This is a genomic window from Microvirga puerhi (assembly GCF_020089865.1).
Taxonomy (GTDB): domain Bacteria; phylum Pseudomonadota; class Alphaproteobacteria; order Rhizobiales; family Beijerinckiaceae; genus Microvirga; species Microvirga puerhi.
Window position 1 is genome coordinate 1 of record NZ_JAIRBM010000012.1, and the last position, 57,671, is coordinate 57,671.

At 61.1% G+C, this 57,671-nt stretch carries 47 protein-coding genes (1 of these 47 running past the window's edge); 29 read left to right on the forward strand and 18 right to left on the reverse strand.

The window, feature by feature from the left end; genetic code table 11:
- Together K9B37_RS15760 and K9B37_RS15765 are read right to left on the reverse strand one after the other, a co-directional pair.
- Window positions 1–1,252, reverse strand: a 1,252-nt coding sequence (locus K9B37_RS15760) for a DNA translocase FtsK (protein ID WP_255616636.1), incomplete at its 3' end; no start/stop codon positions are given.
- 955 nt (window positions 1,253–2,207) lie between these two features.
- Window positions 2,208–2,975 carry a sulfite exporter TauE/SafE family protein gene (locus K9B37_RS15765; RefSeq protein ID WP_224314410.1) on the reverse strand — a complete coding sequence of 256 codons (768 nt, stop codon included), beginning with the start codon at window positions 2,973–2,975 and terminating at the stop codon, window positions 2,208–2,210.
- Window positions 2,976–3,331: 356 nt separating this feature from the next.
- Here K9B37_RS15765 and K9B37_RS15770 point away from each other — a divergent pair, with 356 nt between their 5' ends.
- The 7 genes from K9B37_RS15770 to K9B37_RS15800 all read left to right on the forward strand — a co-directional run bounded on the left by K9B37_RS15770 (window position 3,332) and on the right by K9B37_RS15800 (window position 10,870).
- Window positions 3,332–4,411, forward strand: a complete 1,080-nt coding sequence (locus tag K9B37_RS15770; protein WP_224314412.1) for a LacI family DNA-binding transcriptional regulator — start codon at window positions 3,332–3,334, stop codon at window positions 4,409–4,411.
- The gene (locus K9B37_RS15775) at window positions 4,408–5,430 is read left to right on the forward strand and encodes an ABC transporter substrate-binding protein (protein WP_224314414.1); all 1,023 of its coding nucleotides are present in this window, start codon (window positions 4,408–4,410) and stop codon (window positions 5,428–5,430) included. The genes K9B37_RS15770 and K9B37_RS15775 overlap by 4 nt, the downstream gene beginning before the upstream one ends.
- A 99-nt stretch (window positions 5,431–5,529) precedes the next feature.
- Window positions 5,530–6,357, forward strand: coding sequence for an ABC transporter permease (locus K9B37_RS15780; RefSeq protein WP_224314416.1), 828 nt, complete (start codon window positions 5,530–5,532; stop codon window positions 6,355–6,357).
- Complete coding sequence (locus K9B37_RS15785) at window positions 6,354–7,133, forward strand: ABC transporter permease (RefSeq protein WP_224314418.1); 780 nt, start codon at window positions 6,354–6,356, stop codon at window positions 7,131–7,133. Before K9B37_RS15780 ends, K9B37_RS15785 begins: the two co-directional genes overlap by 4 nt.
- Entirely contained in the window at window positions 7,126–8,154 is a 1,029-nt protein-coding gene (locus K9B37_RS15790) for an ABC transporter ATP-binding protein (RefSeq protein ID WP_224314420.1), read from the forward strand. The genes K9B37_RS15785 and K9B37_RS15790 overlap by 8 nt, the downstream gene beginning before the upstream one ends.
- Window positions 8,155–8,159: 5 nt before the next feature.
- On the forward strand, window positions 8,160–9,086 hold the full coding sequence (locus K9B37_RS15795; protein WP_224314422.1) for a nucleoside hydrolase: 927 nt from the start codon (window positions 8,160–8,162) through the stop codon (window positions 9,084–9,086).
- Window positions 9,083–10,870 carry an adenine deaminase gene (locus K9B37_RS15800; RefSeq protein ID WP_224314424.1) on the forward strand — a complete coding sequence of 596 codons (1,788 nt, stop codon included), beginning with the start codon at window positions 9,083–9,085 and terminating at the stop codon, window positions 10,868–10,870. The genes K9B37_RS15795 and K9B37_RS15800 overlap by 4 nt, the downstream gene beginning before the upstream one ends.
- 4 nt (window positions 10,871–10,874) lie before the next feature.
- On the opposite strand, the gene K9B37_RS15805 is transcribed toward K9B37_RS15800, so the two are convergent.
- Window positions 10,875–12,044: a M20 aminoacylase family protein gene (locus tag K9B37_RS15805; RefSeq protein ID WP_224314426.1), complete on the reverse strand. Its 1,170-nt coding sequence runs from the start codon at window positions 12,042–12,044 to the stop codon at window positions 10,875–10,877.
- A gap of 141 nt (window positions 12,045–12,185) precedes the next feature.
- Between K9B37_RS15805 and K9B37_RS15810 the strand changes: the two genes are divergently transcribed.
- Window positions 12,186–12,875, forward strand: a complete 690-nt coding sequence (locus tag K9B37_RS15810) for a phosphoribosyltransferase (protein WP_224314428.1) — start codon at window positions 12,186–12,188, stop codon at window positions 12,873–12,875.
- Window positions 12,876–13,135: 260 nt separating this feature from the next.
- Window positions 13,136–13,732 (forward strand): hypothetical protein, encoded by a 597-nt coding sequence (locus K9B37_RS15815; protein WP_224314430.1) that lies wholly within the window; start codon window positions 13,136–13,138, stop codon window positions 13,730–13,732.
- Window positions 13,733–13,760: 28 nt separating this feature from the next.
- Here K9B37_RS15815 and K9B37_RS15820 read toward each other — a convergent pair whose 3' ends face one another.
- Window positions 13,761–15,080 (reverse strand): amidase, encoded by a 1,320-nt coding sequence (locus K9B37_RS15820; RefSeq protein ID WP_224314610.1) that lies wholly within the window; start codon window positions 15,078–15,080, stop codon window positions 13,761–13,763.
- Window positions 15,081–15,177: 97 nt separating this feature from the next.
- Window positions 15,178–16,377, reverse strand: coding sequence for an aminotransferase class V-fold PLP-dependent enzyme (locus K9B37_RS15825; RefSeq protein WP_224314432.1), 1,200 nt, complete (start codon window positions 16,375–16,377; stop codon window positions 15,178–15,180).
- A gap of 97 nt (window positions 16,378–16,474) precedes the next feature.
- Between K9B37_RS15825 and K9B37_RS15830 the strand changes: the two genes are divergently transcribed.
- Window positions 16,475–17,287 carry an IclR family transcriptional regulator gene (locus K9B37_RS15830; RefSeq protein WP_224314434.1) on the forward strand — a complete coding sequence of 271 codons (813 nt, stop codon included), beginning with the start codon at window positions 16,475–16,477 and terminating at the stop codon, window positions 17,285–17,287.
- Between the two features lie 9 nt (window positions 17,288–17,296).
- Here K9B37_RS15830 and K9B37_RS15835 read toward each other — a convergent pair whose 3' ends face one another.
- The 8 genes from K9B37_RS15835 to K9B37_RS15870 form a co-directional block, all read right to left on the reverse strand.
- Window positions 17,297–17,785 (reverse strand): RidA family protein, encoded by a 489-nt coding sequence (locus K9B37_RS15835; RefSeq protein WP_224314436.1) that lies wholly within the window; start codon window positions 17,783–17,785, stop codon window positions 17,297–17,299.
- On the reverse strand, window positions 17,782–18,768 hold the full coding sequence (locus K9B37_RS15840; protein WP_224314437.1) for an ABC transporter ATP-binding protein: 987 nt from the start codon (window positions 18,766–18,768) through the stop codon (window positions 17,782–17,784). Before K9B37_RS15840 ends, K9B37_RS15835 begins: the two co-directional genes overlap by 4 nt.
- Window positions 18,765–19,778 (reverse strand): ABC transporter ATP-binding protein, encoded by a 1,014-nt coding sequence (locus tag K9B37_RS15845; RefSeq protein WP_224314439.1) that lies wholly within the window; start codon window positions 19,776–19,778, stop codon window positions 18,765–18,767. The genes K9B37_RS15840 and K9B37_RS15845 overlap by 4 nt, the downstream gene beginning before the upstream one ends.
- Window positions 19,775–21,001, reverse strand: coding sequence for an amidohydrolase/deacetylase family metallohydrolase (locus K9B37_RS15850; RefSeq protein WP_224314441.1), 1,227 nt, complete (start codon window positions 20,999–21,001; stop codon window positions 19,775–19,777). The genes K9B37_RS15845 and K9B37_RS15850 overlap by 4 nt, the downstream gene beginning before the upstream one ends.
- A gap of 4 nt (window positions 21,002–21,005) precedes the next feature.
- The gene (locus K9B37_RS15855; RefSeq protein WP_224314443.1) at window positions 21,006–21,866 is read right to left on the reverse strand and encodes an ABC transporter permease; all 861 of its coding nucleotides are present in this window, start codon (window positions 21,864–21,866) and stop codon (window positions 21,006–21,008) included.
- On the reverse strand, window positions 21,866–22,807 hold the full coding sequence (locus K9B37_RS15860) for an ABC transporter permease (RefSeq protein ID WP_224314445.1): 942 nt from the start codon (window positions 22,805–22,807) through the stop codon (window positions 21,866–21,868). Before K9B37_RS15860 ends, K9B37_RS15855 begins: the two co-directional genes overlap by 1 nt.
- A 71-nt stretch (window positions 22,808–22,878) precedes the next feature.
- Window positions 22,879–24,405 (reverse strand): ABC transporter substrate-binding protein, encoded by a 1,527-nt coding sequence (locus K9B37_RS15865; RefSeq protein WP_224314447.1) that lies wholly within the window; start codon window positions 24,403–24,405, stop codon window positions 22,879–22,881.
- A 152-nt stretch (window positions 24,406–24,557) separates the two neighbouring features.
- On the reverse strand, window positions 24,558–25,640 hold the full coding sequence (locus tag K9B37_RS15870) for a LacI family DNA-binding transcriptional regulator (protein ID WP_224314450.1): 1,083 nt from the start codon (window positions 25,638–25,640) through the stop codon (window positions 24,558–24,560).
- A 261-nt stretch (window positions 25,641–25,901) separates the two neighbouring features.
- Between K9B37_RS15870 and K9B37_RS15875 the strand changes: the two genes are divergently transcribed.
- The 7 genes from K9B37_RS15875 to K9B37_RS15905 all read left to right on the forward strand — a co-directional run bounded on the left by K9B37_RS15875 (window position 25,902) and on the right by K9B37_RS15905 (window position 33,071).
- Window positions 25,902–27,422 (forward strand): sugar ABC transporter ATP-binding protein, encoded by a 1,521-nt coding sequence (locus tag K9B37_RS15875; RefSeq protein WP_224314452.1) that lies wholly within the window; start codon window positions 25,902–25,904, stop codon window positions 27,420–27,422.
- On the forward strand, window positions 27,419–28,417 hold the full coding sequence (locus tag K9B37_RS15880; RefSeq protein ID WP_224314454.1) for an ABC transporter permease: 999 nt from the start codon (window positions 27,419–27,421) through the stop codon (window positions 28,415–28,417). Before K9B37_RS15875 ends, K9B37_RS15880 begins: the two co-directional genes overlap by 4 nt.
- A 58-nt stretch (window positions 28,418–28,475) precedes the next feature.
- Window positions 28,476–29,429 carry a substrate-binding domain-containing protein gene (locus K9B37_RS15885; RefSeq protein ID WP_224314458.1) on the forward strand — a complete coding sequence of 318 codons (954 nt, stop codon included), beginning with the start codon at window positions 28,476–28,478 and terminating at the stop codon, window positions 29,427–29,429.
- Window positions 29,430–29,532: 103 nt separating this feature from the next.
- Window positions 29,533–30,609, forward strand: coding sequence for a sugar phosphate isomerase/epimerase family protein (locus K9B37_RS15890; RefSeq protein WP_224314460.1), 1,077 nt, complete (start codon window positions 29,533–29,535; stop codon window positions 30,607–30,609).
- A gap of 5 nt (window positions 30,610–30,614) precedes the next feature.
- Entirely contained in the window at window positions 30,615–31,790 is a 1,176-nt protein-coding gene (locus K9B37_RS15895) for a Gfo/Idh/MocA family protein (RefSeq protein ID WP_224314462.1), read from the forward strand.
- 228 nt (window positions 31,791–32,018) lie between these two features.
- The gene (locus K9B37_RS15900) at window positions 32,019–32,441 is read left to right on the forward strand and encodes a Fur family transcriptional regulator (protein WP_224314464.1); all 423 of its coding nucleotides are present in this window, start codon (window positions 32,019–32,021) and stop codon (window positions 32,439–32,441) included.
- A 177-nt stretch (window positions 32,442–32,618) separates the two neighbouring features.
- Window positions 32,619–33,071, forward strand: coding sequence for a Fur family transcriptional regulator (locus tag K9B37_RS15905; protein ID WP_224314466.1), 453 nt, complete (start codon window positions 32,619–32,621; stop codon window positions 33,069–33,071).
- A gap of 81 nt (window positions 33,072–33,152) precedes the next feature.
- On the opposite strand, the gene K9B37_RS15910 is transcribed toward K9B37_RS15905, so the two are convergent.
- Window positions 33,153–36,245 carry an efflux RND transporter permease subunit gene (locus K9B37_RS15910; RefSeq protein ID WP_224314468.1) on the reverse strand — a complete coding sequence of 1,031 codons (3,093 nt, stop codon included), beginning with the start codon at window positions 36,243–36,245 and terminating at the stop codon, window positions 33,153–33,155.
- A gap of 11 nt (window positions 36,246–36,256) precedes the next feature.
- Entirely contained in the window at window positions 36,257–37,390 is a 1,134-nt protein-coding gene (locus tag K9B37_RS15915) for an efflux RND transporter periplasmic adaptor subunit (protein WP_224314469.1), read from the reverse strand.
- 147 nt (window positions 37,391–37,537) lie between these two features.
- Between K9B37_RS15915 and K9B37_RS15920 the strand changes: the two genes are divergently transcribed.
- Window positions 37,538–38,116, forward strand: a complete 579-nt coding sequence (locus K9B37_RS15920; protein ID WP_224314470.1) for a TetR/AcrR family transcriptional regulator — start codon at window positions 37,538–37,540, stop codon at window positions 38,114–38,116.
- Window positions 38,117–38,127: 11 nt separating this feature from the next.
- Here K9B37_RS15920 and K9B37_RS15925 read toward each other — a convergent pair whose 3' ends face one another.
- Together K9B37_RS15925 and K9B37_RS15930 are read right to left on the reverse strand one after the other, a co-directional pair.
- Entirely contained in the window at window positions 38,128–39,303 is a 1,176-nt protein-coding gene (locus K9B37_RS15925; protein ID WP_224314611.1) for a CaiB/BaiF CoA transferase family protein, read from the reverse strand.
- A gap of 512 nt (window positions 39,304–39,815) precedes the next feature.
- Entirely contained in the window at window positions 39,816–41,012 is a 1,197-nt protein-coding gene (locus tag K9B37_RS15930) for an acyl-CoA dehydrogenase (protein WP_224314472.1), read from the reverse strand.
- A 122-nt stretch (window positions 41,013–41,134) separates the two neighbouring features.
- Here K9B37_RS15930 and K9B37_RS15935 point away from each other — a divergent pair, with 122 nt between their 5' ends.
- Window positions 41,135–42,082 carry a LysR family transcriptional regulator gene (locus tag K9B37_RS15935; RefSeq protein WP_224314474.1) on the forward strand — a complete coding sequence of 316 codons (948 nt, stop codon included), beginning with the start codon at window positions 41,135–41,137 and terminating at the stop codon, window positions 42,080–42,082.
- Here the strand turns inward: K9B37_RS15935 and K9B37_RS15940 are convergent.
- A complete protein-coding gene (locus tag K9B37_RS15940; protein ID WP_224314476.1) occupies window positions 42,036–43,223 on the reverse strand; it encodes a multidrug effflux MFS transporter in 1,188 nt (395 codons plus the stop codon). The two genes, K9B37_RS15935 and K9B37_RS15940, sit on opposite strands and share 47 nt — an antisense overlap.
- A 566-nt stretch (window positions 43,224–43,789) precedes the next feature.
- Between K9B37_RS15940 and bcsN the strand changes: the two genes are divergently transcribed.
- The 10 genes from bcsN to K9B37_RS15990 all read left to right on the forward strand — a co-directional run.
- Window positions 43,790–44,611 carry a cellulose biosynthesis protein BcsN gene (gene bcsN / locus K9B37_RS15945; protein WP_224314478.1) on the forward strand — a complete coding sequence of 274 codons (822 nt, stop codon included), beginning with the start codon at window positions 43,790–43,792 and terminating at the stop codon, window positions 44,609–44,611.
- A 119-nt stretch (window positions 44,612–44,730) separates the two neighbouring features.
- Window positions 44,731–46,941 (forward strand): UDP-forming cellulose synthase catalytic subunit, encoded by a 2,211-nt coding sequence (gene bcsA / locus K9B37_RS15950; protein WP_224314480.1) that lies wholly within the window; start codon window positions 44,731–44,733, stop codon window positions 46,939–46,941.
- Window positions 46,942–47,165: 224 nt separating this feature from the next.
- Window positions 47,166–49,592 carry a cellulose biosynthesis cyclic di-GMP-binding regulatory protein BcsB gene (locus K9B37_RS15955; protein WP_224314482.1) on the forward strand — a complete coding sequence of 809 codons (2,427 nt, stop codon included), beginning with the start codon at window positions 47,166–47,168 and terminating at the stop codon, window positions 49,590–49,592.
- A gap of 31 nt (window positions 49,593–49,623) precedes the next feature.
- Entirely contained in the window at window positions 49,624–50,688 is a 1,065-nt protein-coding gene (locus tag K9B37_RS15960) for a family 8 glycosyl hydrolase (RefSeq protein WP_439651740.1), read from the forward strand.
- A complete protein-coding gene (locus K9B37_RS15965) occupies window positions 50,679–52,853 on the forward strand; it encodes a tetratricopeptide repeat protein (RefSeq protein ID WP_224314486.1) in 2,175 nt (724 codons plus the stop codon). Before K9B37_RS15960 ends, K9B37_RS15965 begins: the two co-directional genes overlap by 10 nt.
- Before the next feature lie 98 nt (window positions 52,854–52,951).
- Window positions 52,952–53,458: a chemotaxis protein CheW gene (locus tag K9B37_RS15970; RefSeq protein ID WP_224314488.1), complete on the forward strand. Its 507-nt coding sequence runs from the start codon at window positions 52,952–52,954 to the stop codon at window positions 53,456–53,458.
- On the forward strand, window positions 53,458–54,906 hold the full coding sequence (locus K9B37_RS15975) for a CheR family methyltransferase (RefSeq protein WP_224314490.1): 1,449 nt from the start codon (window positions 53,458–53,460) through the stop codon (window positions 54,904–54,906). Before K9B37_RS15970 ends, K9B37_RS15975 begins: the two co-directional genes overlap by 1 nt.
- Window position 54,907: 1 nt before the next feature.
- On the forward strand, window positions 54,908–55,504 hold the full coding sequence (locus K9B37_RS15980) for a chemotaxis protein CheW (protein ID WP_224314492.1): 597 nt from the start codon (window positions 54,908–54,910) through the stop codon (window positions 55,502–55,504).
- Between the two features lies 1 nt (window position 55,505).
- A complete protein-coding gene (locus K9B37_RS15985) occupies window positions 55,506–57,182 on the forward strand; it encodes a methyl-accepting chemotaxis protein (protein WP_224314494.1) in 1,677 nt (558 codons plus the stop codon).
- A 27-nt stretch (window positions 57,183–57,209) separates the two neighbouring features.
- A protein-coding gene (locus tag K9B37_RS15990) for a hybrid sensor histidine kinase/response regulator (RefSeq protein ID WP_224314495.1) crosses the window boundary here: on the forward strand, window positions 57,210–57,671 show its start. 1,800 nt of this gene lie beyond the right edge of the window; the window shows 462 of its 2,262 coding nt (coding positions 1–462); it begins with the start codon at window positions 57,210–57,212; its stop codon lies beyond the right edge, outside the window.

The window sequence follows — 57,671 nt, forward strand, 5'->3', positions numbered from 1 at the left end:
AGCGCAACGCGATGATGGCCTTTTTAGGATCCGTCACGACGGGCGTCAGCAGATGCGGGATGCCGTCGTAGACCGACAGTTCGAGCATCTTCGGATCGACCATGATCAGCCGGCATTCCTCCGGCTTGAACCGGTACAACAACGACAGGATCATGGTGTTGATGGCGACCGACTTGCCCGAGCCGGTGGTGCCGGCGACGAGCAGGTGCGGCATGCGCGCCAGATCCGCGATCACCGGCTCGCCGCCGATCGTCTTGCCAAGGCACAAGGGAAGCTTGTGCTGAGAGACCGCAAAGTTTTCGCTCGCGAGAAGTTCGCGCAGGAAAACCGTCTCGCGTTTGTGGTTCGGCAATTCGATGCCGATGGCGTTACGGCCGGGAATAACCGCGACGCGTGCAGAGGTTGCGCTCATGGAGCGGGCAATGTCGTCCGACAGGGCCATGACGCGCGAGGATTTGGTGCCGGGCGCCGGTTCGAGCTCGTAGAGCGTCACCACCGGGCCGGGATGAACATGAATCACCTCTCCTTTGACGCCGAAATCGCGAATGATCTTCTCAAGCCGGCCCGCCGTTTCTTCAAGAATGTCCTCGGCCATGACCGGCTCCTGGCGCTCAGGTGGCAGCGCAAGGAATTCGAGGTTGGGTAATTCATAGGCACCTCGAACCGCTACGGAGGGAGTCGGTTCAGGTGCATACGAGATAACGGAGGCGGGTGTTATGCGGCGAGCAAGATTGGTGTCTTGTTCATCTTCAGGCGCGGGCGCTTCCGCAATCTCCTTCACGACATCCTGAGCCGTATCGACACTGGAGGTCTGCGGCTCTGCCTCCTCTCCATGTGCGACTGCCTCCTCTTGCTCAATGGCACGTTGCGCAGGAGGCCAGTCGTCGTTGTAAAGCGAGAGGTAACCGACATCCATACCCGCATCAGGTAGGCTTGCAGCATGTAGACTCGCATCGGGCACAGGCACTTCTTGACTTTGCAGGGCCGGAGCCTCTTCCAGCTCTGCAACTTCGCTCTGTGCGGACTGCGCCTCCGAGGAGACTTTCTGAACACTGTAGTAGCTGAAGCTCCATGCGGAAAAAATGACCTGAGGAGCGATGGGGAACAGCACCTCTTCCGAAGAGCCCAAATCCATGCCCTGCTGGTTGTCCCCGACAGGACTCTTCTGTTCAGCCCCAGGCTGCGTTTCGTTCTTCATGCCGTCATCGGAACTGGGCTGGTCCGGGAGGGGCTCCGGATTTGGCAGCTCCATGATTGAATCCATCGTCCCGGGAGCCGCCTCTTTCGTCGTATTCGAAGGGTAAGTTGCAAGAAGAGTCGCCAACTGACGGCGGATCGCAGGTTCCGTCTCCGAAGGAACCCGCCCAACATCCGACATGCCCGCTTCATGAAGCGATGGAGCCGGCAGCTCCTTCACGGGTACGTCCGACGCAACGCGGGGCAGATTTGGCTGTACCTTTGCCGCTCCAGCCGGCTGCCCCCTGCTCCCTACGCGTCCGGTTCTCTCCGGACGAAACTTGTCCGGGGTGCGCGTGCAGGTCGTTCCGGCAACGACAAAGGCCTGCCACCAGGCCGGATGATTGATCGACGTGGGCGACGCGCCGACCGGGGAAGTTCCCGCTGCAGACGCGGCGGTCCTTGGCTGCTTTGCCACTTGCATATCGGCCGACGGTTGCCCTTGGCTGACCCCTGAACGGGCAGGAAGGACAACGCTCCGATTTTGAAGGACTTCAGCCTCCTGGTTCTGGTGGAGTTCAGACTTTGCAAAGGGGGAAGGTCGGGTGGAACGCATCTGATCTCAGAGTTGGAAGGGCCTTTGGCCCGATGGCGGACTTGATGCGCAATGTGGATCGGACTGGTAAAAAGACGGTTAGGCCGGAGCGATCGAGCTGTCCGCCGATGGCCTTGGTGCGGCAGCCCATCACTTGAAAGCAAGGTAACGCCTAGGCTTCAGGCTAATTTCTAAATTTTTTCGTCTCGAACCATGCCGCTGGGGAAGTTGCTAGGGAACGAGCGACAGAACCCTGCCGGTGGAGCAAAGAGGTCCCGCAGCGATTCGCCGCTCCATCCGCTTTCACGTCTACTTGATGGCTATGCGCTCGGTCTCCGGGATCGATCGGCTCGGCATAGCTTCTAGGTCCGATCCATCAACAGAGCCGGCTTTGGAAATCCAAAGTACGGCGGCGTGGAGATGGAGCGCACCTCTCTCATGTGAACCCAGCCAGATGAACGACCGCTGGCGCGCTCAGGGAGACGCCGGAGAGAAACAAGAGAGCAAACACGATACGCCGCATCGTGACAGCGGCGAGAGGCGGAGGCCAACGGCGCGCTGCATAGGTGGCTGCCATCACGACGGGAATTGCCAAGAGGCCGAACCACGCAGAACCGGTCGGCAAATCGCCGGATAGACCGACGAGTCCAATACGAAAGACCGCGTTCAAGGCAAACACCGTCACGAGCGTCTCTCGAATTTTCAAGAGCGGCATAGGCTGACGGTAAAAGTGATACACGAGGGGCGGTCCCGCCGTTGAGAACATTCCGCCCATGAGGCCGGCAATGCCTCCAAAAAACAGAAACGATACATTGCGTGACGGACGGGCCAATGGCTCCGGCTTCTTGGCGAGCTGAAGGCTCGAGATGATGATGACGCCACCAAGAATAGCCCGAAGCCAATCGGCCTGCGTACCCGCCAGCGTTTCTAAGAGCGCGTAGCCCACGAACAGCATCGGAATGCTTGCAATCATCACGAGGCGGAACTCTCGCCACGCGACATCCCGCCATCCTTTCAGAAGCATCTGCGTCGCATTCACAAGCGTCAGAACACTCACGATCATGGCGGCCTCTGGCAGCGATAGGAGGCCGGTGAGTCCGATCCCACCCATCGTAATCAGACCGAAGGCAAAACCTGTCAGGGTTTGCGCATAGGCGGCTGCACCGGTCAGTACTAAGAAACCAATAAGTGTGAGGAGAGACATGTTCTCGGATGACTTTGGGGCCCAGGGCGTCAGGAGGTGACATTCCTACGTGGAGAGGCGGGCCGATCCAGACATAGATCCAGCGGGCCCCTTTCGACAAGCGGGTCACTTGAGATGAATGGTCCGCCGTCAATCTGCCCGGTAAGAAGGATGTCCTTTGTCGGATAGGTGCCCACGACTTCCACGACGTGCAAAGGCAGAGGCTCGGTTTGTTGCGATAGGCGTGGGCGCCGCATCGTCCATTCATTATATCGTTTCGCGTGACGATCCGGGTCATTGTTGCCGAATTTTTGGATTCGACATCGAACACAATTCGCGTAGAAGTGATTAAACGGTTAATCAAGACAGCAGCCCCTGTGTCCACCTTTCGCCCACGCCCCAATTTGAGCGACATTGCCGCTTCGCTGGGCGTTTCCGTCGCCACGGTCTCCAATGCTCTGTCGGGAAAGGGGCGGGTGTCGGCGGAACTCATCGAGCAGATCAGAAAGAAAGCTGCCGACGTCGGTTATATTCCTAGCATGACGAGCAAGGCGCTTCGTACGGGCCGGAGCGGCGTTCTCGGCCTCGTCCTCGCCAACATCGCGCATCCCCTCTTCCCTCAATTGGCTCAGGCTATTGAATATGCGGCCGCAAAGTCCGGATATGGCGTGCTCATCGGGGATTCCCGCGGCGATGTCAGCGCCCAGACCCAGGCCATCAATCGCCTCATCGAGCGGGGAGCGGACGGTCTCATCGTCGTGCCTCGGCGCGGAACACGGATCGGCGACATCGGACGGCCCGTCGCCGTCATCGACAGCCCTTCGACGCCCGGCAATACAGTCGCGGCGGACCACTGGGACGGGGGCCAGCAGATTGCTCAGTACCTCCTGTCCCAAGGGCACCGACATTTCGTTCTGATTGGTGGCAACCCGAACTCCAACGTGCAGAACGATCGGATCGGAGGCATTCGATCCTCGCTCTCTTCTGCGGCGGTCCATGACACCATCTGGATCGAGGACATGGAACGCATGAACGGCTCAGGCTGCGATCTGGGGATCACGAAGAAGTTTCAGCAAGGCTTCACGGCGTTCTGCGCCGTTTCAGACCTTCACGCCCTACGGGTCTTGATGGAACTCCAGCGCGCGGGGATTTCAGTCCCAAAAGATGCCAGCGTCACGGGCTTCGACGATCTGATCTGGTCATCAGTTGTCACGCCGTCCCTGACGACCATGCGCATGGACATGGCGACGATCGCCGAGATCGCCGTCGCAAGCCTGTTGAATGATATCGAAATCGCAGCTCGCGATACACCTCCGAAGAAGATCGGCCTCTCGATGGCCAAAGGGCCTGCCAAATCGCTGACGCCGAGCGTCCCGATGCACCTCATCATTCGTCAGTCGAGCGGCCCAGCGCCGCTCGACGAATCTCACCCCCCGGAAGGATTAGACCTGCCATGAGAAAGATACTTCTCGCGTCAAGCACAGCGTTCCTGCTCTGCCTGTCCTCGGCCCAAGCACAAGAGCGCAAGCTCGTCATCTCGGTTTACGGATTTGCACAGGATGCGTTCAAGACCATCCTGTACGATCCCTTCGAGGCAAAGTGCGGCTGCAAGGTCGTGGTCGAAACCGGAAACAGCGTCGAGCGTCTGGCTAAGCTCGAAGCGAACAAGAACGCTCCGGTGATCGACATGGCCGTGGTTGCGACGCCGGATGCGCTCGCGGCCTCGCGCGCCAATCTGATCGAGCCGATCGATGTGTCGAAGCTGACCAACTACGACAAGCTTTACGATGTCGCCAAGGATCCGATCGGCGGCCATCTGAGCGTCGGCTACACCTTTTATGCAACGTCTATCGTCTATCGATCGGACAAGGTCACGATCAATTCCTGGAACGATCTCTTCTCCAAGGAGCTTGCGGGCCGTGTGGCGTTTCCGAACGTGACCACCAACCAGGGCCCTCCCACGCTCTACATGATCGGCAAGGCCATGGGTCAGAACACACCAGATCTGAAGGCGCCGATCGAGAAGGTCGCGGAGCACAAGGATGATTTCGTGACGTTCTACGTCCGCTCCTCGCAGCTCACACAGCTGATGCAGCAGGATGAGATCTGGGCAGCTCCGATCGGCCGGTTCGCATGGGAAGGCTTTGCGAAGATGAACCTTCCGATCAAATGGGCAACCCCGAAGGAAGGCCAGACGGGCGGTATGAATGTGATGATCCTGACCAAGGGTGCCAAGAACAAGGAGCTTGCCTACCAGTTCATGGATTTTTGGCTCTCGACGGAAATCCAGACCAAGCTCGCGGAAAAACTGATCGACAGCCCGGCCAATAAGGAAGTGAAGCTCGATCCCAAGATCGCCGACAACCTCACCTATGGCGAGGAGACAGCGAAGTCGCTCGACCTCCAGCCGGCGGACGCGATTCTCGACAATCGCGAGAGCTGGATTTCACAGTGGAACGCCAAGGTCGGCCAGTAAGCTATCGAGCGTTTCAATCCTGCGATCCCAGCATCCTTCGCCGGGATCGCACTCTCTCCTTCACGATCGCGCCGCCTCTCATCGACGGACCAACACATTATGTTTCAAAGTCGAGCCGAATCCCTGGCTCTCGTATTGCCGGCGATGCTTTTTGCGGCGGTGATCTTCATCGCGCCTGTCCTGATCCTTCTGTCGGAGGGTCTCCGACCGGCCGGCAGCTGGTCGCTTACGTATTATATTTCTTTCTTTACGACACCGCTCAACCTGACCGTCTTTCTCCGCACGCTGAAACTCGGAGCGCTGGTCACCGTCTCCGCCGCCGTGATCGGCTATGCGGCAGCCCTTTGCATCGTGAACCTGTCGCCCAAAGGACGAGGTCAGATGGTCGGGCTGATCGTCCTTCCACTGATGATTTCTCCGGTCGCCCGGACCTATGCATGGATCGTCATCCTCGGCCGCACGGGAATCGTGAACCAGGCCCTCGGCGCGCTCGGCCTGACGGATGCTCCGTTGCGCATTCTGTTCTCGGAAACGGCGATCTTCATCGGGCTTCTTCAGCTCTTCCTGCCGTTGATGATCATCTCGCTCGTCAGCGCCCTGGAAAACATGCCCCGCGATGCCATTTCGGCCGCGCGCGTTCTCGGTGCGAACTGGCTTCAGGTGTTCTGGAAGGTGATCCTCCCCTTGACGAAGGAAGGCCTCGTCATCGGAGGAACGCTGGTCTTCACCGGCTCCCTCACGGCCTACATCACTCCCGCCATCCTCGGCGGCTCCAAGGTGCTCATGCTGGAAACCTTGCTCTATCAGCGCGTCACGATCGCGAACGATTTCGCATCGGCGAGCGTCATCGCCATGATCCTCATCGTTATGAGCTTTTCCGCCAATCTTCTCCTGAAGCGTCTGGCAACGGCGAGGGCCAAGCGATGACGTCCCGCATTCTCTCGACAGCCATCCTCGGAGCCGTCATGATCTTCTTGATCGGCCCCTTCTTCATCATCGTCGCGGCATCGCTCTCTGCCGGCGAGACCCTTGCCTTCCCACCGCAGGGCCTCTCGTTCAGATGGGTTCTTAAAGTTTTCGAGATCGAAAGCTTCCGGTCGAGCTTCGCCATGTCGATGATGTTGGCCGTATTCGGCACGCTGGCCGCGCTGTTGATCGGAACGCCCGTGTCATATGCACTCGCCCGCTACAAGCTCCCTCTGGGAGAAACGATCCGGACGATCGTCTCAGCCCCTATCATCGTGCCGGGCATCGTCGTCGGCCTCGCTTTGCTTCGCTATCTGGTCATTCCCTTCGGATTCAACCTGACACTCGCCTTGTTCATGGCGCATACGGCTCTCGTGCTGCCATATGCTGTGCGCGTCGTTTCCGCAAGCATGACCAATCTCCGGAGCGATATCGAGGAAGCGGCGGTTCTTCTCGGCTGCTCGCGTCTTGGCGCGTTTCTCCGCGTCGTGCTCCCGAATATTCGAGGCGGAATTCTCGCCGCCTTCATTCTCGGGTTCGTGACGAGCTTCAATCAGGTTCCGGTTTCGCTTTTCTTGTCGGGTCCCGGCATTCGTACCCTGCCGATCGATATGCTGGCCTATCTTGAGACCACCTACGATCCTTCGGTAGCGGCGCTCTCCGCTCTCCTCGCTTTCATGTCCATCGGCATTGTCTTTCTCGCCGAACGTTTCCTTGGATTCTCCCGCTATGTCTGATGCGTCCTTCCTCGACCTCGAACGGCTGACCCTGGCCTATGGCGACACGCCTGCCGTCAAGGATCTCGATCTCTCCATAGGCCGCGGCGAACTCGTTGCCCTTCTCGGCCCCTCCGGCTGCGGAAAGACCACGACGATGCGGTCCATCGCCGGCCTTCTGAAACCCCGGTCGGGAAAGATCCGGCTGGATGGCGTCGACATCACTCGCGTTCCTGCGAACAAGCGTGCCGTCGGCCTCGTGTTCCAATCCTATGCCTTGTTTCCTCATCTCTCGGTATTCGAGAACGTGGCCTTCGGCCTTCGTCTTAAGAAAATTCCCAAGCCGGAGCTGGAGAAGCGCGTCGAGACCGGGTTGAAGTCAGTAGGCCTAAGCAAGTTTGCGAGCCGCAAGCCCGCAGAGCTTTCCGGCGGACAGCAGCAACGCGTCGCCTTGGCCCGGTCGATGGTGATGGAACCCAAGGTCCTTCTGCTCGACGAGCCGCTGTCCAACCTCGACGCCCGTCTTCGCCTTGAGATGCGCACCGAGCTGCAGCGCGTTCAGAAGGAGAGCGGCATCACGATGATATTCGTCACTCACGATCAGGGTGAGGCGCTCGCTCTGGCGGATCGCATTGTCGTGATGCTCGACGGACGCATCGAGCAAATCGGAACACCTGAGGAGATCTACAACGCTCCGATCTCCGCTTTCGTGGCAGACTTCGTTGGATTTGAGAACGTCTTTCCGGTGGAGGCCGGAAAGTTGCGGACGCCGCAGGGACTGTTTGCTCCGCAATCCCCCGTCCCCAACGGTGTCGCCGGACTGGCTTGGCGTCCTACGGGGGTTCATCTCGGGACAGGGAATTTCCAGGGCACAGTTCGCGGAACGTCCTTCGCCGGGCGCACACGGGAGTATCTGCTCGATTCCCCTCTAGGGACCATCAAGGCCGAAGCTGATGCAGGAGCAGCATCTTACGAGATCGGGGCGGCTGTACCGTTCAGCCTTCCGGTCGAGAATGCCGCGCTTCTGTCGCGGTTCGGGTGATCGCCATGGGTGTGTGGATCGATACCGATATGGGGTTTGATGACATCCTAGCGATTCTGATCGTCAGCCAGTCGCCTCTTGTCATCGATGGCATCTCGCTCGTCTTCGGCAATGCCCCGCTGGAAACGGTGAAGAACAATGCTGCCCGCGCAGCAAAGGCTCTCAGATGGACCTATCCAATTCATAGTGGGCGCGCCAAGTCCGTCCTTGGAACATCAGAGACCGCGCAGAACGTTCTTGGAGCGAGCGGCATTCCGACGTCCGGACAAAGCCTTCCGCCTGCAGCCCCTCTGGCAGAAAGCAACGCGTTCCTTGCCTTAACCCGATGGCTCGAGACGACGGCCGACGACGCACCCAAGCGCATTCTGGCGCTCGGTCCTTTGACCAATATCGCCGCCCTGGCTCTCGCCCGCCCCGATCTTGCATCGCGGATCGGCGATCTCGTCTGGATGGGCGGCGGCGTGACCGGCGGCAATCATACGCCCTCGGCCGAATTCAATGCCTATGCCGATCCTGAGGCTCTCGCCATCGTCGTTGCGAGCGGGATCCCGCTGCGCATGGTCGATCTCGACGTATGCCGAAAGGTGCTTGTCGCTCCCTCTGCCGTTGTTCCGATCCGTGAAGCCGGCGGCCGGTATGCGGCCGTTCTGGCGGATCTGCTCGAAGGCTTTATCAACATCGCGATCCAGCGCCGGCGTCCTGCCATGGCGCTCTATGATCCGATCGCCGCCATCGCTTTCACGAGGCCCGACATCGTTCACTTCAAACCGGCCCGGATCGAAGTCGAACTCGGCGGGTTCCATACCCGTGGCCGGACGATCGTCGACAGCCGTTATAGCGCTGCCTTCAATGCGCAGATTGCGGATGACATCGATATCGAGACGGCACGAAACCTAGTCCTTGAGGCTCTGCGCCAGGAGGCCATGCAATGAATGCCGACAAGCGCGAGCCTGACGATCTCAACGACCGTGCCCTGCGTGACCGCGCTGTCGCGGCAGCCCGCGGCGATGCGCCCTTCGATCTTCTGATTGCGGGAGGAATCCTCCTCGACATGGTGACGGGCGAGCAGCGTCCTGCCGATATCGGTATCGTCGGACCGCTCATTGCCAGCGTCCATGTGCAGGGCAGCGCCTCCCGCGCCACTGAGATCTTGGATGCGAGAGGCAGCTTCGTCACTCCTGGCCTCATCGATATCCATATGCATATCGAGAGCTCGATGGTGACGCCGCGAACTTATGCGGAAACAATCCTTCCGCGCGGTGTAACGACGATTGTCTGGGACCCTCACGAGTTCGGCAATGTCAGCGGTCTCGATGGCGTACGGTGGGCGGTCGAAGCCGCGTGTCGCCTGCCTTTGCGCGTTATCACGCTGGCGCCTTCCTGCGTCCCTTCCGCACCGGGCCTCGAAATGGCCGGAGCCGATTTCGGTCCGGAAGAACTGAGGGAAATGCTCTCCTGGCCCGGAATCGGAGGTGTCGCCGAGGTCATGAACATGCGCGGCGTCATCGATCGCGATCCGCGTATGACGGGCATCGTCCAAGCAGGACTTACCTCCGGCAAGCTGGTTTGCGGCCATGCCCGCGGACTTGCGGGTTCCGATCTTAACGCCTTCATGGCCGCCGGCGTAAGCTCCGATCACGAGCTGATTTCAGCCGATGATCTGATGGCCAAACTCCGCGCGGGCCTCACGATCGAACTGCGCGGTTCGCATGACCATTTGCTGCCGGAATTCGTGGCTGCCCTGAACCAGCTTGGTCATCTCCCACAGACCGTGACGCTGTGCACCGACGATGTCTTTCCCGACGACCTTTTTGACAAAGGCGGCTTGGACGATGTGGTTCGGCGGCTCGTTCGGTACGGCCTGCGTCCTGAATGGGCGCTGCAGGCCGCGACCTTGAATGCTGCGCGACGGCTTGGCCGGGACGATCTTGGGCTCGTGGCGGCCGGGCGCAGGGCCGATATCGTCGTGTTCGAAGATTTGCAGGACTTCAAAGCACGTCATGTTCTGGTGAGTGGTCGTCCCGTTGCGGCCAATGGCGCGATGACGGAAGAAATGCCAGCCTATCCGGGAGAGCGCCTCCTCGGCACGATGAAGCTCTCGCCGCTGCGCGAGCAGGATTTCTCGATCCCCGCGAAAGGCACAAAAGCCAGGATCGCGACGATCGATCGGCCACGCTTCACGCAATGGGACGAGAGGGTGGTCGAGGTTAGCGACGGCTATGTTGTTGCCCCGAACGACACGGCCTTCATTGCCGTGGTCCACCGCCATGGTCGGTCGCAGGCCCTCCCTCGCGTCGGATTGCTGACAGGTTGGGGGACGTGGACCGGAGCCTTCTGTACGACCGTGTCTCACGACAGTCACAACCTGACCGTCTTCGGAGGTAACGCGCGTGACATGTGCATCGCGGCGAATGCCGTAATCGCCGCCGGGGGCGGAATGGCTGTCGCATCGAATGGAAAGCTTGATGCCTTGCTCGCTTTGTCTCTGGCCGGTCTGGTATCGGATGCAGACATGAAGCGTGTCGCGGAAGGCTTCAAAGCCATTCGAACGGCGGTCGATCGCATTGCGCCCTGGCAACCACCCTATCTCGTCTTCAAGGCTTGCTTCGGTGCGACACTGGCATGCAATGCGGGCCCGCACCAGACCGACCTCGGGATTGCCGATATTGCCAATGGCAGCATTCTCGAAACCCCTGTTCTCGAGATCTTGGCGTAATGGCCTAGACGGCCAACTCCTGCTCGACGAGCGTGACCCAGAAGGACACGCCCGTCGGAATGGCGTCATCGTTGAAGTCATAAGCTGTATTGTGATGTAGAGCGCCGTCGACGGCAGGCCCGTTCCCGAGCCACACATAGGCGCCCGGCGCGGCATTGGCGAAGAATGCGAAGTCGTCGCCCGCAGTTGACGGCGGAAAGTCGGTGACGACCTTTTCTCGGCATACCGCCTGCGCTGCCTTGCGGGCCCGCGCCGCGATCTCTGCATTGTTCACGACGGGCGGGATGCGGCGGCGAAACTCGTAAGAAACCTCGATCCCGAACATGGCGGCGACGCCTTTCGCGAGGCGTCCGATCTCCGTCTCAAGCTGGTCACGCACATGGGCCGAATAAGCGCGCGCCGTCCCGCCGATCTGGACATGATCGGGAATGACGTTCAGAGCATTCGGATCACCGGCCTGGATGGAGCAGGCGCTGACGACCGCCGGCTGCAAGGGATCGATGACGCGGCCGACGATGGTCTGAAGCGATGAGAGGAAATGACCGCTGGCGGTGATCGGGTCCTTGCCGAGATGCGGCTTGGCCCCGTGTGTCCCGACGCCCTTGAAGGTCACGAGCCAGCTGTCGGACGACGCGAGTTGCGGCCCGGCGACGACGGCCATCTCGTCCGTGGCGAGGCCAGGCATGTTGTGAAGACCGTAGACGGCGTCGCAGGGAAATAGATCGAACAGGCCGTCTTCGACCATCTTTCTGGCACCTCCGCGCCCCTCCTCCGCCGGTTGGAAGATGAAGTGAGCGGTTCCGGAAAAGTTTCGTGTGCGCGCCAGATGACGCGCCGCGCCGAGCAGGAGCGTCGTGTGGCCATCGTGCCCGCAGGCGTGCATTTTCCCAGGAAAGCGTGACTTGTATGGACGTTCCGCTACCTCCGGCATGGCAAGAGCGTCCATGTCTGCACGAAGTCCAATGGTGCGAGGATCATTGCCCACACGGAGCGTGCCGACGATGCCGGTCCGGCCCAAACCTCGATGAACCTCCAGTCCTACCTCGGACAGGAGCGACGCGACGATATCGCTTGTGCGAACCTCTTCGAAGCCGAGTTCGGGATGTGCATGAAGGTCATGGCGGAGATTCTGAAGAAACTTGAGCTCGTCGAGGTCCAAGCCGGCCAAAGGCATCGCATAACATCCTTTCGAAGCCTGTCATTTAGTATAGCCAGACCTTCAGCGGCAAGCGGAGATGAGCGAATCTGCGCTGGTGGCGAAATTACCGAACCTGTATAGCCTCACCAAAAGCGAACACCTCTGCATGGAGCCCTCATGCGCCCTTACGAATTCTGGCAGGAAATCCACCCTCCATCGACCTTCGAGCGCAAGCCTTTGGAGGGACACCGTGCATTCTTTCCGGCGGATTTCGAGGATGGACGCCAGCTGCGCCTGCCGATCCGTGAGTTGTCCGATGGGAAGCACGCGCTCGCCTCACTCATCATCAACCAGGCAAGCTTCGACGTTGAGGAGGCACTGTGCAACACGCTTGCTGAGAAAGCTGCGAACTTTGCTCCGGACGTTGTGGTCGGACTACCTACCCTCGGTCTTACGTTGGCACGTGGCACGGCGAAATGCCTGGGGCATTCTCGCTATGTGCCTCTCGGGACATCACGCAAATTTTGGTATCAGGAAGAGTTGTCCGTTCCACTCAGTTCGATCACCAGTCCAGGACAGAACAAGAGCCTTTATATCGACCCAAGGATGCTGCCTTTGATCGAAAACAGGCGCGTCCTTCTGGTCGATGATGTGATCAGCACCGGCACGTCGATCGTGGCAGCGCTCCAACTGCTGGCACAATGCGGCATTATGCCTGTGGCGATCGGTACCGCCATGCTTCAGACGGACCGGTGGCGGATGAAGCTTTCGGAGATCGACCCGATCTGGCCGGATCGCACCGTCAGCGTTCTGAAAACGCCGCTCCTCGAGCGCACCGATCAAGGTGGGTGGAAGCCAGTCTCGTAGCGATCGGTGTTGCGCGCACAAAGTATCGCCTGCGTCCATCCTCCGGACTGCATTCCTAAGAAATCCAGTTCTCGCAAGCATCCGTCGAGATATCGAAACTTTCAGATCACATTCATCAAGAAACCGTTAGAATAAGACACTTTTCTGAAGCCGAGCTTCAATGAAGAGGAACTGAATTCGGCCGAGTTGCATATCTAGATGCCTTTTAAGCCTGCCGGCGGAGAGACAGCCTCCGCTCTTGGCGGATGTGGAGACTGGCGATGATGAAAGCGGCTCTTCTCACAGGTACTGCGTTTCTCGCTTTTGCCTTTAGTACGGTTCAGGAAGCCCAAGCCCAGCGATTCCATGGCGGCGGTTTTTATCACGGTGGAGGTGGTTTCTATCGTGGTGGCGGCGGCTTCTATCGCGGCGGCTGGGGTGGCTGGAGAGGTGGTTGGGGTGGCTGGAGAGGAGGATATTATGGCGGTTGGGGCAATGGCTGGAACAATGGCGGCGCAGTCGCGGCCGGCTTGATCGGCGGTGCGATTCTCGGGGGCCTCGCAACGGCCGCAGCGACTCCCGCTTATTCGTACCCCTATTATGGATATCCCTACGGCGGCTATCCGTATTATGGCGTCGGCTATTCCTATCCGTCCTATGGATACTATCCTTACGCCTACAACTACCCAGTCTACGCTTATCCCAGGGTGAGATATTACCGGCGCGCCTATTATCGACCCTATCCTGTCTACGGCGTTCGCACTGTCTATCGAGCCCGCCCGTATTATCGGGTCGCGCGTCCCTACGCCGTCCGGACGGTTGGATCGATTCATACAGGGCGGGGGCACGTCGTCTATCGCGGAGCGCGTGTCCGTTAGGCTTCTCTTCTAGAGCGTTCTGACATGCTTAGGATGACAGAGCGCTCTCGACGCTTTTGGCGATACTGAGCAGACGTCTGTCGTCCCCGTGGCGGGCGACGAGCATCAGACCTACGGGTCTTGTCACCTCAGGCAGGGGCAATGAGATGGCCGTCAAGTCGAATTGGTTGACGGGGGTCGTGTTGCGCAGGATGAGTGTGTCCGTCTTGTTGTAGAGCTTTTCGTCGGCAACGAGAGGAGCGGTCAAAGGCGCGGGAATGGCCGTGGTCGGCAAAGCAAGTATGTCGAAGGCCGATAACTGCTTGTCCATCTGTGCGATTAACTGCGTACGCTTGCGCATCATGCGAATATAGGCATGCGCAGGAACGTTCCGTCTCAGAGCAATCCATTTCTGCACCCGCGGGTCGATCATCTCGGCCCTGGTCTCGATCCAATCCGCATGGATCTCGGACGCCTCGACCGATGCGATCGAGGCGGTCGCAGTCGCTTCTGCCATCTGCTCCAGCAAATCCTCCAGATCGCAATCGATGATCCGGGCACCAAGACGGGACAACCGCTGGAGGCTTTCCTCAAACGCATCGCTCACCAGAGCTTCAGTCTGGGCGAAGAGACGCCCTCGGGGCACGCCAATCCGAAGCGCGTCAAGCGGAATGGGGGAGAGCGGCGCGATCGGCTCGCCGGCCATGACCGAATCGGCCCAGGCACAGTCGGTTACGTTCCGCCCCAGGGGACCGACCGAGTCGAGACTGTATGAGAGCGGAAAAGCGCCTTGCAGCGGAATCCGCCGGGCTGTCGGCTTGAAACCGACGACACCGTTGAAGGCCGCCGGAATGCGGACCGAGCCACCGGTATCGCTGCCGATGGAAATGTCGCTCGTGCCTTCTGCCACGGCAACGCCCGCTCCGGAGGAAGAGCCGCCCGGAATCCGTTCGGAATCAATCGCATTGCCGGGCGTTCCGAAATGAGGGTTGAGACCGATCCCGGAGAAAGCGAACTCGACCATGTTGGTCTTGCCGAGAATGACGGCGCCCGCCTGCCGCAGGCGCTGAACCGCCATGGCATCTTTTTGTGCGGGCGGATGGTCGCGAAGGGCGATCGATCCTGCCGTCGTCGTTTCTCCCGCGACGTCGAAGAGGTCCTTGATAGAGACGATGAGGCCGTCGAGAGGCCCGAGGCTGATACCGCATCGCCGGCGCGCATCCGCTGCATCCGCTGCCGCCCGCGCACTCTCGGGATAAAGCGTCAGATAAACCCGTTCCTCGCTCGCGCGCGCCTTCAGCCTTTGAAGGATGTCCTCAAGCCGGTTCCGGACGTTCGTCATACCATGAGGCCTTTGCTGGGCGATCATCTCGCCAGAGGAGATAGCCCGATTACGCACCGGGCTTTCCCTCCTGTATGCGACAGCTCGAACGTACTGTCACGCATTGGCCCTGACCGATCGCGGCTTAGTTCGGCCACCGCATCTGCGCTTCCGCACGACGGTTGCGACGGCGCTCGAGCGAGGTCGCGATTACCTCGTTGGACTGACGGGCCTTCTCCAGCTCTTCGACAAGCCGGCGGGCTACGATGGTCTCCTGACCTGGATGCAGATTGCACGGGTCCATGTAGAAGAAGCCATGCTCGACCTCGTGATCACGCACGATGATCGGAGACGGGCCAGACGCGAGGGCATCCGCAAGATCCCAGGCAGTGATATGGGCCTCCTGCGGCGAGACGAAAACCTTCAGGCGGTCGAGGGGATTGTTTGTCGGATCGGGCTCGATCAAGGCCGTTACGCCGGGGCGCCCGTTCAGAGTCTCGTGCCAAAGCTTCAGGTATCCCGTCTCTCGCTCGCGAATGCCGGCATGGTCGCGCTTCTCCCAGGCCTCGAGTGCCGCGATGGTGCCGATCATGCCCTCCTTGCCGATCTTCATGCCGCGTCCGATGCCTGAATTCTGCAGATACGTGGCCCGCACGAGTTCCGTCTTTCCCGCAACGATGCCGCCGGTCGGGCCACCCAGGAACTTGTGCGACGAATAGAGGGCAATGTCCGCGCCCGTCGCGAGGAAACCCTTGAGGTCGTATTCCGACGCCGCATCGACGATCACCGGAACACCACGAGCGTGGCAGACGGCGACAAACTCATCGAGCGGGATAAGCCCGTACTGCACCGTGTGGTGCGACACGACATAAACGGCGGCCGCCGTCTTTTCCGTGATGGCCCCATCAAGCTGATAGGCGCGTGCCGATGTCGCTTGCCCGACCGGAACAACCTTCGCGCCGGAAAGACGAATCCCCTGTTCGACCGGCGCGCCATAGCTCACCATATGGCCGGACAGAATGAGCACCTCGTCCTTGAGCCCAGTCGTGTCAGGCAGACGCTCGATCGCGGCAAGATTGGACCCCGTCATCGCTCCCGCAACGGCCAAGGTGATGCCGGCAGAGCAGGATGCGGTGACGAAGCCCGCCTCCGTCCCACAGAGACGTGCGATGACTTGGCTCGCCTTCTTTTGCACATCGTCGATCTCCACGAATTGCGGAAGAACTGCCGCTACGGCAGAAACCGCTTCCGGCACCACGATCGACGCACCGAGCGACGTCATGGTTCCAGAAACATTGATGATGGGGCGCAGACCGAAGTCGTGGCGGATATCCTGCTGATCCATGGGAGGTCCTTTAAGAAAGAGGGAGATCACTATTCCATTATTCAGGAAGCTATTTTATCGTACTGTCATCGTCGGCGCGTGAATCAGGCCAGGAGACATGAGAGTGGACGCTAAGACACCGACCGGTCTCGGACCTTCGCTTGCTCCGAAGCAGACCAGGGGAGCGCGCGTCAGCGGCATCGATCGAGCGATTCAGATCCTCGACTATCTTCGCGACAACGAATCTCCTGCCAGCGCCTATGCGGTTGCCAAGGCGATCGGCGCCCCGCTGTCCACCATCTACACCATCATCGACGACCTGGCGGAAAAGCAACTGCTGCAACGTAGGAGCGACGGAAGCATCTGGCTGGGTCCCCGCCTCTACCACTACGGCCTCGCCTATGCCCGCTCCCTGGACTTCCTGGATGTCGCGACTCACGAGATGCAGGAACTCTGCCGGGACGTCGAAGAAACGATCCAGATCTGCGGCCGTGACGACGATCATATGGTGGTGATGGCCATGGCGGACGGACCAGGACATTTTCGCGTCATCTCCCGCGTCGGGACACGTGTCCCGTTGAACTGGACAGCATCCGGGCGGCTCTTGGCCGGCCATCTGCCGGATGCCGAGCGTCTCGTTCTGTTTCAACGGGCCGCGCGCGTGTCGCCGACGGGACATGCGGAGATCAACCCCAAAGCGCTTTCGGATGCCTCCGCGGCATCCCTGAAAGAGCGACTTTCGATCCAGATCAGCGAATCCGACTTTTCCGTCGCCTGCGTTGCTTCGCCGATCTGTGATGCGTCGGGCGCCTGCGTCGCGACCATGTCCATCGTACTGCCGGAGCACAAGGTCGTGCAGGCCCGTGACCGCTATGCGGATGCTGTCCGCTCGGCTGCGGCGCGCGTCGAGACAGTGCTGGGCTGGCGCTGACATCGGATCTCAATCTCTGATCGCAACGACCGCTTCGATCTCGACGGTGATATTGTTGGGCAGCGATCCGAAGCCGACGGCGGAGCGCGCATGCCGGCCCTCTTCCCCGAAGACGGCGACCATGAGATCGGAGCAGCCGTTGATGACTTTCGGATGTTCCGCGAAATCGGCTGCGGCATTGACCATTCCGAGAAGCTTCACCACTCGCTTCACGCGCCGCAGGTCTCCCAGCGCCTGATGCATCACGGCGATCAGATTGATGCCAGTGAGGCGCGCGTGCTGGTAGGCGGTTTCGATGCTCACATCAGCGCCGACCTTGCCGCTGTGAAGAAACCCGTCCACCTCCTGCGGTCCCTGCCCCGAGAGAAACAGCAGGTCGCCTTCCCGTACATGAGTGACGAAATTGGCAATGGGAGACGGCGCCTCCGGCAGCGTGATGCCGAGGCGTTTCAGGCGCGCATAAGGGGTGTCGTGGCCGATTTCTTGAACGTGGCTCACAGTCTTTTTCCTTGAGAGAGAACGACAGGATCATCACGGCGGATGCAGGCGACGTGGTGATCCGGCGCAATGGGGTCGAGAGGCGGAACGACCTCCGCGCAGGCGTCGATCGCGTAGGGGCATCGCGTTCGGAATACACAGCCCGATGGCGGATTCATGGGACTCGGGATGTCGCCCTGGAGGATGACCCGCTGCCGATGCGCCTTCGGATTCGGCACTGGGGCGGCCGACAGGAGAGCTTGGGTGTAGGGATGGCGCGGCATCGCGTAGACGCTGCGGCTCGGACCACGCTCCATCACGCGTCCGAGATACATGACCACGACCTCATCGCAGAGATATTCCACGACCGAGAGATCGTGGGCGATGAACAGCATGGTGAGCCCATAGCTCTGCTGCAGGTCCTGGATGAGATTGAGAACCTGGGCCTGGACCGAGACGTCCAGAGCCGAAACGGGCTCGTCGGCAACGATGAACTCAGGCTCCACAGCGAGAGCGCGTGCGATACCGATGCGCTGGCGCTGGCCGCCCGAGAACTCGTGCGGATAGCGCCTGCCGTGTTCCGGATCCAGACCGACTCGGGTCAAAAGCTCCGCGATACGCTCACGTTTCGCTGCACCTCGGGCGAGATTATGCGTATCGATCGCTTCTCCAATGATGTCCTCGACACGCATGCGGGGATTGAGGCTCGAATAAGGATCCTGAAAAACGATCTGCATGCGCCGCCGGTAGGAGCGCATTTCGCGCTCCGAGAGCGACAAGAGATCCTTGCCATCGAAGATGAGACGGCCGCCGCTCGGCTCGATCAAACGAAGCGTGCAGCGGCCAGCTGTCGTCTTTCCAGAACCGGACTCACCGACGAGGCCGACGATGGTGCCCCGCTTGATGTCGAACGTGACCCCGTCGACGGCCTTCACGGAGCCCGTCTTCGTGGGGAAATGTTTGCTGAGATTCTCGACGCGGAGAAGAATGTCGGACGCCGTCATAGGTCGTCATGCCTCCAGCAGCGGCTGAGATGATGAGGCTCGGCGACGAGCAAAGGGGGATCCTCTTCGCAGCGGGCAATTCGCAAGGGGCAGCGCGGAGCGAAACTGCAGCCTTTCGGAAGGGCCATGACGCTGGGAACGTTTCCCGGGATCGGGTTGAGGCGAAGCCGCTCGCCGGACGGCCCCCTGTCGCGGGAGGCGTCCGGAATGCAGGCGAGCAAGCCACGGGAATAAGGATGTTTCTGATGCTCGAACAGGCGCTCGGACGAGGTCTGCTCGACGACGCGGCCGGCATACATCACCACCACGTCATGGGCGATGTCGGCGACGACTCCGAGATTGTGAGTGATGAACAGGATGCTCATGCCGATCTCAGCCTGCAACCGCCGCAGCAGGTCGAGGATCTGAGCCTGGATCGTCACGTCCAGAGCCGTGGTTGGCTCGTCCGCGATCAGCAGCTTCGGGTTGCAGGACAAAGCCAGCGCGATCATCGCTCGCTGCCGCATGCCGCCCGACATCTGATGGGGATATTCGTCCAAACGTCTCTCGGCTGCAGGAATCTCGACGAGCTCCAGCATCTGGCGGGCTCGCTTGCGTGCCTCCAATTTCGACAAGGGCTCATGGAGCCTGATCATTTCGATGATCTGGTCCCCGACCGTGTAGAGCGGGTTGAGGCTCGTCATCGGCTCCTGGAAGATCATGGCGATCTCCCGGCCCCGGATCCGGCGCATATCCTTCTGCGACAGTGTCGCGATGTCGAGAATGCGCCCATCGCTCGTACGATAGAGAATTTCACCCTCGACGATGCGGCCTGGCGGGGCCAGGAGCCGCATGATCGAGAGGCTGGTGACCGACTTGCCCGACCCCGACTCGCCAACGACAGCGACTGTCTCTCCGCGTCTCACGTCGAAGCTGACATCGTCGACCGACTTCGCCACGCGACTTCCAAGTTCGAAGTGCGTACGCAGACGGTCAACGCGCAGGACGATATCGGCCGGCAGCTCGCTCATTGTGCCCCAACCCATCCGCAATGCGGACAACCGGAGCTCTTGAGCGCATACTTGCTCTTCGGCTCATAGCGGCTGGCCTTGGTGGGCTGCGCGCCCATGATGGCCCAACGGGGCGTGATCATCCGGTTGATATGCGCTTCGTCGCCCATGGAGTCACGGATGCGCAGATCGCTATCCTCGATCTCGAAGACCGTCAGCTCCGCTCTCGTACCGGGCGAGAGAAGATCCTTCGTCGAAAGGCCGATGACCGACATGGGTGCCAATGTCGAGGCTTCGATGACGGCCTCGAACGGCATGCCGACGGCCAGGAGCTTCGACATGGTCGTGCCCATGTCCCAGACCGGATTGTCGAGAGAGCGATTGTGCAGATCCGTGGAAATGGAGAAAGGCAGCAAGCCGCGCTCGATGGCTGCCTGTGCAACCCGGAAGGAGAACGAAGCGCCGCCATGCCCGACGTCGAGACGAATGCCCTCGCCGGCGCATCGTTCAGCGAGCTGGAAGAGGTCTTCGTCTTCCATGATGCTGCCGCCGGCCTTGCCGTTGAAGCAGTGGGTGATCACGTCGCCTGGGCCGAGTATTTCTAGAACCTCATCGTAGAGCGGAGGCGGCTCGCCCACATGGACCATCAACGGCAGCTTCAGGATCTTGGCGAGCTTCTTTGCGATCTTGACCGGCGTGATGCCCCAGGATCCGAGAATGACGTGGCTCGCGCGACACTTGATGCCGACGATCACATCGCGGTTCGCCTCCACGCAAGCAATCGTGCGGTCGAGATCGATGGAACGGATATCGATCAGCTCGCTGACGCGATTGCAGGCGACGAGGCCGATGGAGCCGATATTAAGGAAAGCTTTGATGCGCTCGCGTGCGGGCTCGATGATGAATTCGCGGAAGCCATGGAAATTGGCTTCGCCGGCCGACCCCGCATCGACGATCGTGGTCACGCCCCGCTCGAGGCCGCAGAGCTCGGGGCGAATGGAAATGTCCGTGCCGCCGTGCCAGACGTGGACGTGCAGGTCGACCCAGCCAGGCGACACAAAGGCACCGCCCGCATCGATCCGCCGATAGCCCTCCGGTGCCTGGAGATCGGATCCGACGGTCTGGATCTTGCCGTCGCCACCGATCAGAATATCCACGACACCCTGCGGCGTTCCCGGTCCGAACCCCACCGGCTTCGCCCGAGACAGCAGCAAGCCGCTCGCGTGTTCTGCACAAGCAGTCATTGACTCAAAGATCCTTTCTGAAACGTGGGTCGAGCAGATCCCTCAAGCCGTCTCCCACCATCTGCAGCGACAGAACGGACAGGATGATGGCAATTCCGGGAAACAGGGTCATCCAATCGGCGCGGCCGACATATTGGCGGCCGGCCGCGATCATCGTCCCCCAGGTCGGCACCTCTGGACTCACGCCGAGACCGAGGAACGACAACCCGGCTTCCGCGAGCATCGCGTAGGCGAAGATGAAAGTTGCCTGGACGAGAATGGGCGAGACGAGATTGCGAAGAACATGCCGCGTCATGATGCGCCATGTGGAGACGCCGAGCGCCCGCGCAGCTTCCACGTAAGGAAGTTCACGGATTACAAGCGTCGATGCGCGCACGATGCGGGCGAGGCGCGGCGTGTAGACGATTCCGAGGGCAACGATCACCGTTGCCAGCGAGGGACCAAGGGCGGCAACGAGCGCGATGGCGAGCAGAATATCCGGAAACGCCATCATGGCGTCGATGAAGCGTGCCACAGGCGTATCGAGCCGACGGAAAAAGCCTGCCACAAGACCAAGGGCGATTCCGAAAACGGATGCGAAACATACGACGCAGACGCCAACGAGCAGCGACAATTGCCCGGCATAGATGGTGCGGCTTAAGACATCCCGGCCGAACTCGTCCGTCCCGAACCAGAAAGTCGCGCTCGGAGGCTTCAGCCGGTTGACAACCGACAGCTTGTTCGGCGCATAGGGCGCAATCACGGGCGCGAGGATCGCCACACAGGCGATCGTCAGGAGGACCATTAGGCCGACGAGGACCGTGCGACGACGGATGAGGAGGGTGAGGAAACGCACCTGCTCCGGATTGGACGCGACGGCAGCCATCAGTACCGTACCCTCGGATCGACTGCGAGGTAGAGCATGTCGATCAGGAAGTTGATGAGGACATAGAGCGCGGCAATGACCAGCAGCGCTCCCTGTATGATCGGATAATCCCGCCGGAGAACGGCCGATACGACGAGGCTTCCGACGCCCGGGAGCCCGAAGACGGTCTCGGTCACGACGGCGCCGGAGACCAGAAGGGCCGCCGTCAGACCGATCACGGTCAGGACGGGAATGAGCGCATTCTTGAAGGCATGCTTCATCACGACGCGGAACTCGCTCATCCCTTTCGAACGCGCCGTGCGGACGTAATCGTCATTGAGGACATCGAGCATGCTGGCGCGCGTGAAGCGCAGGATGAGCGCGGAGGAGACGATGCCGAGTGCGAAGGCGGGAAGGACGAGGTGAGACAAGCGCGTCATGAAGCTTGCACCTGGACCACCATAGCCGGAAACGGGGAACAGACCGAACCGCACGGCAAAGAACTGAATGAGCAGTAGTCCGAGCCAGAAGCTGGGAACCGAAGCTGCCAGCATGGCGAGGGTGGTGGCACTCTGGTCGAAAAGCGAACCCCGCTTGTAGGCGGAGAGGACTCCGATCGGAATGGCGATGACTGCCGCGATCAGGATGGAGAACAGGGTCAGAAAGAAGGTCGGCTCGGCCCGATCCGCGATGGCGGACAGCACCGGCTGATTGAGGAAGATGGATTCACCCAGATCGCCACGGACCAATTGAGCCAGGAAGAATGCATATTGCACCAGAAGAGGCCGATCGAGGCCAAGGCGTCCGCGCAGGGCCGCGACATCCTGGGGCGTTGCATCTGGACCCAGCATCACGGCGGCAGGATCGCCGGGCGCAATCCGCACGATCACGAAGACGATCGTCACCACGACGAACATCACGGCGAGCATTCCGAGCAGGCGCTGGAGAACGTAACGACCCATTCTGATTCTTTTCGATCCGAGGAGCCGGGAGGCGCAGGAACCGCGCCTCCCCTAAGAGCGGATGGTTTTTGCTATTTCTTGATGGAAACGTTCCAGAAATACGGCCACGGAGCCGGAACGACGCCCTCGACTTTCGGCGCCTGAGCGGCGAGAGCGTTGAAGTCACCGATCTTGATGCTCGGGGTCTCGTCGTACATGACCTTCTGAACGTTGGCCCACAGCTCGACGCGCTTCTGCGGATCGCTTTCCGCATTGAAGGCATCAACGGCCTGCTTCCGTGCAGGAGTCGACCACCAGCCGGGCGAACTCTCGGAGAGCTGGCCGATCAGCGCGGGCTCCGGCAGGAAGGGGCTGTGCGTGATGTAGATGTCCCACACGGCCGGATCGGCCCGGCGCTGCGTCAGCGTCGCCCAGTCCACCACCTGCATGTCCACCTTGAAGCCGGCCTGCTTCAGATACTCGGCGGCAACCTGCGCCATCTTGTAATGGAACTCGTATTGCCGGCTGGTGAGGATTCGGACGGGCGAGCCGTCGTAATTAGCCTTCTTGAGAAGGGCCTTGGCCTTTTCGGCATCGGCGACGTTGTACTTGCCCTCGGTCCCGGCATTGGTGTGCCAGACATAGCCTTGCGGATACATGGCAGCATCCAGGCTATAGAAGTCCGTCGAGCCGAAAGCGGCGGCAAGCATGTCTTCCATGCTGAGCGACAGCCGTGCCGCCATACGCGTATCGACATTCGCCATGACGCCCTGCTTCGTGTTCATGACGAAGACGGGCCAGCCGAAAGGCTTGAGAACGACGGGCTGCGTGGCCTTCTGACCCTTGAGGCGATCATAGGCCTCGACGGGAAGCGCATCGACATAGTCGAACTGGCCGGAGATCGCACCCTCGATCCGGGTGTTGGGATCCGGCACCGGCACGAAGCGGATTTCGTCGAGCAGCGGCTTGCGCGCACCACCATACCCGTCGGGCGCTCCCTCGCGCGGCTTGTAGCCGTCGTAGCGCACGAGCTGGATGTATTGGTCGGCCTTGCGGTCCTTCAGCATGTATGGGCCCGTGCCGACCGGTTCCTTGAGCGGGTTCTCCATCTTCTTGGCCGGCATGATCACGGCCGCGGAGTTGTTGAACGCGAGAAGCGCCAGAAGGGGCGCATAAGGCGCCTTGAGCGTGATGCGCACCGTTGCCGGATCGACCACCTCGACCTTGTCGATATTGCTGGCCGTCTGCTTGCCGCGGGAGGCGAGATCCATCCAGCGCTTCAGGGACGCCACGACATCGTCGGCCGTCATCGGCGAGCCGTCGTGGAAGGTCACATCACGCCGGAGCTTGATGGTGTAGACCTTTCCACCCTCCGTGATCTCGGGCATCGTCGCTGCCAGGAGGGGCGTCACCTTCCAGTCCTTATCGAAGGTGAAGAGGGTCTCGTAGAAGTGCTGGGTCACGATGCCGACGAGATCGGCCGTGGATACCATGGGATCCATCGTCGGCGGCTCGCCGACGGTTGCGACGTTGATGACACCACCCGGCGTCTGGGCAGCAACTGGACTTATTCCAAGAGCCACGAGGCCCGTCAGCAGAGCACGACCGATGAATTTCATGACTTCCCCTCATTATTCCATATTTACGCAATATGGATCTTAATTATGTCATACTGCGGCAGATCGAGAAGACCGTCAATCCGGCCTGCGCCGAAAAGCAGCGAGGCTATTCGGAGGTACCGGATGGGATCGGCGTGTGAGGAAGAGCGGTCTTAGCCGCGTCCGTCGCGGGATGGTCGGGGTTCCGCGACACTGTCCCTGATGACGAGTTCGGTTTCCAAACGGATGAGACGGGGCGTTTCCTGCTTCTGCAGCAAGGCGATCAAGGCCGAAGCGGCGGCCCGTCCCAACTCCTGGCGAGGCTGACGGATCGTCGTCAGGGCGGGCTCGGCTACGACGGCGAATTCGATGTCGTCGAAACCCGCTACGGAGATATCCTGCGGCACTCGAATGCCGGCGGAGAGGAGCACGCGGATGAGGCCGATGGCCATCTCGTCGCTGGTGCAGAACACGGCCGAGGGGCGACGGCGCTGCTCCACGATGAACCGACCGGCCTGCATTCCCGACTCGATGGTGTAGTCGCCCGGAACGACCAGCTCCGGCTCGAACGACAGGCCCGCCCGGCGCAACCCGTCCCGATAGCCCCGATAGCGTTCCCGTTCGAGAACGTTTCCGGTCGGACCGCTGACATAGAGGATGCGGCGGTGCCCCCGCGAGGCAAGATACTGCGTCATCTTGCGAGCCGCGGCCCGATTGTCGATTTCGATCTGAGGGATATCGGCATTCGGGATCGACTCGCAGAGCGCAACGATGGGCATGTCGATCTCAGCCGCTCGCCCCTGCCCGTCCCGGCTCTGCCCGAACAGATGTCCGTTCAGGAGGATGGCCCCGTCGACCCTGCCAGCGGCAGTGAAGGCCGCGAAATGCGCCTCCTTTTCGGGCGAGCCGTCGAGATCGCTGATGATCATCCCATAGCCCGCCTCGAAGAGAGTCTCCTCGATGCCGCGCAGGATCCGCGAGAAAAAGGTGTTCGCCAGATCGGGCAGGACCACCAGGATCATACCGGTCTTCTGCGAGCGCAGGGACCGGGCCGACAGATTGGGGGTGTAGCCCGTCTTGGCGATCGCCTCGAGGACACGGGCCCGCTTTTCAGGAGACACCCTCTGCGGGCTCGCAAGCGCACGACTGACCGTCGCCGTCGATACCTCGGCGAGCTTTGCCACCTCCTGGATACGAACACCGCGATGAGGGGTACTCCGGCGCCCCAGGCGGCGCTTTTGCCCGATGTCGTCCATAGCGAACCTTATCTTTGCGCCCCTGTTTGACAGATGCGGCCATTGCGGTAAAGTTCATGTAATCGATTACATCGAGCCCCATGCACAACGTTGCAAGAGGTCTCGTTCGCCAAGCATCCCAAAAGAGGATGCGGAGCGACCAGGAGGAATGCCCTATGTTCTCGCCGCCCCTGCCCTGCTGACTTCAGGCGCTCAAGCGCCTCAAACCGCCCCGGATCCCGGCGGCGGCTCGACACCGTCGATCACGGTCCGGAGCAGTTCATGGCTTCCCTTCTTCACGCAGAGAACATCTCGAAGTCCTTCGGCCCAATCGAGGTTCTCCACGACGTGTCGCTCGACCTGAGAGCGGGAGAAGTCCATGCCGTCATCGGTGAGAATGGCGCCGGGAAATCCACCCTCATGCGCATCCTGTCGGGCCATCTCTCGCCGACCGAAGGGACCCTCACCCTGGACGGGAGGCCTGTCCGCTTCGCGGGCCCCGTGGATGCGGAAGCGCAAGGAATCGTCCTCGTTCACCAGGAGATCCTCCTCGCGGAAGACCTGACAGTTGCCGAAAACGTCTATCTCGGACGGGAAATGAAGCGGTTCGGCTTCGTCGACGACCGCGCCATGCGCGAGGCGACACGAGCCGTTCTGGCGGAACTCGGCACCGGCATCGATCCCGACATCCATGTCCGTGACCTTTCCATCGCGGATCGGCAACTCGTGCAGATCGCCCGGGCGCTTCTCGTGCCGCATCGGGTTGTCGCATTCGACGAACCGACGGCGGTGTTGACGCCGATCGAGGCAGAGAGCCTTTTCACCATCATTCGGAAGCTGCGCGCCCAGGGCGTCGCGGTCCTCTACATTTCCCACCGGCTCAACGAGGTAAAGGCGATCGCGGATCGCGTGACGGTCCTGCGCGACGGCCGCCTCGTGGCAAACCGCGACATCGAGGGTTTGGAGCCCTTGGAAATGGCCCGCCTGATGGTCGGGCGTGACATGTCGAAGCTCTACCCCGAGAAGCCGGCGACGAGTTCGGACGAGATCGTTCTAACCGTTCGGCATTTTTCGGTGCCCGGTCACGTCGAAGACGCATCCTTCGCGCTGCGGCGAGGCGAAATCCTCGGTTTCGGCGGCCTGATCGGCGCGGGGCGGACGGAATTGTTCGAGGGCCTTCTCGGCTTACGCCCAGGACAAGGATCGATCGCGCTCCGCGGCTCTTCCGTCCGGTTTAAGGACGCGCGGGAGGCCATGGCTGCCGGGATCGTCTACCTGTCCGAGGATCGAAAGGGGAAGGGCCTTCTGCTGCAGCAGAACCTGCGCGTGAACCTGACGCTCGCGGCCCTGGAGAAATTCGTCCGCGGGGCAGTCGTAAACAAAGCAGCGGAGGAAGCGGCGCTCGACAGCGCCATCCGTGATTTCGACATTCGTGCCCGGCGGAAGGACATGCTCGCTGGACAGCTCTCGGGCGGCAATCAGCAGAAGCTTCTTCTCGCCAAGATGATGCTGGCCGATCCCCAGATTGTCATCATCGACGAGCCGACGCGCGGCGTCGATATCGGCACGAAGCAACAGATCTACACCTTCATCGCCACGCTCGCCGAACAGGGCCGTTCGGTCATCGTCATCTCGTCGGAAATGCAGGAACTGATCGGCCTCTGCCATCGCGTCCTGGTGATGCGCAACGGAACAATCGCCGGTGAGGTCGCCGATTCAAATCTCTCCGAAGACGCTATCGTATTCCTCGCGACCGGCGTTCACGAAGAAAGGGCGGCAAAAATCGCCGCAGGCCATGCATGACCGAAACCGCTCTCCGCAGCACGTCTCAGCCACGCCGCTTTTCCCTGGACATGCGGGCGCTGTCTCCCTTCATTGCACTCATCGTCCTGATGATTGCCGGGGCGCTCATCAATCCCGACTTCCTGACCGCATCCAATCTTCTCAATGTCGTCACGCGCTCGGCCTTCATCGCCATCATTGCCGTCGGCGCCACCTTCGTCATCTCCGGCGGAGGCCTGGACCTGTCGGTCGGTTCCATGGCGGCGCTCATCGCCGGCGCGATGATTCTCATTCTCAACCGCGCAGGGGGCGCCGATGCGAGCACGCTTCTGCTCGGCATGGGCGCGGCCCTCGTACTGGGGGCTCTGTGCGGACTCGCCAATGGGCTGATCGTCACGTTCGGACGGATCGAGCCATTCATCGTGACGCTCGGTACGATGGGGATCTTCCGCTCGCTGGTGATCTGGCTTGCGGCCGGCGGAACGATCACCCTGCGCAATGCCGACCTGAGAGAGCTTTATCGACCGGCCTATTTCGGCACCGTGGCCGGGATACCGGTCCCGATCCTAGTGTTTCTCGCCGCCGCCGCCATCGGGGCCATTCTCCTCTACAAGACCTCGTTCGGGCGCCACGTCATTGCCATCGGGTCGAACGAGGACGTCGCGCGCTATTCCGGCGTACCAATCTGGCGGGTGCGGACCCTCACCTACGTCATTCAAGGGATCTGCGTCGCCATCGCCGTGCTCGTCTACGTGCCGCGACTGGGCTCGGCAACGCCGACCACCGGCCTCCTATGGGAACTCCAGGCAATCACTGCAGTGGTGGTCGGCGGAACCGCCCTGAGAGGCGGAATCGGCCGGATCTGGGGGACGGTGGCAGGTGCCGTCATTCTCGAACTCGTCGCCAACATCATGGTGCTGTCCAACTTCGTGTCGGAGTTTCTGGTCGGCGCCGTCCAGGGAGCCATCATCATCATCGCCATGCTCGTCCAGCGCTCGCTCCAGCGCGGACGATGAAACCGGTCGGGTTCACCGGTCGCACTAGGAGCTCGAAGCAATCCAGAGGGAGGAAAAGATGAAACGTACGACACTGAGACTGGCGGCTGCAGCGGGCCTGCTCGCCGGCCTTGCAACAGGCGCCATGGCACAGGACAAGAAGAATGTGACCATTGGCGTTTCCATTCCGGCGGCGACCCACGGATGGACGGGCGGCGTCGTCTATCACGCACAGGAAGCGGCCAAGCAGCTGGAGAAGACCTATCCGGGCCTGAAGGTCGTCGTGAAGACATCGCCGGACGGCGCCTCTCAGGCCAACGCCCTTGATGACCTCACCGCGCAGAAGATCGACGCCCTGGTCGTCCTCCCCTTCAACTCGGACGAACTGACGGATCCGGTCCGGGCGGTGAAGAAACGCGGCACCTTCATCACGGTCGTGGATCGCGGCCTGAAAGATGCGTCGATCCAGGACATCTACGTCGCCGGCAACAATCCCGAATTCGGAAGGGTTGCGGGAAAGTACATGGCCGACAACCTGAAATCCGGCAACGTGGTGGTCTTCCGCGGCATTCCGACCGTCATCGACGAGGAGCGGGTCGTTAACTTCGAGAAGGCTCTCGAAGGTTCCGGCGTGAAAGTCATCGACAAGCAGTATGCCAACTGGAACCGCGACGACGCCTTCCGGGTCATGCAGGACTATCTCTCCAAGCATCCGAAGATCGATGCGGTGTGGGCGTCCGACGACGATATGGCCCTGGGCGTGTTGGAGGCCATTCGCCAGGGCAAGCGCGAGGACATCAAGTTCGTCCTCGGCGGCGCGGGCATGAAGGATATGGTCAAGCGGGTCATGGACGGCGACAAGATGATTCCCGCCGACGTCTCCTATCCTCCGGCGATGATTGCAACGGCGATGAACGTCACGGCAGCGCAGTTCTTCACCGATGCTCCGATGCGTGGCACCTACGTGCTCAATGCCCAGCTCATCACGAAGGACAACGCGAAGGAGCACTACTTCCCCAACTCGCCCTTCTAATACGGCGCCAGTCCCTCCCGGTCCCGGGAGGGACAAACCTTTCAATGCAGATCACAGGTCGGCCATTCCTTTGCCTGGAACAGAGGAAACCGGGAGGCATTCCATGAAAACCATGAAAGGGCCGGGTCTTTTCCTCGCCCAGTTCGCAGGCGACGAAGCCCCGTTCAACTCGCTCGACTCCATCTGCCGCTGGGCGGCGTCTCTCGGCTACAAGGGCGTCCAGATCCCGACATGGGACGGCCGACTTTTCGATCTCGCGAAGGCCGCGGAATCGGAGGCCTATTGCGATGAGATCCAGGGAATCGTGCGCTCCCACGGGCTTTCGATCACGGAATTGTCGACCCATCTCCAGGGCCAGCTCGTCGCGGTTCATCCCGCCTATGACGAAGCCTTCGACGGCTTCGCGGTGCCAGCGGTTCGCGGCAATCCGCGCGCGCGACAGGAATGGGCCGTGGACCAGATGCTGATGGCCGCCAAGGCGTCCCGGCGCCTGGGCCTGAAAGCGAGCGTCACGTTTTCCGGCGCCCTGGCCTGGCCGTTCGTCTATCCCTGGCCGCAACGGCCATCCGGCCTGATCGAGACGGCCTTCGAGGAGCTCGGCCGGCGCTGGCGCCCTATCCTCGACGCCTATGACGAGGCCGGCTGCGACGTGGCTTATGAGATTCACCCAGGCGAAGATATTCACGACGGCGCCACGTTCGAACGGTTCGTCGATGCGGTCGGCGGTCATGCACGGGCCAGCATCAACTACGACCCGAGCCATTTCCTGCTGCAGCAGCTCGATTACGTCGCCTTCATCGATCTCTATCACGAGCGCATCAAGGCCTTTCACGCCAAGGATGCCGAGTTCAATCCGACCGGCCGCGTCGGCGTCTATGGCGGCTACGAGAGCTGGATCAATCGGGCCGGTCGGTTCCGTTCCCTGGGCGACGGACAGGTCGATTTCAATGCCATCTTCTCCAAGCTCGCTCAGTACGACTACGATTCCTGGGCTGTGCTGGAATGGGAATGCTGCCTGAAGCATCCTGAGGACGGCGCTCGCGAAGGGGCCGAGTTCATCGCGGGCCACATCATCCGCGTCACCGAAAAGGCCTTCGACGATTTCGCGGCGGGTGGAACGGACGAGGCGGCCAATCGTCGGCTGCTCGGCCTCGATACCTTGCCCAAGGCGGCGGAGTGAGTGCCATGACGATCAAGGGGTCCGACACGAAGAAACTCAATCGTCGCCTTCGGCTCGGCATGGTCGGCGGCGGCCGCGGCGCGTTCATCGGGGCCGTCCACCGCATCGCGGCGCGGCTCGACGATCGCTGGGAGCTGGCCGCCGGGGCCTTGTCGTCCAATCCGGAACGGGCCCGCCTCTCGGGGCGGGACCTGCTGCTGCGGGAAGACAGGATCTATGGCGACTTCAACGAGATGGCACGGCGAGAACGCCGCCTGAAGGATGGAATCGATGCGGTGGCGATCGTGACGCCGAACCACGCCCACGCCGCGGCAGCACGTGCTTTTCTCAAGGCAGGCATCCATGTGATTTGCGACAAGCCCCTGACCACGACGCGTCGGGAAGCTGACCAACTGGCGCGGCTTGCCCACGAATCCGGCCTCATCTTCGCAGTCACGCACAACTACACGGGCTACCCACTGGTGCGGCAGGCACGGGCGATGGTGAAGGCGGGAGACCTCGGCGAGATTCGTGTCGTCCAGGTCGAATATGCCCAGGACTGGCTCGCGACCAAGCTTGAAGAGACCGGCAGCAAGCAGGCGGAATGGCGCACGGATCCTGCCCGCTCCGGGCCGGCAGGAGCGGTCGGCGATATCGGCACGCATGCCTTCAACCTGGCCGAGTTCATCACCGGCATCGAAGTTATCTCGCTGGCGGCCGATCTTCATACCTTCGTGGCGGGGCGCCGTCTCGACGACAACGCCCACATGATGCTGCGCTTCGCCTCGGGGGCGCAGGGCATGCTGTGGTGCAGCCAAGTGGCCGCAGGCCAGGAGAACGGGCTGAGAATTAGGGTGTATGGCGAGAAGGGTGGTCTCGAATGGCACCAGGAAAACCCAAATGTGCTGATCCATTCGCCGCTCGGCGAGCCGCCTCGCCTCATCCGCCGCAATGGCGCGGGTGCCAGCGAAGTGGCGCAGGCGGCCTCGCGCATTCCTGCCGGACATCCGGAAGGATATCTGGAGGGCTTTGCCCAGATCTACACGGACGTCGCCGAGCAGATCGCCGCCCGGCTGGAAGAGCGGGAGCCGAATCCCTATGCGCTCCAGGTGCCGACGGTCGACCACGGCGTCCGCGGCGTCCGATTCATCGAGGCGGCCGTGCGCTCTTCTCAGAGAAAGGCGGCCTGGGTGCCCCTCTGATTCACAATCGAACTACCGGCAGGCGCTCGCACCCCGCGGGTGCCTCTTCCACCGGTGTCTCTCCACTTTGTCACAGCGCGGGGAGACGGACTGGCAACTGGTCACCGTCGTGCCTATAAATGATCCTTGAGGGCTGGCCGCTCGGTTTCTGACGGCTGATCCTCAGGCTTGGCGCTCTTTCCTGTCCGGATCGGCGTTTTGTTCGAGACACGGAGCACTTGTCCATTCATGGCCTCGCCCCATCACCATGATCACACCGTCGAGGGGCTGAACGACACCCAGAAGCGTGTCCACAAGATCTTGATCGCAGCGCAAAATCCCCTCTCGGCGTACGAAGTTCTGGACAAGATGCGGGGCAAAGGGGCGGTGACCCCTCCCACTGTCTACCGGTCGCTCGAAAAGCTGATCCAACGGGGACTGGTGCATCGGCTGGAAAGTCTCAATGCCTATGTAGCCTGCAAGCACCCCCATCACCATGACATGGCTGCCTTTGCAATCTGCGAATCCTGCGGACTCGTGACTGAATTTACCGATTCACAGATCGACGAGCGCTTGTCTGGCTGGAGCGAGGCTCACGCGTTCCGGCCCAAGAAGGTCACGGTCGAGGTGAGAGGCCTCTGTGGGGGTTGCTGCTCGGAGGCTCTGCCCTAACTTATTGTCCTGGTGCAGGAATTTAGGAAGACCGCCAAGGAAAACCAAAAGAGGTACCTCGCGTGAAAGCATAGGCCGCTATGCAACATTGCAAGCAGAAATTGCAACGATACCACATTGTGCGGGCGAAGCTTTACCTATATGAACATGTAGGTTTTGAAATTACAGGAGCCAGGTATGAACGCCCGAGCCCATCGGAAAGAAGAGGAGGACATGCTCCTCCAGCGTGCAGACGATCTGTGCCGCGCCAACAACCTCCGCCTGACGCCGATCCGCGAGCGGGTTTATCGCGAACTCGTCCAGAGCGGCGGCCCCGTTGGCGCCTATGATCTCGTCGACCGCCTGAGCAGCGACAAGAAGCGTCTTGCTCCGGTCACGATTTACAGGGCTCTGGACTTCCTGCGCGATGCCGGACTCGTTCATCGCCTGGCGACCCAGAACTCCTACATCGTGTCCCACGGGCAGCCGGAGATAAACGCGATGAAGATCATGTTCGTCTGCACCAAGACCGGCCAGACCGTCGAGGTCCATTCGAAAGAAGTGGCCGAGGCGGTCAAGAAGGCTGCGGAAGAAGCCGGCTTCAAGTCGCTGTCGCCCTTCATCGAAGTCGAAGGCGAGATGGTTCGCTGACATTTTAAGGACAAGGGCGGACCCCGCCCGTCCCATCGAGGCAACAAAACAGAAAGGCCGGGCATTGCCCGGCCTTTCTTGTTATTCGGCAGCCAACGCCCGGCGAGGCATCGATGCTCGTTTCTCCTCGACGGCCACCTTCGTCCGCTCGTGCGAGATGAAGGTGTAGAACATCGGCACGACGAAGAGGGTGAAGATCGTGCCGATCGACATGCCGGATGCGATGACGAGGCCCATGGAGAAGCGCGCTGCCGCACCCGCCCCGCTGGCATAGAGCAGCGGCGCCACGCCGAGCACCATGGCCGCAGTGGTCATCAGGATCGGGCGCAGACGCACGCGCGCCGCTTCCTGAATCGCCTCGCGTCGATCAAGGCCTTTCTTCTCCTTCAGCTCGTTGGCGAACTCGACCATCAGGATGCCGTGCTTCGTGATCAGTCCCACGAGCGTGATCAGGCCGACTTCCGTATAGATGTTGAGGGTCGCCAGACCGAGATTGAGGAAGATCATGGCACCGAACATCGACAGCGGAACCGACATCATGATGATGAACGGATCGCGGAAGCTTTCGAACTGAGCCGCCAGCACGAGATAGATCACAATGATCGCAAGGCCGAAGGCCAGCGCGATCGAGCTTCCCTCCTGCACCTCGAGACGAGACTGGCCAGCATAGTCCTCATAGAAGCCCTGCGGCATGATCTCTTGTGCGATCGACCGAAGAGTCTGAAGCCCCTCCGAGGTCGTCACGCCCGGCATCGGAAGCGCGGAGAGCGTCGCCGCGTTCAGCTGATTGAACTGCTCGATCGATGCCGGTGACGCGTCCGTCTTGATGTGAACCAAGGCGGAGAGCGGCACCATCGAACCGTCCGACGCGCGCACATAGTACTCGCCGAGACGCTCCGGATTCAGACGATCTTCCTGCTTCACCTGGCTGATGACGTCATAGCTCCGGTTGTCGCGATCGAACTTGGAGATCGGCGCGCCACCCACGAGCGCCCCGAGCGTGTTGCCGATCTCGCTGACCGGCACGCCCATGGCCGCCGCACGGTCACGATCGACGACGATCCGCGCCCGCGGCGTCTGGTAGGAAACGGAGTTCTGGACGACGATGAACTTACCGCTCGCCATCGCCTTCTGCTTCACCTGCTCGCCCACCTCATAGGCTTGGGCGGGGTCGCCGATCGTACGCAGGACATATTGAATCGGCAGACCACCGCCTGCACCGGGCAGCGAGGGTGGCGCGAAGACGAACGCCTGGACACCCGCATTCTCGTTCAGAAGGTTCTGAATTTCCTGCTTGGTGACGGCGCCCTTCTTGTGCCGTTCGCTCCATTCCTTGAGCTTGAAGCCGACGAATCCGCCGCCGCCGCCGTCGATGCCGACGATCAGGAAGGAGTCATCGATCTCAGGAATCTTCTCGGCTGCGTTCGTGAACTGCGTCGAGAAGGCCTGCGTATAGTCGGCGGTCGCGTATTGCGGCGCATTGACCAGACCCAGATACGCGCCCTGATCCTCCTCCGGCGCGAGCTCGGACGGCGTCTTCAGGAACAAGAAGACCGTGGTCCCGAGAAGCGCCGCCACGATCAGCAGCGTGACATACCGGTAGTCGAGCGACCCCTTCAGCCGCCGGGCGTACCAGTTCTCCACCTTCGTGAAGGTACGGTCGACAAGGCCTGCGAAACCTTTCTGTCCACCAGGGCCATGCGGCTTCAGCAGCTTCGACGACATCATCGGAGACAGGGTTATCGCGATGATGCCCGAGATCACGACCGATCCGGCCAGCGTGAACGCAAACTCGCGGAACAAGGTGCCGGTGAGGCCCTGCGTGAAGCCGATTGGCGCATAAACCGCTGCGAGCGTGATCGTCATGGACACGATCGGCACGAAGATTTCCTTCATGCCAACGATGGCGGCATCGATCGGTTTCAGTCCCTCCTCGATGTGCCGATGGATGTTCTCCAGCACGACGATGGCGTCATCGACCACGAGACCGATGGCGAGCACCATCGCCAGCAGCGTCAAGAGGTTGATCGAATAGCCCAGTGCGAACAGCACGAAACAGACGCCGACCAGCGAGAGCGGAATCGTCACGATCGGGATCAACACCGAGCGGAAGGAGCCCAGGAACAAGAGGATGACGATGATAACGATCAAGGCCGCTTCACCGATCGTCTTGAACACTTCCTCGATCGACGCCGAGATGAAGTTCGAGGCGTCGTAGACGATCTGAACCGTCATCCCCTTCGGGAGCGTCGGCCGGATCGAATCGATTGCCTTCGTCACCGCCGCCGCCACCGTCAGCGGATTCGCCGATGGCGTGGGCGTGATGCCGATGAAGGTGCCTTCCTTGCCGTTGAAGCTCACCTTGGTGTCGGTGCTCTTCGGGCCCAGGGCGACATCCGCAACGTCACGCAGACGCACGACCTGATCGCCATTGGAGCGGATCGGGAGCGTTCCGAACGATTCCGGCGTCTGGAAGGTGGTCTGCATCTCGAGTGCGTAAGCGACGAACTCGTTCTGGGTCTTGCCGGGAGCCGCAAGGAAGTTGCTCGACCGCACGGCGGACACGACATCGCCGGCAGTCACGCCGCGTGCCGCGAGGCGCACAGGATCGATCCAGACACGCATGGAGAAGTCGCGTCCACCGAGAATCTCGGCGGAGCCGACGCCCTCAAGCGTCGCGAAGCGTGGCTGCACCACACGCGTGAGGAACTCCGAAACCTGTTCTGCATTCATCTCGGAGCTTGCGAAGGTCAGATACATGAGGGCGAAGGTCTGGCCCGTGCCCTTTACGATGACCGGATCCTCCGCATCCGTCGGCAGCTGCGCGCGCACGGTCTGCACCTTTGCGGTCACTTCCGTGAGGGCCGCGTTGGGATCCGTGTTGAGACGCATGCGCACGGAGACCGTGCTCAAGCCGAGCCGGCTCTGCGACGTCACGTAGTCGACGCCTTCCGCGCTCGACACCGCCTTGGCAATCGGCGTGCTGATGAAGCCCTGCATCAGGTCGGCACTGGCGCCCGTATAGGTCGTCGTGATGGTGATGGTGGTTTCCTCGACCTCCGGATACTGACGCACCTGGAGACTCATCAGACCCTGCGCACCAAGCAGCAGGATCAGGAGGCTCACCACCATGGACAAGACCGGGCGGCGAATGAAGAGTTCTGTGAAACTCATAGGAATACTGCCTATTCTCCGGTCGCGAGCTTCGTCGTGTCGACTTTGGTCAGATCGATCGTGTTGTTGATCTTGACGGCGGATCCCGCCTGCAGCTTGTTCTGGCCCGAGGCGACGACCTGCTGACCTGCTTCCACGCCCGACAGGATCTCCACCGCGCCGCCGCGACGGCGGCCGGTCTTGACGAAGACTTGCTTCGCCACGTCGACCTTCTGTCCGCCCTTGTCTTCCGGCTCGATGGTATAGACGTAGTCACCGTAAAGACTGGTGATCACGGCTGTCTGAGGAATCGTCAGCACATTGGGTTCTGCCGGCAGAATCGCTTCCACATGGAGGAACTGACCGGGAAGGATCGCCCCATCCTCTCCAGCCTCTACGACTGCCTGGACGGAAACCAGCCGTGTCTTGGGGTCCACGCGCGGGTCTTTGCCGGTCACGCGGGCCGCAAATCGCAAGTCATTGTCCGCAACGCCGATGCGAACCTCCTGCCCCAGCTTGATCTTGCTCGCCTGCTGCTCCGGAACAGTAAAGTCCACTTTCATGGACGAGAGATCCTGGAAGCTCGCAATCACCGTTCCCGGCTGGAGATATTGTCCGACATCAATGCGGGGAATACCGATCACGCCGGAGAAGGGAGCCTTCAGCGCCTTCTGCTCGATCGTCGCCTCCAGGCGCGCGAGCCTTGAGCGGGCTGCGGCAAGCGCAGCGCTGGCCTGATCGAAATTGGCCTCTGTGCCATAACCGCGGGACGACAGGGTCTTCGCCCGTTCGAAATTGCTCTCACCGACCTTCACGGCAGCCTGGACGTCGGTGAGATCGGCGCGCTCCACCGTATCGTCGAGCTGAACGAGAACCTCACCCTTGCGGATTTCCTGGTTCGCCTTGAACTTGATTTCCTTGACGATGCCGGGCGTCTCGAACGACAGCTCGACGCCGTTCGCGGCGCGCGCCGTACCGATGGCGCTCACAGCCGGATTCCAAGTCTTGGCTTCCACCTTCGCCGAAGAGATCACCTGAGGCGGTGCCTTCATATTGGCGAAGAAATCCTTGATCATCTTGTCTTTGAAGAAATTGAACCAGACCAGACCGGCGCAGAGTCCAATCGCAAGAATGAACACAAGAGACACTACAATGCGCCGTTTCATGGAGCTTGTTCCGAATTTTTGCAGGTCCGAAGAATCGGATCCTATCTGCCTAAGGAGGGGGGCGGCTTGTAGCGCAACTTCCCCTTGACGCCAATGCCGCAGCACCATTTATATACCGTCTGGACGGTTTAGTTGCAAGAGATGTGAATGTTCGCTTGTATCCGGGGCCGGAAGAGCTCCCGAGAAAAGATTCTTGATGCAGCCGCCGAACTGGTCGGCGAAATCGGAGCCGGGCGTCTGACCCTGGATGCCGTCGCCGAAAGAGCAGGGCTCAGCAAAGGCGGGCTTCTTTACAACTTTCCGAGCAAAGAATCACTCCTCCAAGCGATGATTCAGCGGCTGGTCGATGAAGTGACGTCCGAAAAGGAAGCGCTGCGGGCCCAGCTGACGCCGAGCCGCAACCTCGAAGCGAAGCTCTGTACGGCCGCGCTGATCAAGATGTGCGGCGGCGGTGAGATGAAGGAAATCGCCACCGGGATGCTCGCGGCATCCTCGGAAAATCCACGCCTCCTCGAGCCTGTCCGCAACGTTGTAAGGGAAACGCTCGAGAAGCTGAAATCCAATTCGGACGATGTCGATGCCAGCCTTCTCGCCTGGCTCGCGGCCGAAGGCCTCCGCAGCATGGAAATGCATGACATCAGCCCCTTTTCGGACAGCGACCGGGAGCGGGTCGTCACGGCCATCAACCGGCTGCTCGACAGAGGCATCGCCGAGCAGGGGGCCTGATCGTCTCCGTATCAGGCGATCCAGGACGGATCGTTCAAGACCTCGTCCGTATGTTCTCCCAAACGCGGCGACGGCCGCGTCGCAGCTTGAGGCTCGCCATCCATCACGATGGGCGAGCGAACCGAAGGAATCGCCCCCTCTTTCGCAGCCGGCGCCGGGAGATCGATCTTCATGCCGCGCGCGATGACCTGAGGATCAGCGAAGACATCCGCCACCGTGTTGATCGGGCCGGCTGGAACGCCCCGAGCCTCCAAAGCCGACAGAAGACCCTCGCGGGTCATCCGGAGCGTCAGCTCCGTCAATACCGGAACCAGGTCCGGCCGGTGCCGCACCCGTCCGGCATTGGTCTTGAAGCGCTCGTCTGCCGCCAGCTCAGGACGCCCGAGCACAGCCACGAAGCGCGCAAACTGCCCGTCGTTGCCGACCGCGACGATCACGTGACCATCCGCAACTGGGAAGACTTGGTAGGGCACGATGTTGGGATGGGCATTGCCCATCCGCCGTGGCGCCTTGCCGGACGCCAGATAATTCATGGCCTGGTTCGCCAGAACGCTCGTCTGGACATCAAGGAGAGCCATGTCGAGATGCGCGCCCTCCCCGGTCGCGTCTCTGCGCCGGAGAGCCGCCAATACGCCCACGACCGAATAGACCCCGGTAAAAATATCCGCGAAGGCGACACCGATCTTCTGAGGTTCCCCCTCAGGATCGCCCGTCAGATCCATGATCCCGCCCATGCCCTGGATCATGAAATCGTATCCGGCCCGGGAGGCGTAAGGCCCGTTCTGGCCAAAACCGGTAATCGAGCAATAGACGAGGCGCGGATTGACCTTTTTGAGGCTCTCGTAGTCGAGGCCATATTTCTTCAGCCCCCCGACCTTGAAGTTCTCGACCACCACGTCCGCGTGAGCTGCCAGCTTCCGGACAAGCTCCTGCCCCTCGCTGGTCTCGAAGTCGACGGCAATAGACCGCTTGCCGCGATTGCATGCGTGAAAATAGGCGGCCGAAAGATCGCCTCCGTCGGCGGCCTCGATGAAAGGGGGGCCCCACCCACGAGTGTCGTCGCCGGCCCCTGGCCGCTCGACCTTGACCACGTCCGCGCCGAGATCGGCCAGAAGCTGGCCGACCCAGGGACCTGCGAGGATGCGGGCGAGTTCAAGGACCTTGAGGCCCTCTAGAGGGCGCTGGATTGAAGCGGTCAAGGTCTCACACCTCCTCGATAAATCACTGAATCATGCATACTCCGCTCAAGAACGAGCAAATGATTGTGCGGAATACATTGCATCGCTTGCACCCATCGCGCGGCGAGCACTAATCGCCCGTCTACTTTCTCTGGGGCACCGAGAGTGTCGACGTCACAGAAAACGTCATCCGAGTTCGAACAGACCTTCATCTCTGGCCAGCAAACTGCGTGGTGAGATGGATAAGGCAGGTAGTAGATCGGTGGTTCGTAATGGAACGCCCCGTCCAGCAATTCTGTAGGAGTGACCGGAGTGATTCGGAATTCAACGCCGGAGCTTCCATAGGCTTTCCAAGGCAAAGCATCAAAGATCCTCAGCCTTTCCTTGATGGTATCCATTCTTGAGGGCAGTTCCGCCGACAGAGCCATGGAAACGGTGGCGCTCCCGGCGAAACCACAAACGAACAGAACAGCACCCAGCCTTGGAAGCAATCCAGCATTCATCCGATACGATGTATCTTGCTAGAAGAACGCCTGCAATCCAGTCTGCGCGCGGCCTAGGATCAGGGCATGCACATCGTGCGTGCCCTCATAGGTGTTCACGGTCTCTAGGTTCTGCGCGTGGCGCATCACGTGATATTCTTCCTGGATGCCGTTGCCGCCGTGCATGTCGCGCGCCGCGCGCGCGATGTCGAGCGCCTTGCCGCAATTGTTGCGTTTCACCAGCGAAATCATCTCCGGTGCCATGCGGCCTTCATCGAAGAGCCTGCCGACGCGCAAGGAGGCATGAAGGCCAAGGGTGATCTCGGTCATCATATCCGCGAGCTTCTTCTGCACGAGCTGGGTTGCCGCGAGCGGCCTGTCGAACTGCTTGCGATCGAGAGTGTACTGACGGGCACGGTGCCAACAGTCTTCCGCAGCTCCCATAGAGCCCCAGGAGATGCCGTAGCGGGCCCGGTTGAGGCATCCGAACGGCCCTTTGAGGCCTGATACGTTCGGCAGCAGCGCCTCTTCCGGCACCTCGACGCCATCCATCACGATCTCACCAGTGATCGATGCACGCAGCGAGAGCTTGCCGCCGATCTTCGGTGCCGAGAGGCCCTTCATTCCCTTGTCGAGCACGAAACCGCGAATCTGATTGTCATGAGCGGCCGACTTCGCCCAGACCACGAACACGTCCGCGATGGGGGAGTTGGAGATCCACATCTTGGAGCCGGTCAGGCGATAGCCGCCGTCGATCTTCTCGGCGCGGGTCTTCATGCCGGCCGGATCGGAGCCGGCGTCGGGCTCGGTCAATCCGAAGCAGCCGACGAACTCGCCCGAGGCCAGCTTCGGCAGGTACTTCCGGCGCTGCTCCTCGCTCCCATAGGCATAGATCGGGTACATCACGAGGGAGGATTGCACGCTCATCATGGAGCGGTAGCCGGAATCGACCCGCTCCACCTCCCGGGCCACCAGCCCATAGGCGACGTAGGACGCGCCGGCGCAGCCATATTCCTCAGGCAGCGTCACGCCGAGAAGGCCGAGCTCTCCCATCTCGTTGAAGATGGCGCGATCCGTGCGCTCCTCGCGATAGGCCTCGATGACCCGCGGCAGGAGCTTTTCCTGGGCATAGGCCCGAGCCGTATCCCGGATCATGCGTTCGTCGTCGGTGAGAAGATCGTCGAGCAGGAGGGGATCGTCCCACTTGAGCTTTGCAAGTTCGTGAGCACCGGCCATGGCTCTGGTCCTTCTTCTGAGCGCCGAAAACAGCTGATGAATTTGGGCCGGAAAATCTCCCTGGACAGCGCGGAAGTAAAGCGACATCTTCGAAGCAGGTTATTCTAAAATGGAATGAACTTGTGCTCAGACGTGGCTTTCTCCCGAGCGTCGGCAATCTTTTGGCTTTCGAGGCGACGGCCCGGCACGGGAGCGTCTCGCGGGCTGCGGAAGAGCTGAACCTGACCCAGAGCGCCGTCTCGCGGCAGATTCAGCAGCTCGAAGATTCACTTGGCGTCTCCCTGTTCAGCCGGACGCGGCAACGCGTGGTGCTGACTGATGTAGGACGAATGTACGCGACCCACGTGCGCAACACCCTTGGAGAGCTCTCGGATGCCACCCGCCAAGCCATCGCCCTCTCCGGCGCGAGAGGTGTCCTCAATCTCGCCGTCCTGCCCACCTTCGGCACCCGCTGGCTCATTCCGCAGATGCCCGAGTTCTTCGAAAGGCATCCGGATGTTACCGTCAATTTCGGGGTCCGGCTCGTTCCTTTCGATTTTACGGCCGATCCCTTCGATGCCGCCATTCATTTCGGCCAGCCCCATTGGCCTGGCGCTCTGTGCGATCATCTCATGGACGAGGAATGCGTTCCCGTCTGCAGCCCGGAATACAGGCGACGGGAGCGAATCGAGGTCCCGGAGGACCTGACCCGCGCCATTCTCCTGCAGCAGAGCACCCGCTCCACCGCGTGGGCTGAGTGGTTCGCCAGCGTCGGCGTGCCGATCGGTAACGCCCTCCGAGGTCCTCGTTTCGAGCAGTTCGCCATGGTCGCGCAAGCCGCCGTCGCGGGCATCGGCGTCGGCCTCATTCCGCACTTCCTGATCGCCGACGAATTGGCCTCGGGCCGCCTGACGGCCCTGTTCCCACAGAGTCTGATCAGCAGCGGCGCCTATTACCTCGTCTACCCGGAGCCGAAGGCCGAGGCGCCGCTGGTGCGCTCCTTCCGCGACTGGATCAAGACGAGAGCCCAGCAGGATCCATCGTCTAAGGGTATGTCTGTGGACGCCTCAGCACGGTCCAGCTCAGGGTGAAGGCTGCCCAGCCGCACGCTGCGATCGCAGCCACCATAGACCGCTGCGTCCCATCGAAGAACGTGCTCACCAGCATGATCATGACAGCGCCGGTGCAGAGCTGCAGCGTCCCCATGAGGGCCGAGGCCGTCCCGGCAATCGGCCCGTGGGATTCGAGCGCCAGCACCGCCGTGGAGGGAATCACAAGACCAAGGCAACCGAAGGAGGCGAAGAGGAGGCCCCACAGGACATAAGGATTGTCCACCCCGGACAGCGTCAGCCCGAGCAATATGCTCGTCAGCACCATGAAGACGCTGATCGCCGTGCGGACCACGCGCTCCGCTCCGAAACGGCGCATGAGTGTGCTGTTGAACTGCGCGCCACCGATGAACGCGACCGCATTCGACGCGAAGACGAGGCTGTAGCGGGATGGCGTCAGGCCGAAATGCTCGATGAACACGACCGAGGATCCCGCCAGATAGGCGAAGAAGCTCGACTGCCCCAAGCCGCCGATGAAGACGAGCCCCAGGAAGCGCCAATCCTTGAGCAGGCTCCCATAGGTCCGTACGACTTGGCCGACGCTCCGTCGCCCCGTATCCGCCTTTCGCGTCTCTGGCAGGAGCGTGGCGACGATCACGAGGCCGACGAGCCCGATCCCGGCGATGGCCCAAAAGATGACGCGCCAGCTGTAGAACTCCGTGAGCGTGCTGCCCGCCAGCGGCGCCAGGATTGGCGAGACGCTGAAGACCAGCATCGTCGTCGCCATCAGCCGGGCAGCTTCCGCGCCAGTGTGAAGATCCCGGACGATGGCGCGGGTGATGACCATGCTGGCGCAGGCGCCGACCCCTTGGAGGAATCGGAAGGCGATCAGTGTTTCGGCGTTGCGCGCGAAGCTGCACCCGATCGCACCCAGGATGAAGAGTGCCAGACCGAAATAGATCGGAGGCTTGCGCCCGACCTGATCGGACACGGGGCCATAGATGACCTGGCAGAGGGCGACCGCCAGGAAGAAGCTCATGAGGCTCATCTGAACGGCGCTGACATCGACCTGCAATTCGCGTGCGATCGCCGGAAAGGCCGGCAAATACATATCGATGGCAAACGGCCCAACCGCCGACAACATGCCGAGAACAAGGGCATTGCGGAGAAACGTGGATTTCATGGAAGGAAGCTTTCCTTGGCCCGACAAACATGCCGGAAAGGACAAATGGCCCGCGCTCATGCGAACGCAGGAAACAATAGGGATGGGGAGAAGCGCCGGGGCCGGGACAGAGCAGATGATAGGCCTGCTCGCTGCACGGAGGTGTTTTATGACGCTCCGCGATACTGCGCAAGACAAGAATCCGTCCAGCTCGCGTCGACACTGTAGCCGTAACGGCCTCGCGGATCCACGCCTCTAGGAGCAACGCGGCTCGCCGAAAGTGTTGCTCAAATGTGTCGAGCACAGTTGGAAATGGCTGACCTTACGGCAAAGCTTCACATTTCATTAACCATATTTGCCCATGTCTGGTTAGGCATTTCATCCACGGCAGCGGCCAACATGAGGAGGGACCATCATGCAGACTTTCCCGTGTTGCGAGCACCTCGGCTGAGATGTGGCGAACTTTGTCCCGAAGCATGCTGTCCGTATCGTTCTCGCCTTCTCCGGATTCTGACGTACGGTCCATCCGCCGGAGACCGTGGCTCCTGGTCCAATCTCCCCTTAGGGTGTTGAAGACCGTCCCCATCATGGCCGCGGCGCTTCTGGCTGGGTGCTCGACCCAGTCCGAGTTGCGCTTTGCCACCCTCATGTCGGAGGTTCCCGCCACCAAGGCCCTGATCCTGCCTCCGCCCGGAGGCCCCGCCGTCGTCGCCGTGCTCCAGCGGACCTACAAAAACGGGATTACCCAGGAGATCGCCCTCTCCACTGCCTCGACTACGAGCGGGCAGAACGCCTTTTTCGTCAGCTTCGTCAATGACCTGGAAGTTCCCTCCGAGATCGATGACGTTCTTAAGGTCCGCCGAATCACACCGGACCGGCTACAGAGCGAAATGGAGAGCCGGCTATCGGGCCTCGATATGCGGACCTCGCTCTACTACGTGCAGAACAAATACGGGCCCTTCGGCTTCGCGACGGGCCGCTCGGGAACCGGCGATACATGCCTTTATGCATGGCAGGAGATCGAGCCGAACAAGCCGGCCATCCTCACTCCGGCTGGCATTATTTCGGTGAGGCTACGGCTCTGCGATGCCGACGCGACGGAGGAACAGCTCCTCCGAACCATGTATGCCTTCACCATCTCGGCCTATTTCTCGTCCATGGACTGGAATCCCTTTGGGGAACCCCCTCCTGTGCCCTCGCAGCTGGGCGCCATCGATGCGCCTTCGTTTCCCGTCGGCATGGGAACCGGCGCTAATCCCCCTGCCCCTTCACCACCTGCCCGAGCCATCGTTCGTCCTGCCCCGCACCGGGCACCCGCTCGCCCCTTGGAGGCCCCGGTCGTCCCCGCAGCCCCAGTCGAACCGCGGCGGCCTCTTGAAGGCTACCCGGTCGTTCCACCCCCATCCTAGCCCCGGAAAACGCATGGTTAATCGTCGCATCTTGACCGTTGAGATAACGATAGACCCCTTGGTCTGCATAGATTATGCGTTGCCTGTGACGTAAAAAACTCAGACGAGATTGTTCATCCATGAAGAAGGGTCTTTTCGTAGCCTTCTGGGCTGTAGCGGCTACTTTGATCCTCTTGCTGGTTGCCCTTCCCATCAATCTTCAGACGCATCTCATCGCAGGACTTGTTGTCGTTGCCTGCATGATCGTCCTGAAATTCTTTCGTTTGCAAGGAATCTGGCGGCTGATCGCCCTGGCTCTCGGGACAGCGATCGTACTGCGCTATGTCTTCTGGCGAACCACGAGCACCCTGCCGCCCATCACCGACCTGGTCAATTACATCCCGGCCATCCTGCTCTACGTGGCCGAGATGTACTCGGTCCTGATGCTCTTTCTCAGTCTCTTCGTCGTGTCGAGCCCTCTGCCCTCGCGCCGCCCTCCCAAGATCGGCGAGGCAGAACTGCCGTCCGTCGACGTCTTCGTGCCTTCGTACAATGAAAGCGCGAGCCTCCTTGCATCGACCCTCGCCGCCGCAAAGGCCATGAACTATCCGGCCGATAAGCTGACGGTCTGGCTTCTCGATGACGGTGGCACCGACCAGAAATGCCAGTCTACCGACAAGCTGCAGGCTGAGGAGGCGAAGGCGCGGCGCGCTGAGCTCCAGGCGCTTTGCGCAGCCCTCGACGTAACGTACCTTACCCGTGCAAAGAACCTGCACGCCAAAGCCGGCAACCTCAACAATGGGCTCGAACATTCGACGGGGGATCTCGTCGCGGTCTTCGATGCGGACCATGCTCCCGCGCGCAGCTTTCTTGAGGAAACGGTCGGCTATTTCAGCACCGAGAAGAATCTCTTTCTCGTGCAGACGCCACACTTCTTCATCAACCCCGACCCTCTTGAGCGCAACCTCGGAACCTTCGACACGATGCCCTCCGAGAACGAGATGTTCTACGGCATCATCCAGCGCGGGCTCGATCGTTGGAACGCAGCATTCTTTTGTGGATCCGCCGCCCTGCTGCGACGGGAGGCGTTGCAGGAGACGAACGGTTTCAGCGGTATCAGCATCACCGAGGATTGCGAAACCGCGCTTGAGCTGCATTCCCGCGGCTGGAAGAGCATCTACGTCGACAAGCCCCTGATCGCCGGCTTGCAGCCGGACACATTCGCGAGCTTCATCGGTCAGCGGTCACGCTGGGCACAAGGCATGATGCAGATCATGCGCTATCGCTTCCCACCGCTGAAGCGCGGCCTCACCCTGGCCCAGCGCCTGTGCTACATGTCGAGCACGCTGTTCTGGTTCTTCCCGTTCACGCGTTTCTGCTTTCTGATCTCTCCGCTCTGCTATCTGTTTTTTTCGCTCGAGATCTTCACCGCGTCGGGAGGCGAGTTCCTCGCCTACACATCGACCTACATGATGGTGAACTTCATGATGCAGAACTATCTCTACGGCCGCTATCGTTGGCCGTGGATCTCGGATCTGTACGAGTTCATCCAGACGGTCTATTTGCTGCCCGCGATCCTCTCGGTCATCGCGAACCCCAGCAAGCCCACCTTCAAAGTCACGGCCAAGAACGAGGCCATGAACCTGAGCCGGGTCTCGGAACTCGGCGCCCCGTTCTACATCATCTTCGGCCTGCTCTTACTCGGTGTCATCGCCACGGCCGTGCGTGTCTGGGCCGAACCTTACAAGGCTGACGTCACGCTCGTGACGGGCGCCTGGAACTTTCTCAATCTGATCATTGCGGGCTGCGCCCTCGGCGTCGTATCGGAGCGCGGTACGCGTCGGCAGAGCCACCGTGTGCGGACTATGCGGCAGGGCCGTTTCATCATGGGTGACAAGGTTGTCGACGCCGTGATTCTGGATGTTTCGGTCGGCGGAGCAAATCTCCGTCTGACTCAGTCCGCCCTTCCCGGACTCAAGAAAGGCGCCCTCGGCACCCTCGAGTTCTCGCCCTATTCCAAGCTCCCCATCAATCAACTGCCGATGGAAGTGCGGAAGATGAGCATGGATGAAAAAGGCGTCCTGATGGGCTGCCGCTTCCTGACCGACACGCCCGAGCATTACAGGCTGATTGCCGATCTGGTCTTCGCCAATGCGGATCAGTGGAGCGAGTTCCAGAAGCGGCGCCATCAGGATATCGGAATCCTGCGGGGTACGCTCTGGTTCTTCAGTGTCGCTGTCTACCAGACCGGACGCGGATTGGCATACCTTCTTGGCCTTCACAAATTCGGCGCCCCGGCACCGGTATCGCCCAGCACGGCGGCCGGCGAGTCGGCTCCCCTAGCGAAATAGAGGCTGAGTTGCGCGCGCTTCCTCTTACTCTGCTCCTTGGGCTCAGCGTCTTCGTCGCGGATTCCGCGTCGGCTCAGACAGCTCCCTTCAGCATGACGCCGGAAAAGCCGGGCTCGACATCCCCGTCTAATCCCAGCAATAGTCCTCAACGAGGCGGGGGAGTACAAACCACCTCGCCACCTGTTTCTCCTTCTCCTGTGCCCTTCGACATGGGGACGCAGCCGATGGGACCGGCCACTCCTTCGGTGGCGCGCCCTATCCCGTCTGGACCGGCGTCCGGTCCTGCGCCCTCAGCCCCCTTCAACATGGCACCGCAAGCGACACGGCCAGCAGCGCCAAATGTCGCTCCCGTCCCTTCTGTCGGCACAAACGGCCCTGCCCGCGGTACGGACCCTCGGGCGCAGAGCGCAGCGGCAGCGACATTGCGCGGAACAGCCCGGCCTCTTCTGCCGTTTGAGACGATCCGATTCGAGGGAGAGACCGACGCGCGGAGCTGGGCATTCTTCCTGACCCAGGACGAGGCTGCGAGTGGATCGAGCCTATCGGTGGGATATCAGAACGCCGTCGTCGTCATGCCCGAGGCGTCCAACCTCAGGGTCGTGATCAATGGCGAAACGGTGACCGAAATCCCGATCGTTTCATCACAAGGGGTCAAGCGGGTCGTCGTTCCCGTCCGTGCCGGCCTTCTGAGGACCGGACAAAACATCATCCACATGGAGGCGATACAGAGGCACCGCACGGATTGTACGGTCAAAGCGACATACGAGCTTTGGACGGAAGTCGATGCGGCCTCGACAAGTCTCATGTTCACTGAAGGCGCGCCACGCACGCTCCGCAGCTTGGAAGATCTCCCTGCCATCGGATTCGACAATGCCGGCGTCACGACCATCCGTGTCGTCGCTCCGCGCATCTACCGCCCGGAGATTCGCGACCGCCTGCTCCGCCTGGTGCAGCTCGTTGCCCTGCGGGGTCGCTATGCGCATCCGGTCATCCAAGTACTGGAGACGGATCCCGGCCCCTCCCCAGTCGGAACGCTGAAGGTGGTCATGGGGATCGCCAGTGAATTGCGCGGCTTCACGCCGGCAGTTCCGGATGCGGCCTCGATCCAGCCGCTCGCCCTGATGATGCAGGATCCCGGCTCGACTGCACCTTATCTTCTTGTATCGGGACCGACCTGGAACGATCTCGACAATGCGATCAACATCGTCGGCGGCCAAGGCCTCAACGGCGCGGCAAGCCGCGGGACGGTCGACACGGCTTCATGGCTATGGCCCGAGACGCCGACAGTTCTCGGCGGACGCGCAATCCGCTTTTCCGATCTCGGAATTCCGACACAGGAATTTTCGGGTCGGCGCCTTCGGGCTCGCTTCGCGATCAATCTCCCCTCCGACTTCTACGCGACCGACTATGGGGAAGCGACCCTTTATCTCGACGCTGCCCATACCTCCGCAGTCCAGCCGGGAAGCCACGTCGACATCTATGTGAACGACCGGATCAGCGCGACGATGACGATCACGTCGCGTGGCAACATCTTCCGGCGCCATCCCATCCGCATCCCGATGCGGAACTTCAAGCCCGGCATCAATCACATCTCTTTCGAGACGATTCTCCTCACTGCCGCAGACGATCGCTGCGTTCCGGGCGAGACGCTGTCGGACACGAGCCGTTTCGCGCTGTTCGACACGACATCCTTCTATATTCCAACTTATGGACGCATCGGCCGGACGCCCGATCTTTCGACCTTAAGCACCGGCAGCTTTCCATATGGCGATGCGCCGGTTGCCGTTGTTCTCTCGCGACAGGATGCGCCAAACTATTCAGCCGCCGGGACCTTGCTCGCGCGAATGGCGCGCGATGGGAATGCGCCCGTCCGAGGCTATTTCGTCAATGCCGCGAGCGCCGCGGACATCTCCGTGCTCCATGTCGGTGCTGTCGATCAACTGCCCTCAGGCCTCCTCGGGCGAGTCAACCTCTCGGACAATCTGCGCTCTGTTTGGCAATCGAGTCCCTCTCCCAATTGGTCCTACCCGGCGGGATCACGCTCCGAAACCACGGCGAGGCCATCGACGAAGGCGCCCACCGCCATGCCGATCGGGCGGGCTGCCGCCGAGACGGCGGAGCAACCGTCGACGGACGAGATTCGCCGCCGCTGGTCGGAGACGCTGCAAAAGCGCGGCGTTCTGCAGCAAAGCCTCGAATCCTTTACGACCTGGATAGAGAACACTTTCAATCTCTCCGTTGCGAAACTCACCTACGAAGACAAGAAGGACCGGCCCTACGAGCCTCCGCAGCGCTCCTCGCTCCTTCTGGCACAGAGTTTGTCCGAAGGCTCTGGCACACGCACCCTGGTGACGGCGCGGACGGAGGAGGCACTTGCGGAGGAAATGGCCCGCCTGACGGCGCCCATGATCTGGTCGCAGATGTCAGGTCGGGCCGCTTCCCTCGATTCCATCGAGAACAAGCTCGAGATCGAGCCCGTCGACAGCTTCACCTTCGTTCAGACTCAGCCTCTCTCGTTCACCAACGTCCGGCTCGTGGCCGCCAACTGGATGTCGATCAACATCCTGCAATATGCCGTTCTTCTTGTTGCCTGCTGCATACTTCTCGGGATCTCGACCTATCTGTTGCTAGGGCGATTGGGCCGCAACTGATGAGGATGGCATGAAGATCATTTCGAGATATCTGTCCCGTTCCGCGATCTTCATGCTGTTCATGGTTGGGTTGATGGCGCCGGCCGGGAGCGCGCCCTTGGAACAGCTCAAGATTACCGGTTTCGTTTCGGCAGCGGACTGGGAGGCTTATCGTACGCGCTTCATCGACGACAGCGGACGCGTGATCGACAACGCGAACGGCAATATCAGCCACAGCGAGGGACAGGGCTACGGTCTCCTGCTCGCTTTCGCGGCGAGCGACCGCCTGACATTCGAGAAGATCTGGACCTTCACCTACACCGAGTTTCTGATTCGCGACGACGGGCTCGCCGTCTGGAAATGGGATCCCAGCGCGACGCCCCATGTCACCGATCGCAACAATGCGACGGACGGAGACATCCTGATCGCCTACGCTCTGGCGAAAGCCGGGGTGGGCTGGCAGGATCAGCGTTACACACAGGCCGCTCAGAAGCTCGCGAAGGCCATCGGCAAGGCCGCCATCGTCAAGAATTCCGGGTTTCCCTTCCTGTTACCTGGTGTGAAGGGCTTCACGCAGACCGATCGCCCCGATGGCCCGGTCGTCAACCTTTCCTACTGGATTTTCGAAGCATTCCCGGTGCTTGCCACCTTGGCTCCAGAATATGATTGGAGCGCTGTATGGCGCGAAGGCATCGTGCTGCTTCAGCAGGCCACGGCAAGCCGGACCCATCTCCCAGCCGACTGGATGTCCATCCGCAATCGTACGCAGCCACGCACGGCCGAGGGATTTGACCCTGAGTTTGGTTACAACTCGTTAAGGATACCTCTTTACTTGTTGAGGGCGGGGATGGCCGATATGGAGTGGCTGAAGACGCTCAAGCAGCGATGGATCACGGACCAGGAAGGCGTTGCCGTCGTCAATGTCGTGACCGGGGAAATTCGGGAGCGTCTGACGGATCAGGGCTATATGGCTCTGCCTGCCGCGCTCGCGTGTGCGCTCGATGGAACCAAGGTTCCGGAGAGCCTGAAGGTGTTCGAGCCGCAATTCTATTATCCGGCCAGTCTCTATCTGCTGTCCCTGTCGTTGATCGGTGAAAAGTATCCGCAATGCCTTTGACTCGCGGCATGATGGCATTCTTGATTGTCGGCCTTGGCTTCGCGGCCTTGGCCCAGCAATCAGGCTCGCCTCCGTCGCCGAAATCAGATCAGACCGGCCCGTCGCCCTCACCCCCTCCGTCTCCCGCCCCGGCGCGCCCGCAGGTCGACGAATCGGCTCTGCGCTATTTCGCGTCCCAAGGAGACACGCGCCGGGTAGATGCGGAAATCGCCCGCCTGCGAGCACTCTATCCCGATTGGACGCCCCCGGCTGACCTCTCCCAGCTGGTCGGTGGCGGCGCTGGCGGCCCGGTCAGCGACCCGGAGGCCGATCGGCTCTGGGGCCTCTATACCGAGAATCGTTTCAGCGAAGCGAGAGCCGCTATCGCGGCCCGCCAGTCCGCCGATCCGCAATGGAAGCCACCACCGGATCTCGTTGCGGCTCTCGACGTGTCGGAAGCGCGCCGAAGGCTCGTGAATGCGTCCGACAACAATCAGTGGCGCACGGTCCTGTCGATTGCGACCGAGACCCCGGCGCTTCTCACCTGCGCGAACGTCGATTCCCTATGGCGTGTCGCCGAAGCCTTCGCCAAGACGAACCAAACGAACAGGGCACGGGACGTTTATACCTATCTGCTGACGAACTGCGCCAATCCTGCCGAGCGTCTCGGCACCCTTCAGAAAGCGCTGACGCTCCTCGACGGGCAGCAAGTGACGGATCTCCTGCGTTTCGAGCGAAAGGGAGGAGACAATCCGGACGATTTCAGCGCGATCAGGGATGAACTTGCGAGGAGACGCGTAGAAAAGGCCTCGACCGACGCCAAGCTGACCGTTTCGGCCGACGATCTTGCGGTCGTCGAGCGCTTAGCCGAGGGGGAAACGGAGCCCGGCAATGCCCTTCTGCTGGGCTACTACAACTATCACCGCAAGAATCCAGAAAAGGCGCTGACGTGGTTTAAGACGGCCCTGGATCGCAATGGCGGCCCCAAGGCCGCCGAAGGCTATGCGCTCGCATTGCGCGAGCTCAACCGCTTCGTGGATGCTGAGGCTTTCGCCTATGAATGGCGCGACAAGGCCCCCGAGAATATGCAGGTCTATCTCGATGTCGCTACGGCGCTGTTGAGCCAGGATCCACCGCTCAAGCTCAGTCCAAACGTCGTTGCCCGCATCATCCCGGCGGTTACCAAAGCCCGTTTCGTTAATGGTGCACAGGCGCTCGGCTGGTACTCCTACAACACGGACCAATTCCGGACGGCGCGCGAATGGTTCGAGGTCGCCCTCAGCTGGAAGGCCGATGACGAACCATCCGCTTATGGCATTGCTCTGGCCAGCCAGCGCTTGAATGATCGGTCGCGTTTCAATGCCATCACGGCTCAATGGCGATCGCGCTCTCAGCGCATCGCGGACCTTGCCGATGGCATCAGTCGCGATCGCGGGACCCCTGTGACAACGCAGCCGATACCGCAACCGAACCCGGTTCCTGCGGCTCCCGCCCGCCCTGCCCTGACCGCGACCGAGCCGCCGGCGGTCCCCGAGTCTTCTCCGGAGCGCTCACGGCGTGTCGAAGAATTCCGGGTCGCAGCTTATGATAGGGCTGTCCTCACCCAGGAGCGTCAGCTACAGGGCAGCCGACGGGTCGTGCGGAGCGGAGGCAGCGCGCGCCGCGCCTGCACGGCGACCCGCGATCCCAGCGGTCTTGCTCCCAATGCTGCCCTCACCCTTGGCTGGTGCCTGATGGAATTGAACCGGCCCATGGAGGCGGTCGCCGCCTTCGATCAAGCAATGCGGCTCGGCAGCCCGACCGTTCGCGAGGAAGCGGCCTACGGCAAATCGCTGGCCTATCTCCGCAAGGATCTGACAGGAGAGGCCGCCGTTGCCGCTGCCCAGGCGCCACAGACGGCAACGCGCAGGACGGAGCTCAGCGCTGCCATCCTGGCACAGCGGGCTTTGGCTGCGTATCGGGATGGCCGCTGGGTCGATGTCATCCTGGCTCTCGGCGAGCGGGCGCGCATCGTTCCCGAGCAGAACGACCTCATGCTTCTGCGAGGCTGGTCCTATTTCAAGCTCGGCCGTTTGAATGATGCGGAAAAGATCTTCACCGCCGTTCATCGCACCGGCTTCTCGGAAGAAGCGAGTGTCGGTCTCAACGCAATCAGGGAGATCACCGGCCAGCTTCATCAATACTGAGGGCGGTCCCAGATGCGCAGGGCTTTGCAGAAGGTCGAGTCCAGCCCATATACGGGTTCCAGCTCTTGCTTTTCCCGTAGTTCCTCAAGTCCCAATTGATGGCAGGCTTTCAGATCATCCTCTTTGACGTCAGCGGCACGGAATGTGCGTTGCGGCGAGATTCAGTGCGGGAACTCCTGCCTCTGCCCCGCCTCTGGCGTCCACCCAGCCTTCCTCGGCCCGTTGCCGGTTTCTTCAACCTGAGCGGAACGGCGGTTCCTGTCATCCAGCTGGATATCCTGTTCAGCTTGGATCGGCTCCAAGCCGATGCCGAGGATGGCCTCTATCACCATCTCATCCTGCTTGATGGTCTTGCTCAGGATCAGCCGGTCGCCCTGCTGGTCGATCGGGTCCAGGATATCGTCGAGATTGACGCCTCCAAGCTCTGCCCGGTCCGGGACCAGGGCAGCTTGAATGGCTGCGTCGAAGCCGAGCTCGACTTTGGGCCCAGGCTTGTCCACCTGCTCTCCCCTTCCCGCATCTTGCTCGTCGAGGAGCAGCAGGCCCTTGCCGCGTTGAACCGCCAGGCTCAGGACCGCCTTGGCGCTTGGTCGGTTACGGCCTGATGGCCGAGAAATTCGCCTCTCGCTTCGAATTCGACGCAGACTTTTCCCGTCTCAAGGCGCTTGTCATCGAGCGGACTGGGCATTTCTATTATCAGGATAAGGACGATCTGCTTTGGGAGCGGGTTCGCAAGCGTTTGCACGCGACCGGCCATTCCGATACCGCCCGCTATCTAGAGCGCCTCAACGATCCCGTCGCCGGACCGGAGGAATGGGCCCGCCTCGAGGCGGACATTACAATCGGCGAGACCTTTTTCTTCCGCTATGCCGAGCAGTTCACGGCCCTGCGAGAAAGGATCCTGCCCGACATCATCGCACGCCGATCGGCGGATCGCCGCCTGCGTGTTTGGAGTGCCGGCTGCGCCACAGGTGCAGAGCCCTACTCGGTCGCCATTCTTCTCAAACAGCTCCTTGGTGATGAATTGGAAAGCTGGCGCATCAGCATCGTCGGCACCGACATCAACGAGACGTTCCTGAAAACGGCCCGCCACGCTGTCTTCGGCCGCTGGGCCTTGCGCGCTCTCTCCGTCGAGGACAGATCTGCCTTCTTTGACCCCTTGGAAGGCAAGGACCAATGGCGGTTGAAAAAGGAATACCGCGCGCCGGTGCGCTTCGAGCGGCACAATCTGCTGACCCTCCTCGAAGGGACCTCGCCACTGCAATTTACTGAGTTCGACTTGGTCCTGTGCCGGAATGTCCTGATCTATTTTCATCCCGCTACGATGATCCGCATTGTCGAAGCGCTTGGAGAAACCCTGCGCCAGGAGGGCTGGCTGCTCCTAGGACATGCGGAACCCAACCCAGCCTTCGCCAGCTTCCTGCGCGTGATTAATCTGCCGGGGACTGTTGCCTATCGCCGCGCCTCTACGGAGGATACAGGACCTGCAGCACAAACCGAGGTTCCTCCGCAACGAATTCCGTTGCTGCTCCCCCCTCCGCAACGCACGAGGGAGCGCCCTTTTCCGGAATCGCGCGCCAGAAAGCCTGTCTCACGCGCCCTTGCGCCAACTTCTCTGCCCGTTGTTCTCCCTCACGAGCCAGATTCCCTGCTAGCGGAAGTCCGGGCCCTGGCCGATGCAGGGCAATTCAGCGCAGCCGAAGATCTTTGCCGAAGAGCGCTTCTGGCTCAGCCGCTGAATGCGGTTCTCCATTACTACGAGGGCCTGATCTCCCACGCGATCGATAATCCCATCCGCGCCGAGAGGGCCTTTCGCCGAAGCATCTATCTCGATAAGAGCTTTGCCATGGCTCATTACCATCTCGGACTTCTGCTTATCGCGAACGGGCGGCTCGGAGCTGGACGGCGCTCCCTCGCCAATGCGGCACGCATTGCAGCCGCCGTGCCGGCGAGCACCGTGCTCGACGAGGCCGACGGACTCACGGCAAAGGAGCTTCGGGGCCTCGTGCGCCTTCACCTCCAGGCCATAACTCCGGCCCTTCTGGAGCAGTGACATGGCAAAGACCTTACGACGCAAGTTGAGACAGATCAGTCGCGCCGGCTCGCTTTCTGCCGAGGAGAGAACCCAGCGCATTCTGGACGAGAGAACGCAGCGCCTGGCATCGCGCCATGCGATGCAATCTCCTCTCGCGGGAGAGACCACAAGCGTTCTTATCTGCGACACGGGTCGGGAAAGCTATGGAATTCCCGTTCATGCCATAGCCGAAGTGCTTTCATTCCGCGAATGCCTCCCATTGCCTGAAGGGCCCCCGGCGCTGATCGGGCTGCTCGGCTGGAATGGTCAGCTCATCAGCGTCATCGACCTGGCATCGGCCCTGGGAACTGCGCCGGCCACGGAAAAAAGCGACGGACACCTCGTGCTCCTGCGCCGATCCGCTCCGAAGATTGCTTTGAGAGTCGATCGCGCCAAGGGCGTTGAAACAGTCACTCCTATCGCTCCCGAGGAAACGAACAGCTTCCGAAAGGAGGCTATTCTCGGCTATGCCGAAATATCATCGGACGTTGCCGATCAGGAAAAAATCTTGTCTCTTCTGGATCTAAACCGCCTTCTCCATCCTTTCCTGCCCTCTCTTCCCGCTTCCGGAGCATAACGTGACGATCTCGATTGCGAATCGCATCCTTCTCGGCTTCGCCTTCATTGTCGCGCTGATGGTCGGCCTTGGAATCTATACGATCAACCAGCTCGACGATGTCCGGACTTCCACGGAGACGATCGTTGCGCGTGACCTCGCCCTTATGCGGCAGGTCGAGGCGATCGGCGCCCAGCAGAACGACATGCGAGCCCTGCGGGAAGACGTCCTGTCGCGCTTCCTCTTACGCTCCTTGGGCCAGCAGCAGAGTTCGTATGAGAGCCTGATCGCAGAATGGGCTCAACGTGCCAGCGCGACGGAGAATTCTCTCTCGCAAGCGATTGCAACCGTAAACGGTTTCCAGGCCCAGTCCGTGACCTCTCAACGATCGGACGCTTGGCGCCGCATCTCTCAGCTGCTCACGTCAGCCAGCGCGTCCTTGCGTCAGCTACGAACCGATTCGGAACGGCAGTTCTCCGCCATTCAGAACAATGACCTCGCAGCCGTCATGGCGACCCAGACCTCTCTCAACGCCAATCGCGGCGAGTGGATCCGCACTCTGGACGAGGTGCGCGGCATCTTCGGCGAGGCAGTTGCACTCGGCCAGCGGCGTGTTGCAGACGTCTACGAGCAAAGCAGAACCTCCATCGTACTCGCCCTGGCAGGCGTCGCACTCCTGAGCATCCTCATCACCTACGCCCTCCGTGCATCGATCGCCAATCCGCTGAACACCTTCATGCAGTTCGTCGAGCGTGTCGGGCGAGGAGAACTCGCGGGGCAGACCGCAGTCACCGGCAAAGACGAGATCGGGCGCCTTGGCGCGACGCTCAACGAGATGGTCGGTGGCCTGCGTCAGCTGGCCAAACAAAGCCGGGAGGCAACCGAGAACCTCAATGCCGCTGCTGCCGAAATTCGTGCCTCGACCCAGGAGCAGGCCGCCAGCGTCGAGGAACAGCTCGCGGCCGTGCAGGAAACTGCGGCAACAGTCGATGAGATCACTCATGCCGGCGCCCAAATCGGCAAGCGAGCGCAGGAGGTCATCGCTTCCGCCCAGGCAACGGCACAGACCAGCGTCGCCGGATTGCAGGCTGTCGACGATACTGCGCTGGCCATGGATGCCATCCGTGAACAAGCGGAGGCTGTCGCCGAGAATATCGTCGCACTCAGCGAAAAAACCCAGGCGGTGGGTGAGATCATCTCCTCCGTCAATGACATTTCCGAACGAACCCATCTCTTGGCTCTCAACGCCGCCATCGAGGCGGCGGCTGCTGGCGAGAATGGGCGCAGCTTCGCAGTCGTGGCTTCCGAAATGAAGGTCTTGGCCGATCAGGCCAAGGAAGCGACGAACCAAGTGCGCTCCATCCTCGGCGACATTCAGCGCGGCATCAACTCGTCGGTAATGTTGACGGAAGAAGCCGTAAAGCGCGTGACATCCGGGAAGGAGCGCACCGACACGACACAGGAGACGATCACGGAGATTTCCAACCGCGTTCAGGAAAGCGTGCAAACCTTCCAGCAGATCGTGGCCTCCACCAATCAGCAGCAGCTCGGCATTGAGCAGGTGATGGGTGCGCTTCAGAACATCCGACAGGCAAGTCAGCAGACGGCGGCCGGTACGCGCCAGCTCGATATGGCGGCGGCGAACCTGTCCGATCTGTCGCTGCAGCTTCTCACGCTTGTCGAACGATATCGGCTATAAGCATCGAGGATCTTGGAAGCGCACCCTGTGACGGATATCCGCAAACAATTGCTTGCCGCGTTCGACGTCGAACACCGAGAGCATCTGCAGGCGATCCGGAAGGCACTCGACAGCGCCGATCGTGGCGCTCCGTTCGAGATGGCCGATATTTTTCGTCGTGCGCACTCGCTGAAGGGAGCAGCCAGGGCAGTCGACCTTCCCGCAGTCGAGGAGATTGCGCATCAGCTCGAGACTCTGTTCTCTCACATTCTTGAGGGCAGCCAAGCGCTTGATCGAAATATTGCCGCATCAGTGCGTGCGAGTCTCGACGCCATCGAAGATCTTGTCACCGAGGCCTCGCATTCCTCCGACTCTGCGCCCTCCCGGGTCGTCACGCGTGATCCGGCACGAGGAGGGGAGCAAGAAGGAAAAACACCCCGGTCGAGCGAAACTCCGGCGACCGGAAGGGCGATTGCGACGGAGAAAGCGGGGCAGACGTCCGATACGGCT

Bases quoted from the DNA above. Each gene is read 5' to 3' on its own strand.
- K9B37_RS15980 (WP_224314492.1), top strand. From the start codon at position 54,908: ATGGCAAAGACCTTACGACGCAAGTTGAGACAGATCAGTCGCGCCGGC.
- K9B37_RS15880 (WP_224314454.1), top strand. From the start codon at position 27,419: ATGACCGAAACCGCTCTCCGCAGCACGTCTCAGCCACGCCGCTTTTCC.
- K9B37_RS15890 (WP_224314460.1), top strand. From the start codon at position 29,533: ATGAAAACCATGAAAGGGCCGGGTCTTTTCCTCGCCCAGTTCGCAGGC.
- K9B37_RS15785 (WP_224314418.1), top strand. From the start codon at position 6,354: ATGACGTCCCGCATTCTCTCGACAGCCATCCTCGGAGCCGTCATGATC.
- K9B37_RS15865 (WP_224314447.1), bottom strand. From the start codon at position 24,405: ATGAAATTCATCGGTCGTGCTCTGCTGACGGGCCTCGTGGCTCTTGGA.
- K9B37_RS15895 (WP_224314462.1), top strand. From the start codon at position 30,615: ATGACGATCAAGGGGTCCGACACGAAGAAACTCAATCGTCGCCTTCGG.
- K9B37_RS15840 (WP_224314437.1), bottom strand. From the start codon at position 18,768: ATGACGGCGTCCGACATTCTTCTCCGCGTCGAGAATCTCAGCAAACAT.
- bcsN (WP_224314478.1), top strand. From the start codon at position 43,790: ATGGCCGCGGCGCTTCTGGCTGGGTGCTCGACCCAGTCCGAGTTGCGC.
- K9B37_RS15875 (WP_224314452.1), top strand. From the start codon at position 25,902: ATGGCTTCCCTTCTTCACGCAGAGAACATCTCGAAGTCCTTCGGCCCA.
- K9B37_RS15830 (WP_224314434.1), top strand. From the start codon at position 16,475: ATGAGAGTGGACGCTAAGACACCGACCGGTCTCGGACCTTCGCTTGCT.
- bcsA (WP_224314480.1), top strand. From the start codon at position 44,731: ATGAAGAAGGGTCTTTTCGTAGCCTTCTGGGCTGTAGCGGCTACTTTG.
- K9B37_RS15780 (WP_224314416.1), top strand. From the start codon at position 5,530: ATGTTTCAAAGTCGAGCCGAATCCCTGGCTCTCGTATTGCCGGCGATG.
- K9B37_RS15975 (WP_224314490.1), top strand. From the start codon at position 53,458: ATGGCCGAGAAATTCGCCTCTCGCTTCGAATTCGACGCAGACTTTTCC.
- K9B37_RS15850 (WP_224314441.1), bottom strand. From the start codon at position 21,001: ATGACTGCTTGTGCAGAACACGCGAGCGGCTTGCTGCTGTCTCGGGCG.
- K9B37_RS15970 (WP_224314488.1), top strand. From the start codon at position 52,952: ATGGCAGGCTTTCAGATCATCCTCTTTGACGTCAGCGGCACGGAATGT.
- K9B37_RS15955 (WP_224314482.1), top strand. From the start codon at position 47,166: ATGGGACCGGCCACTCCTTCGGTGGCGCGCCCTATCCCGTCTGGACCG.
- K9B37_RS15775 (WP_224314414.1), top strand. From the start codon at position 4,408: ATGAGAAAGATACTTCTCGCGTCAAGCACAGCGTTCCTGCTCTGCCTG.
- K9B37_RS15920 (WP_224314470.1), top strand. From the start codon at position 37,538: ATGTTCGCTTGTATCCGGGGCCGGAAGAGCTCCCGAGAAAAGATTCTT.
- K9B37_RS15965 (WP_224314486.1), top strand. From the start codon at position 50,679: ATGCCTTTGACTCGCGGCATGATGGCATTCTTGATTGTCGGCCTTGGC.
- K9B37_RS15860 (WP_224314445.1), bottom strand. From the start codon at position 22,807: ATGGGTCGTTACGTTCTCCAGCGCCTGCTCGGAATGCTCGCCGTGATG.
- K9B37_RS15825 (WP_224314432.1), bottom strand. From the start codon at position 16,377: ATGGATCAGCAGGATATCCGCCACGACTTCGGTCTGCGCCCCATCATC.
- K9B37_RS15795 (WP_224314422.1), top strand. From the start codon at position 8,160: ATGGGTGTGTGGATCGATACCGATATGGGGTTTGATGACATCCTAGCG.
- K9B37_RS15800 (WP_224314424.1), top strand. From the start codon at position 9,083: ATGAATGCCGACAAGCGCGAGCCTGACGATCTCAACGACCGTGCCCTG.
- K9B37_RS15910 (WP_224314468.1), bottom strand. From the start codon at position 36,245: ATGAGTTTCACAGAACTCTTCATTCGCCGCCCGGTCTTGTCCATGGTG.
- K9B37_RS15805 (WP_224314426.1), bottom strand. From the start codon at position 12,044: ATGCCTTTGGCCGGCTTGGACCTCGACGAGCTCAAGTTTCTTCAGAAT.
- K9B37_RS15855 (WP_224314443.1), bottom strand. From the start codon at position 21,866: ATGGCTGCCGTCGCGTCCAATCCGGAGCAGGTGCGTTTCCTCACCCTC.
- K9B37_RS15815 (WP_224314430.1), top strand. From the start codon at position 13,136: ATGATGAAAGCGGCTCTTCTCACAGGTACTGCGTTTCTCGCTTTTGCC.
- K9B37_RS15790 (WP_224314420.1), top strand. From the start codon at position 7,126: ATGTCTGATGCGTCCTTCCTCGACCTCGAACGGCTGACCCTGGCCTAT.
- K9B37_RS15915 (WP_224314469.1), bottom strand. From the start codon at position 37,390: ATGAAACGGCGCATTGTAGTGTCTCTTGTGTTCATTCTTGCGATTGGA.
- K9B37_RS15905 (WP_224314466.1), top strand. From the start codon at position 32,619: ATGAACGCCCGAGCCCATCGGAAAGAAGAGGAGGACATGCTCCTCCAG.
- K9B37_RS15845 (WP_224314439.1), bottom strand. From the start codon at position 19,778: ATGAGCGAGCTGCCGGCCGATATCGTCCTGCGCGTTGACCGTCTGCGT.
- K9B37_RS15765 (WP_224314410.1), bottom strand. From the start codon at position 2,975: ATGTCTCTCCTCACACTTATTGGTTTCTTAGTACTGACCGGTGCAGCC.
- K9B37_RS15885 (WP_224314458.1), top strand. From the start codon at position 28,476: ATGAAACGTACGACACTGAGACTGGCGGCTGCAGCGGGCCTGCTCGCC.
- K9B37_RS15900 (WP_224314464.1), top strand. From the start codon at position 32,019: ATGGCCTCGCCCCATCACCATGATCACACCGTCGAGGGGCTGAACGAC.
- K9B37_RS15820 (WP_224314610.1), bottom strand. From the start codon at position 15,080: ATGATCGCCCAGCAAAGGCCTCATGGTATGACGAACGTCCGGAACCGG.
- K9B37_RS15870 (WP_224314450.1), bottom strand. From the start codon at position 25,640: ATGGACGACATCGGGCAAAAGCGCCGCCTGGGGCGCCGGAGTACCCCT.
- K9B37_RS15810 (WP_224314428.1), top strand. From the start codon at position 12,186: ATGCGCCCTTACGAATTCTGGCAGGAAATCCACCCTCCATCGACCTTC.
- K9B37_RS15930 (WP_224314472.1), bottom strand. From the start codon at position 41,012: ATGGCCGGTGCTCACGAACTTGCAAAGCTCAAGTGGGACGATCCCCTC.
- K9B37_RS15940 (WP_224314476.1), bottom strand. From the start codon at position 43,223: ATGAAATCCACGTTTCTCCGCAATGCCCTTGTTCTCGGCATGTTGTCG.